Raw genomic sequence first — 56,328 nt, 5'->3', positions numbered from 1 at the left:
GGCGAGTTCCCGCGCGAGCAGGTGCCCGCGATGGGGTTCGAGACGACGCGGTCGCCGGCCACGGAGACGAGCGTCTCCGGACTCGCGCCGACGATGCTCAGGTCGTCGTAGCCGAGCAGGTACATGTACGGCGAGGGATTGACCTCGCGGAGCGCCTCGTAGAGACCCAGCGGGTCGACCTCGCCGTACAGTTCGCGGGTCCGGGAGACGACGCCCTGATAGATGTCCCCCGAGAGGACGTACTCTTTCGCGCGCTCGACGGCGTCCTCGTACTCGTCCTGCGGACCGGCCACCTCGGCCTCGCGGGTGAACCCGCCGGTCGAGAGGTCGTCGGCCCCGGTGAGTGCGGCTTCGATGCGTTCGGCCTCGGCGACGAGTTCGTCGTAGCGCGCGCCAGCGTCCTCGCCCACGCGGACGACGGGGGTAAAGACGAGTTCGACGCTCTCCTCGACGTGGTCGAACCGGAGCGTCGCCGTCGTCAGGACGAACTGGGCGTCCGGGAACCGGGAGTCCGGCCGGTCGAGTCCGACCTCGTCCAGCCAGAGGTCGTAGACGGCGTCGTACGAGAGGAAGCCGACGAGGCCGCCCTCGAGGTGCTGGCGGTCCATCTCGGGGAACCCGCGCAGTTCCACGTCCGGCATCGCCGCCCGCAGGTCGTCGACCACGTCGCCGCCGTCGGTCGTCACGAGGTCGGCGTAGCGGTCGTCGAACACCTCGACGTCGCTCTCCTCGCCGGTCACCGTCACGACCGCTCGCGGGTCGTAGCCGACGAACGAGAAGCGGGCGTGCCGGTCGTCGGTCTCCGGGGCGAACGCGCCGTCGGGGTCGCTGGAGGCGACCTTCTCGGCGCTCTCTAGGAGGAAGGTGTAGTCGTTCGACTCGACGTCGCTGGTGCGACCCGACAGGGCCGCGTACGCCGCCAGCGGTTCGATGTCGACGTCGAGTTCGGCCGCGGCCCGCACGACGACCGGCCGGTCGGCCTCGGCGTGTTCGAGGAACGTCTCGCGGGAGACGTCGAGGGTCACGCCGACACCTCCGCGTCGGCGGCCGCGACGGCCGCGACGAACCGCTCGACGGCGTCGTGGTCTTTGACCCCGCCGCTGGACTCGACTCCACTGGCAGTGTCGACGGCGAACGGCTGTACTGTCTCGACGGCCTCGGCGACGTTCGCTGGCGTGAGACCGCCCGCGAGAATCACGGGCACGTCGACAGTCTCGACGAGTTCGCGGGTCCGCTCCCAGTCGTGTGTCTCGCCGGTGCCGCCCGCACCCTCGTCGTCGACCGAGTCCACGAGGAGGGCGTCGGCGTGGGCGGCGTAGTCGGCGAGGTCGTCGGCCTCGGCGTCGACGACCGCGATAATCTGCTGTGTGACCCGCCGGGAGAGCGCGCCCAGTTCCGGCGGCGTGAGGCCGTCGTGGACCTGCACGGCGTCGGGGTCGACCGCGTCGACGCGGACGACGGCCTCCTGGACCGTCCTCGGCATCGTCACGAGGACGCTGGTCACCAGCGGCGGGACCCCTTCGACGAGGTCGGCGGCGGTGTCCTCGTCGACTTCACGCGGGGTGTCGACGGGGACGCCGTGGATGACGCCGACGGCGTCGGCCCCCGCCGCCACGACGGCGTCGCGGTCCTCGGGGGTGGTTACGCCACAGATCTTCACTCGCGTCATGCGCCGACGAGGTCCTCTAGCTTCTCGGCGGCCGCGCCCGAGTCGATGGCCTCTCGGGCGAGTTCGACGCCCTCCGTGTGCGTCTCGGCGACGCCGGCGACGTAGATGGCGGCACCGGCGTTCGCGAGGATGATGTCGCGTTTCGCGCCGGTGACCTCGCCGGAGACGATGCCGCGCAGGTCCTCGGCGTTCTCCTCGGGAGACCCGCCGGCGACGGCCTCGATGTCGTGGGTCTCCAGTCCGATGTCCTCGGGCGTGATGCTGTACTCCGAGATGGAGTCGCCGGTCACCTCGGCGACGGTGGTCTCGCCGTGGATGCCTATCTCGTCGAGGCCGCTCCCGTGGACGACGAGTGCCCGTTCGACGTCCAGACGGGCCAGCGCTTCGGCCATGATCGGGACGAGGTCCGGGTCGTAGACGCCCAGCACCTGCGCGTCGGCGTCGGCGGGGTTCGTCAGCGGGCCGAGGATGTTGAAGACGGTCCGCATCCCGAGTTCCTTTCGCGGGCCGATGACGGCCTTCATCGCCGGGTGGAAGACGGGTGCGAGCATGAAGCCGATGCCGTCGCGCTCGATTCGGTCCTTGACGGCCGGCGGTTCCGCGTCCACGTCGACGCCGGCCACTTCCAGCACGTCGGCGCTGCCCGAGGACGAGGACACGGAGTAGTTCCCGTGCTTCGCGATCGGGACGCCCGCACCCGCCGCGACGATAGCACTCGTCGTCGAGACGTTGATCGTGTCGTAGTCGTCCCCACCGGTCCCGCAGGTGTCGACGAGGCCCGCACGGTCCGGTTCGATGGTCCGGGCGGCGTCGCGCATCCCCTGTGCGAACCCGGCTATCTCGCCCTCCGTCTCTCCTTTCGCCCGGAGCGCGGTCAACAGGGCGCCGATTTGGGCCTCTGTCGCTTCTTCGAAGACGAGCGTCGCGACGTCCCGTGCCTCGTCCTGTGTCAAGTCCTCACCGTCTGTGACGCGTTCGATGTACTCCTGCATGACATTCACCAATGAGCTATTTCGTGTTGTGATGTACAAATCCGTACACTGACTTAAGGCTATCGGGGAACCACCAGACGGGCGCATGCGGACAATCAACAGACGACGTGCGGGTCCGGAATTCGAAACCTTCAATTATACCCCCCGGCAACAAAGAGATGCACGAGGCAGCGAGGGTTCGTGGTCTAGGTCGGTTATGACACCTCCTTGACATGGAGGAGGCCGGCGGTTCAAATCCGCCCGAACCCATTACTTCTGTTCCGAACGTCGCTCTGAGCGACCGTCTCGTTCGTGGAGAGCGAGCCACACAGTACGTCCTGTCGGTCGGGCCAGTCGACCGGCGGTGTCTCCACACGAGTAGAAACGTTCCAGTAGTTTCTTAGACGAGCCAACGTAGCGACACGTATGGAGGAGACACTCCGTTCTGCGCGGTCGTTCGAACAGTTCGTGCTGTTGTCGGTCGTGGAACTGTCGGTAGCGGACGAGACGCCGGCCCATTCCTACGACGTGACGCAGGCGGCGAAGGCCCATCTCGACGACCTGAGTCGGGACACCTTCGGCGGCGTCGAGCGACAGGAAGTCATCTCGGCGTTGCGGTCGCTGGCCGACGACGAGCTACTGGCCAAAGACCAGACTACGTCGGCCACCGGGAAGGGGCGTCCCGCCTACGGACTGGCGGTCGACGCCGACGCGGTACTGGACGAACTGGCCGACGCCGAGACCGTCAGCCCGTACGTCGAGACGCTCAGAACGGAGGCGTAATCTCAGACGAGACTCACGTCGGCGGCACTCTGTTCGAGCGCCGGCGGTTCACCGTTTTCGAGGCGTTCCAGCCGGTCGATGATCGTGTGGACGACGTCGCCGTCCGTGCAGGGTGCAACGTGTGCGAGTTCGCCGTCGTGGTACTCGGCCAGTCCCATGATCGGGAGGACCATCGCCTCGTATGCCTCGCCGGTGACCTCCGATTCGATCTCGCTGGTCTGATAGAACGACTCCAGCGAGACGTTGTTCGCGAGCGCCCACTGTCGGAACTCGGCGACGCGGTTGAGGATGTACCGCCCCTCTTCGGTGTTGGCAGCCGCCGACTCGGGTGCGACCTGCTTGCCCCAGACGACGACGTTGTAGCCAGCGATTTCGTCGTCTCGGTCGAGTCGTTCGAGGTGGTCGATGACGGCGTCCTGTCGCTCGTGGGCCCCGTCCGGGAGAAGCGACCGGACGTACAGTTCGATTTGGGGTGCCGGCGTGTCTCGACTCATGTCTGAGTAAAATCATGAAGACGAAGGTACATATACGTTCCGTGGGGAGTATATGCACATCTCGGGACAATATATATTCCTACGTATCGCTAGACGGCGACCGGTTCGAGCGTCTCCGGTTACCATCGTTGTCGCAGATCTCGGACGCGGTTAACAGTCGATGACGAAATATTTGTATTATGATACGTTGTCACGACGCGTCGCGGCGACGGAGCGTCTCGTGGATGCCCAACACGAGTGCGGGAACCACGACGATGAAGACGTGTTCCTCGATGGGGATGCCCAGCAGATCGACGCCGGTTCGCAGACGGATAGCGAACACGCCCACTTCGAGCGTATACCAGTCCCAGACGTACGCAACTGGGTAGAGAACGACGATCGTCCGGCCGGCGAGACGGAGTGCGTCGGCCCGCCACAGAAGCACCAGTGCGACGGTTCCCCAGACCACCTCTGTCACCAGATACGTGTAGGGGCCAAACACACCGATGTCGGGAAGCATATGTGACGGACGGCCCGGGGTTCCTAAAGTTTGGCCCACCTCTCGTAGTACGGGAACTAAACCAACCTTGATAACCCTTCACGTAGAACCTGCGAACGTGAAGCACGATGGACATTGCTGACATCGCCACCAGAGAGTTTGTCGAGGTCGACGCCAACAAGCGCCTCGGGAAGGTCCGTTCTATCTTCGAACGGGAGAACCCGAAGGGCATCATCGTCACCGAGGACGGTGCGTACGCGGGCGTCATCACGCAGAAGCAGTTGGTTCAGTCCCACGTCGAGGACGACGCGAAGGCGGGGGCGATGACTCGCTCGGCGCCGAAAGTCGGGCGAACCGACGACGTCCGAGAGGTCGCGCGCGTCCTGGTCGAGGGCGGGACCAAGATTGCCCCGGTGTTCCAGGGCGAGGACCTCTGGGGCATCGTCACCGAGGACGACATCCTCGCGGCGGTCCTCGAAAATCTGGACGCCCTCACTATCGACCAGATATACACCGAGGACGTCATCACCATTCGAGAGGACACCAACGTCGGGCAGGTCGTCAATCTCCTGCGAAAACACGGGATCTCCCGGCTTCCCGTCCTCGACGACGCCGAGTCGCTCACGGGGATGGTCACCCGACACGACATCGTCGACGTCGTCGTCCGGGACATGAACAAAGCCACTCGGGGCGACCGCGCGGGCGAGATCGAGCGAGTCCTCGACCTGCCGGTCTACGACGTGATGAACAGCCCCGTCGAGACGGCGAACCTCGACGACTCCGTCCGTGACGCTGTCGAGCGGATGCTGGAGAACGACTTCGCCGGGTTGGCGGTGACGGCGGACGACGACGACAGCCACGTCGTCGGCATCGTCACGAAGACGGACGTGCTCCGAGCGCTGACCTACACGGAGGAAGACCACATGGACGTCCAGATCACCAACATCTCCCTGCTGGATACCATCAGCCGCGAGGACATCCGCGCCGACATCAGCGACGTCGCGGACAAGTACCAGGCGATGCAGGTCCAACACGCCCACGTCCGCTTCCACGAACACAAGGAGAAACTCCGCGGCACGCCGCTCATCCAGTGTCAGATTCGCCTGCGGACCAACAAGGGGCAGGCCGCCGGCTCCGGTGAGGGCTACGGCGCAGCGACGGCGTTCAACGTCGCACTCGACAAACTCGAACGGAACGTCCTCGAACTGAAAGGCGTGCAGGCCGACGAGGAGTACCGCGGCCAGCTCCTCCGGAAACTCGGCGAACTGTAGCGGCCCTCGCCAGTCCGCCTTTTTCGTAGCCGACGGCTCGATAGCGACTGCTCCCGCGACCCCCCGCCGTGTCACTCACGGCTGAAGCCGTCGCTGGCATCTCTCTGCTGTACCGACGACCGACACGGTTGGGCGACCGCGCGTCCCTGTCGCTGTCAGCGCGTCCCGCTGGTGAGCGAGTGCTGTTGCTCGTGAATGTTAGAGAGACGGGTTAGGACAGACAGCGGTAACCGCACGTGGAATCCACGCGGGTTGAAAGGTAGCCGTCCGACCGTGCCGTCTACTCCTACCTCTCTCGGTACCGCGTAAAACCCCTCCGGTACGCCGGTCGACTGGTACTCGTCCGGAACTAAAACCGAGGTCGCTACTGGAAGCCGATGCGGCCGCCGCTGCCGGCCTGTCGCTGCGGGCTGGACCCGCCTTTGAATTCCTCTTGCATCTGCTCGTAGTACTCGCGGATGTCGTCGGTAATCGTCGGGCGGACGCTGTCCATTGCCTGCCGGAAGTGGCGCATCTCCACCTCGTCGGCGTCGTCGGCCTCGCGCAGGGCCTCGATGGCGGCCTCGCGGGCGATGGACTCGAGGTCCGAGCCGACGAACCCGTCGGAGCGTTCGGCGAGTTCACGCAGGCTGACGTCGGGGGCCAGCGGCGTGTCGTCGGTGTGAATCTTCAGTATCTGCTCGCGGCCCTCGACGTCGGGTTCGCCGATCATGACGAGGCGGTCGAAGCGACCCGAGCGGATGAGCGCCGGGTCGATCATGTCCGGGCGATTGGTCGCGCCGATGACCATCACGTCCTCCATCTCTTCGAGGCCGTCGAGTTCGGTCAGCAGCTGGTTGACGACGCGCTCTGAGACGTTCGAGCCCATGTCGCCGCCCCGCCCCGGCGCGAGCGAGTCGAGTTCGTCGAAGAAGATGACCGTCGGGGCCACCTGTCGGGCCTTCCGGAACGTCTGGCGGATGGCCTTCTCCGATTCACCGACCCACTTACTGAGCAGTTGCGGACCGCGGACGCTGATGAAGTTCGCGTCGGTCTCGTTGGCGACGGCCTTCGCCATCAGCGTCTTCCCGGTGCCGGGTGGGCCGTACAGCAACACGCCCGAGGGCGGGGTGACGCCCATGCGCTCGAACTTCTCGGGGGAGTTCATCGGCCACTCGACGGCCTCCTGTACCTGCTCTTTGGCGGATTCGAGGCCGCCGACGCTGTCCCAGGAGACCTTGGGCAATTCGACGAGGACCTCCCGCATCGCGCTGGGACTGACCTCGTTGAGCGCCCCTTTGAAGTCCTCGCGCTTGATTATCATCCGGTCGATGAGGCTCGGCGGGATGTCCTCCTCGTCTAAGTCGATCTCGGGGAGGTACCGGCGCAGGGCCTTCATCGCGGCCTCTTTCGTGAGGCTCTCGATGTCGGCGCCGACGAAGCCGTGGGTGTCGGTCGCCATCTTCGCGAGGTTGACGTCGTCAGAGAGGGGCATCCCGCGGGTGTGAATCTGGAGAATCTCCTCGCGGCCCACCTCGTCGGGGACGCCGATTTCGATTTCGCGGTCGAAGCGGCCCGGGCGGCGGAGCGCCGGGTCGACCGAGTCGACGCGGTTGGTCGCGGCGATGACGATGACCTGGCCCCGGGATTCGAGGCCGTCCATCATCGTCAGCAGCTGGGCGACGACCCGGCGCTCGACCTCGCCGGTGACGTCCTCGCGCTTGGGCGCGATAGAGTCCAGTTCGTCGATAAAGATGATAGCGGGCGACTCTTCGCTGGCGTCCTCGAATATCTCCCTGAGTTGCTGTTCGGACTCGCCGTAGTACTTCGAGATGATCTCCGGCCCGGCGATAGAGAAGAAACTGGCAGAGGTCTCGTTGGCGACGGCTTTCGCGAGCAGGGTCTTCCCCGTGCCCGGCGGGCCGTGGAGCAGGACCCCCTGCGGTGGCTCGATGCCCAGTTTCTTGAATATCTGGGGGTGTTTCATCGGCAGCTCGACCATCTCGCGGACCCGCTGAATCTCGTTCTGGAGGCCGCCGATGTCCTCGTAGGTGATGCCGCCACCGGTCTTCTCGAAGCCCGAGATGGGCTCCTCGCGGAGTTCGACCTCGGTGTCCTCGGTGATGAGACAGACGCCTTCGGGTTCCGTCTCGACGGCGATGAGCGGGATGGCCTGCCCCGGCGAGCGCATGAACGGGTGGTTCGTCGAGGACATCACGGGGACGATGTCGCGCTCGACGACCGGGCGCTTCAGAATCTGGCGCTTGACCATGCCGGCGGCGTCGGACCCGAACTGCACGGACGCCTCCTCCGGCGGCGCGAGTACCAGTTTGTCGGCCTTCTCGGCCTCGGCCTTGCGGATGGTCACGCGCTCGCCGATGCCCACGTCAGCGTTCTGCCGCGTGAACCCGTCGATGCGCACCGTGTCGGTGTTCCAGTCCTGCCGGTCGGCACGCCACACCTTCGCGGCCGTCGTGTCGCTACCCTCGATTTCGATGATGTCTCCGGGCGAGAGTTTGAGATGCAGCAACGTGTCGGGGTCGAGGCGGGCGATACCGCGTCCCGAGTCGTTCGGGTACGCCTTCGCCACTTCCAGTTGCACTTCGTTCATAGTAGAGTCGAGCTACAGAGAACTCGGGTAGCACGAGAGATATGCTTTATGCTACCGGCGGGCAGGACGCGGCAGCGACGGGTTTATATGTGAACTGCTACCACACGTCAGTCGACGCGCAACGGCGCGGCGTTCTCGACGCGTTCGACCGTCACGTCGCCCTGCCGGAGAACCGTCGCTTCGGCGGCGTCCCCGGCCGCGAGCGAGAGGATGGTCGACGCTCGCGTGGTGCCGTCCGGTTCGCCGCCGAGGACGTAGTCCGCCCCGTCACCGACGTGGGCGACGGCCGTCTCGACGTCGACCAGCTCGTCGTCCGGAACGGTCCCGGACCGGTTGGCCGAGGTCATCGCGACGGGACCGCCCACTGCGTCGGCGAACGACCGCCACACCGGGTTCGACAGGCAGCCGACACTGACGGTGCCGTTCATCCGGAGGCGCTCGTGGAGCGAATCGTCGGCTACCTCGAGGACGAGGTTCAGCGGTCCCGGCCAGAACGCGTCGACGAGTGCGTCGACGACGGCGGGGTCGTCGTGGCGGCCGAACCGCCGCCAGTCGCCGGGGTCACGGACGAACAGCGTCAGCGGCTTGTGAGCCGGCCGGTCTTTGAGTTCGTAGACGCGCTCGATAGCGGCGTCGTGGTCCGGCGCGACGGTCAGCGCCATGTTCGTATCGCTCGGCGCGACGACGACGCCGCCGTTGCGGACACAGTCGGCCGCCGTCGCGACGTTCTCTGCGGACGGTTCGAGGACCGACACAGTCATAGCTTCCGTTGCTTTCGGTGTGGAAAAAGCGCTGCGGTCGCGCGACCGACGTCGAGATTCCCGCAGTCGGCAGAGACGCCGCACCGACTGCCGCCACCGCCGCGTTTGATAAGGCTGGGCGCGATAGCGCCGGTATGGTATTTCTCGTTCCCTTCGACGGATCGTCGCTCGCCGAGGCCGCACTCGACCGTGCGGTCACGTACGCCGCCGCGATGGACGTCGACGTCGTCGCCGTCAGTCTCGTCCCGACCGGGTCGGACTACGCCCAGCGCCGTCGCCGCGTCGACCCACACGAGGACTTCGCCGCCGAGACGGCCGCCGCCGACCTCCGACGGAAGATAGAGGAAGCGACCGACGACGCCGAACTCAACTACGAGGACGTCAGCGCGTACTCGGCGAACAGCCTCTCGGAGACGGTCCGGCAGGTGGCCCGAGACGTCGACGCGACGGTCGTCTTCCTCGGGAGCGCCGACACTGAGGACGTCGTCGTTCCCATCGCGGAACTGAACGAGGAGGACGCCTACGACGTACACATCGTCCGGCGCTCGTGAGACCGTTGTAGTAGGCTTTTATTCGACGGGTACGAGGGTCCGACCATGCGAACACTCGCCTTCGACGGTCGGATGGGCGCCGCCGGCGACATGGTGCTCGGTGCGTTGATCGCCGCTGGTGCCGACCGGTCCGTCCTACACCCCGTCGAAGACGCGCTCGCCGTCGACTACGCCGTCTCGACGGTCGACCGCAACGGCATCAGTGCCACGCGCGTCGAGGTACTGCTGGCCGGGGCGGACGACGACGGACACTCCGACGGTCACGACGCACACCACAGCGATGACGACGCACACGACAGTTCTGACGAACATAGCCACGACCACGGCCACACGCACGACCACGACGGCCACACGCACGACCACGACGGCCACACGCACGCCGAAGGCCACGGCCCCACCCGAAGCTACGCCCAAGTCGTCGACGTCGTCGAGGCGATGGACCTCCCGGCGGCCGTCGAGACGGACGCGCTCGCCATCGTCGAGATTCTCGGCGCGGCCGAGGCGTCGGTCCACGGCACCGACATCGACGACACGCACTTCCACGAGGTCGGGGCCGACGACGCCATCGCGGACGTCGTCGGCGCGGCGCTGCTGCTGGACGACCTCGACGTCGACCGCGTGGTGACGACGCCGCTGGCGACCGGTGGCGGGACCGTCGAGATGAGCCACGGGACCTACCCGGTTCCGACGCCGGCCGTCGTCGAAATCGCCGAACGGGCCGACTGGTCGCTGCAGGGCGGCCCGGTCGACGCCGAACTCCTCACCCCGACCGGCGCGGCCATCCTCGCCCACGTCGCCGAGGGCGTGGACCGACTGCCGACGCTGACCGTCGACAGTGCGGGATACGGTGCGGGTGGCTGGGCGTTCGAGGACCGACCGAACGTCCTCCGGGCGATGGTCGGGCAAAGCGAAGGCCCGCTCCGTCGGGACGACATCACCGTGCTGGAGACGAACCTCGACGACGCGCCGCCCGAACTCCTCGGCGACCTCCAGCGCTCGCTCGCGGCCGTGGGCGCACGCGACGTCTCTGTGCTACCGGCGACGATGAAGAAGTCCCGACCGGGCCACCTCGTGAAGGTCGTCTGCAAGCCGGAAGACGCCGACCGTGTCGCCCGCCGACTCGCCGAGGAGACCGGGACACTCGGGGTGCGCGAACACGGCGCGGGCCACCGCTGGGTCGCAGACCGGACCTTCGAGACGGCCACGCTGACCGTCGACGGCGAGGCGTACGAGGTGACGGTGAAAGTCGCGAGCGACAGCGACGGCGAGGTGTACGACGTGAGTGCGGAGTTCGACGACGCGGCGGCCGTCGCCGACGCCACGGACCGGCCGGTCCGCGAGATACTCCGGCGGGCAGAACAGCGGGTCCAGCAGGCCGAAGACTAGCGCTCTGTCGGGTCCGGTCCGTCGCGGTCGGTGTCCTCGCCCCGGTGTTCGGCCAGCGCGTCCTCGATAGTGAGGTCGCCGTCCGCGACCCGGCGGGCGAGTTCGGCGTCGATCGCGCGGTTGGTGTCGCTCGCCTCGCGCGAGCGGTCCTTGATGCGCTGGAGTTCCCCGGGCGTCGGTTCGACGTCGCGACTGACGATTTCTTCACCCTCCAGCCGAGCGATGTTGACCGCCGCGAGGACGTCGCCCATCCCGCGGACGCCGCTACCCAGATACGGCGTCGTCCCCGTCTCGTCGACCAGTTCGACGGTCACGTCCTCGATGTCGTCGATGACGCGCGACCCGACCAACCGCGCGCCGTCGCCGATGCGGACGAGGGGATTCACGGCGTCCTCGACCTCTCGGCGGACCACCTCGGCGGCGTCCGCGGCCGGCACCTGAAAGGCGGCGACGACCATCTCGCCGTGCAACACCGCGATGCCGGGCCTCTCGCCGGGGTCGATGCCCACGACGGTCCGTCCCGTCTCGCCGCGGAGCGTCGCGATAGCGGCCTCGACGGCCCGTCTCGGTCGGTCGGGGTCGGCCTGCACCACGTCCACGTCCTCCGGGACGTCGATGGCTTCGCCGGCGGCGACGATGGCGAGGGTCGTGTCTTCGGGCCAGTCGTCGCCGGGTTCGATGGTGGTGAACGTCACGCCGCGGTCCCGTAGCTCCGTGACCACGCCGTGGTACACCTCGAAGTCACCCGTCGCGACGACTATCACGCACCGGACTTGGGTGGGTATCCACTTACGATTGCTGGGTCGTCGTCTCGCCGGGGCCGGTGGTGTCCGGTCGTGCTTCGAGGGCCACCTTTCGGAGAATCGCCACGACGCCGACGAGGTCCGCGATCGTGCACACCGCGTTCAGTACGCCTGCCAGCACCCGCGGGCCGAGGCCGTAGACCAGAGGGCGTATCGGTCCCGGCCCGACGTCCGCGCCGAGGAGGACGGCCCCGAGGAGGACGACGCCGTACAGTCGGAGAAACGTCGACCCCGTCGCGTACGATAGCAGGCTTCGCAGTTCGCTGGAGCACAGATCTGCCGGCTTCGATCAGTACTCGAAAAACATGTCTGCCGGCAACTACGGTCGTCGAGTGTCAATCGTTTTCAGTCCCCTCTGTGAAGCGCCAGCGATGTCACCCTCCACAGACAGCGACGCACCTCGGCGAGACGCCGACCCGCTGTTCGGCGTGGTTTCCGGGGCGTACCTCGCGCTCCTCTGCGTCCCGCCCGTCGTTCTCGTGGTCTCCCGTCTGGTCACCGGGTCGCCCGCCGCGCTGTACGGGACGGCCCTCGTCACGTTCGCCGCGGTGACCGGTGCGGGATGGTTGGGTATCGCCCGCTGGGACGGCCTCGCCGTCCGACTCGGCCGGACCGCCGTCCGATGGCTCCCGGCGGTGGTTCCCGTCGGCTACGCGCTCGGCGGGTTCGCCTCGCTCGGACAGACCGGCGTCGTCGGCGTCCTCGCCTTCTTCTTCGGCCTAGTGGCGATGCTGTTCGGCTTCGCGCTGGGCGTGATGGCTCGGACGCGGTACGCCGACGCAGTCACGGCCGACGCGACGACGGACTGTGAGTTCACCGCTGGATGGCCCGAACGGGCACGCCGGCGACTGCTCGTGGTCGCCGGGTCGCTGGTCACCGTCACCGCCGTCGGCTTCGTCGCCGGTCTACTCACGGACCGCTTCTGGCTCCAACTCGCCTCGCAGGTGCTGTTCCCGGTCGGTCTCGTCCTCGTCACCGGCAGTGAAGAGCGAACGTACACCGTCTCCGAGGCCGGCCTCGAACACCGCCTTCCCGTGGCGCGCCGCCTGTTCCCGTGGTCGGCTTTCGACGGCTACACCAGAACCGATGACGCGCTCGTCCTCCACCGTTCGTGGCGCGTCGACACCAGAATCGCACTCGCGGACCTGTCGGACCCGGACGCCGTCGACGCCGCGTTCGCTCGTTATCTCGGCTGAACCGCAGGTGCGAGCGTTTTTATCCGGACACGTCTAACCCGTTGCCGTGAGCGACCACGTCTCGACCGGCTGTGACCCGCTGGACGAGTTGTTGGGAGGGGGACTGGAGCGCGGGGCCGTCACGCAGGTCTACGGGCCGCCGGCGGCCGGCAAGACGAACCTCGCCCTCTCGGCGGCGCTCGACGTCGCCGCGGGTGGCGACGCCGCCCTCTACATCGATACCGAGGGCCTCTCGCCCGACCGGATGGAGCAGATAGCCCGCGGCCGCGCCGGGCCGAACCAGACGGTCGACGACCTCGCGGGCCGCCTCATCGTCTCGGAGGCGTTCGACTACGACGAGCAGACCGAGGCCGTCCAGGACACTGCGGAGTTCGCGGCCGAAATAGAACTCGTCGTGCTGGACAGCGCGACGGGTTTCTATCGACTCCGACGCGACGACGACGACGGCGGCGAGACGCTTCGCGACGTGGCCCGACAGATCACGCACCTCCTCTCGCTGGCCCGCAAACACGACCTCGCGGTCCTCTTTACGAATCAGGTGTTCACCGACCCGGACAGCGACCGGTCGACGGCGCTGGGCGGCCACACGCTGAACCACTGGTCGGGCGCTATCCTCAGACTCGACCGCTTTCGCGGGGGCAACCGACGGGCGACGCTGGAGAAACACCGCGCGAAGCCCGCCGGCGACACCGTCCAGTTCAGCATCACCGACGACGGACTCGTCGGTGACGACGGGCAGCAACCGCCGCGGCGCGACTGAGTTTCGGTGTGCGGTGGACGCGTCCTCGCGCTGTGAACCGCGAGAGACGAGTAGCACAACGCGAGCAACGCGGTCGGTTGGGGAGTGCTGTCGACCGTTGCTGTGCGGGAGTGCGTACCGCTCGCCGCTGGCGAGCGGTTTCACCGGACGCGCGCCGAAGATACGTCTTCGGCCGTTTCAGCGTGGATTTTTGCACGTAGGGATGCCCGCAGGGTCGGCGGCCCGAGGACACCCCCGCCGCAAAAAGGACTCTCAGTAGATGAGGTCGTCGTCGTTCTCGACCATGTACAGCGTCCGGGCGGCGATGTTGACGGCGTGGTCGCCGACTCGCTCGATGTCCCGAATCGTCAGCAGCAGGCGCGAAACGTCGGCCATCAGTTGCTCTATCTCCGCGTCGCTGGAGTCGGCGTCTATCTCGCGCTCGATGAGGTCACGGACGACCGTCTCGGAGGCCGTCTCACAGCGACTGTCGACCTCGTCGTCGGTCTCGGCGATAGTGTAACAGAGGTCCGGGTCCTCGCGGTCGTAGGCGTCCATCGCGTTCTCGATCATCTCGATGACGACTTCGGCGACGTCCTGAATGTCGACTTCCGGATAGACGTCGCGTTCGGCCTCCAGCGAGTACTCGCCGAGATTGGTCGCGAGGTCACCGATGCGTTCGAGGTCGGTGATGATCTTGAACGACGCGGCGATAAAGCGGAGGTCCGATGCGACGGGTTGTTGGAGCGCCAGCAGGTCGATACAGTCTTGTTCGAGGTCGAGATACAGCTGATTGACCTCGTCGTCGCCGTCGATGACCTGCCAGGCCATCTCTTCGTCTTTCTGTTCGAGGGCGGAAAGCCCCAGTCGCAACCGATCGAGGACGACTTCGGACATATAGAGGACGTCCTCGCGGAGCGATTCGAGAAGCTCCTGATACGATTCGCGTGGCATGGTCGGGACTCCCCCGGCCGGGCGTATCAGCCTTTCCCTTCTCCCAATATACACCGCTCTCGGTCCCTCTCACCGTAGCCGAGAGCGGCGCTCCGCGGTCAGTAGATGAGGTCGTCGCTGCTCTCGACCATGTACAGCGTGCGGGCGGCGACGTTGACGGCGTGGTCGCCCACCCGTTCGAGGTCACGTACCGTCAGGAGATACCGCTTCGTATCGGCCAACAGTGCCTCTGTGTCGTCTTCGGCGGGCGAGTGGTTCACCAGCGTCCGGACCAGGTCGTCGGTGGCGGCGCCACAGCGCTGGTCTACGTCGGTGTCGGCGGCGGCCACCTCGCGACACCGGTCGGCGTCGGCGTCCTCGTAGGCGGCCATCGCGCCGTCGAGTTGAGCCAGCACCATGTCGGCGATATCGGCGATGGGGACGTTCGGGATGGTGTCTGACTCCATCGCGTCGACGTACCCGCCGAGGTTGGCCGCGAGGTCGGCGATGCGTTCGAGGTCCGTGAGTATCTTGAACGAGGCGGCGATGAAACGGAGGTCCGAGGCCACCGGCTGCTGAAGCGCGATGAGGTCGATGCAGTCCTGCTCTAAGTCGAGGTACGACTGGTTTATCTCGTCGTCGGCCTCGGCGACGGCGCGGCCCATCCCCGGGTCGCGCCGCTCGTAGGCGGTGACCGCGCGGTCGAGGCGGTCGGTGACGTCTGCCCCCATCGCGCAGACGTCGGCCCGCAGGGCGTCGAGTTCCGACTCGAAAGTGTCACGCGTCATCCGTTCGAAGTGTGTGTCCGTTGATGTATGAGTGTGGCGGCCGCGTCAGTGGTCGTGCTCGAACGCCCGGTCGGTGGGTGTCTCAGGTATCGCTGGTGAGTCGGCTGTCTATCGGGATCGGTTCCGCACCGACGCACCGGGCGACGTCAGCGACGGATTTCGTCTCGAAGACGAAGTAGTCGGCGGGGACGGCTTCGACGACCGGTTCGTAGTCGGTCAGCGGTTCGTGCAGGTCCGCCGTTCCGTCGTTGTCGTGGAGGTGGCAGACTCGGATGCGGTCGCCGAAGCGTTCGACGAACGCGCCCCAGTCGCAGTCGTTGACCGTCGCGTGGCCGACGTCCAGCGTGACGCCGAAGTACTCCGGGGTCACGTCTACCTCGGCGAGCACCGCTTCGAGGTCGGACGGCGTCGTCGTGTAGCGGCACTCCGACTCGTCTCTCGGCTGGTTCTCCAGGCAGAGCGGGACGCCGACGAGGTGGGCGTACTCGGCGCATTCGGCGAGCGAGTGACGCGCGTTCTCGCGGGCGGTCGAGCGGACCCACTCGGGGTAGCGGCGAGGGACGGATCCGCCGTGGACGACGACGGCCCCGGCCCCGGCGGTAGCGGCGTCGTCGATGGTCCGCTTGACCTGTCGGACCGACGCCCGCCGGGATTCCTCGTTGAAACTGCCGAGGTTCCAGTCGCGGAACGGCGCGTGATAGGTGACCGAGACGCCGTAGCGGTCGGCCAGTTCCCGTACGTCCTCGGGCGTCGGCGCGTCGGGGTGGCCGTGGAGGTACTCCCGCTTGAACTCGACGTGGTCCAATCCGAGGTCCGTGAGGTAGTCGAGGAACGCCTCGGCGGTCGCGCCGAAGCGGACGTCCATCGCCGCGCCCAGACGCGCGTCGGTCGTCGTCGTCATCGTCGCCCCTCCGCGGTCCCGTCGGCGCGATACACCCGTCTGCCGCCGACGAGCGCTCGCGTGACGGTCGGCGTCGGGTCGCGCTCTACGACGACGAGGTCGGCGCGCTTGCCCGCTTCCAGTCGGCCCCGGTCGTCGAAGCCGACGGCCTCGGCCGGGTTCGCGGTGACGCGCCGGACGCGGTCGGGCAGGGGTTCGCCGGTGTCGACGAACGCGCCGGCCAGCAGCGACGGCGGGTGGTAGTCGGCGACCAGCGTATCGACGACGCCGGCCTCGATGGCGTCGGCCGTCGAGAGGTTCCCCCACTGGCTCTCGCCCCGAACGAGGTTCGGCGCGCCCATCGCGGTAGTCATCCCGCGCTCTGTGGCGCGTTCGGCCGTTTCGAGCGTGATGGGGTACTCGGTGATGTCGACCCCGGCCGCGGCGAGGCGGTCGACTTCCGCGGGGTCCTCGTCGTCGTGGGAGGCCGTCGTCGCGCCCACCTCGTGTGCCGCCTCGACGACGCGGCCGACCCGTTCGCGGATAGTCGCCATGGAGACGCCGCTTCGCTGCTCTATCATCGCTTCGGCCTCCTCGACGGAGTGGTTCTCCGACTCCTCGTAGAACTCCAGGAACGCCTCGACGTCCTGGAACTGCCCCTTGCCGGGGACGTGATTCATCACCGAGACGAGGTCGGCGTCGCCGTTCTCGACGACCGTCGAGACGGCATCGACGCAGGCCTCCTGCGTGACCTCACACCGGGCGTGAAGTCGGTGGTCGACGAGCAGTCGGTCGGCGTCGGTGATGGCGTCGGTGAGGTCGGTCGCCAGTTCCGGCGAGCGGTTCGCCGAGCTGTCCCGTTCGAAGGAGACGGCGTGGAACTTCGTCGTGATGCCGGCGGCGACGTTGCTCCGGTCGGCCGAGGACAGCGCCATCGAGATGTCCATCCGCGCGCCCGACCGGGGGAAGAGGTGGCTCTCGATGTCGTCGCCGTGGAGGTCGACGAGGCCCGGCAGGACGTACCGCCCGGCGGCGTCGACCACGCTCTCGGCGGCGTCGGCGTCCACGTCGCCGACGGCGGCGATGCGGTCGCCTTCGACGCGGACGCCACCTTCGATCACCGCCTCGGGCGTGACGACGCGGCCGTTCACGACCGCGACGCTCCCGTTGGCGGCCGTCTCGTCGGGCACTGCGGTCGTCATCCGACCACCTCCCCTTCGAAATCGGCGACCGGGACGACGCGCTGGAGCTTCCCGTCGTCCAGCACCACCACGCGGTCGGCGACGGCTTCGATGACCGCGGTGTTGTGGAAGACGCCGACGACGGTGGTGTCTTCCCCGACGTACTCCCGCAGGAGGTCGATGGCGGCCTGCCGCGTCTCCGGGTCGAGCGCGCTGGTCGGTTCGTCCAGCAGGAGGAGGGCCGGTCTCGGCGAGAGCGCCTGCGCGAGATTGACGCGCTGGCGCTCCCCGCCGGAGAACGTCGCCGGGTACGCCTCCCAGAGTGCTTCGGGAAGGTCGAGTCGGGAGAGCAATTCGCGGGCCTCCCCGCGTGCGTCCTCGGCCGGAACGCCCTGCTCGCGGAGCGGGCGAGCGACCACGTCGACGGCCGGGACGCGCGGAATCTCGTCTAGAAACTGCGACGTGTAGCCGATGGTCGCATCGCGCAGGGCGATGACCTCGCGGTCGTCGCAGGCGGCGAGGTCGATGCCGTCGCCGGCGTCGCCGTCAGCGAGTTCGTCCGCCCCGTGGTAGACGATGCGGCCGCCGGTCGGGTCGTAGGTCCGGTAGAGGCACTTCAACAGCGAGGACTTGCCGCTGCCGGATTCTCCGACGACCGCGAGGAACTCTCCCTCGCGGACGTCGAACGAGACGTCGTCGAGTCCGACGACCTGCGTGTCGCCGAGGACGTGCATGTCGAAGGTCTTCGAGAGCCCTTCGACGGACAGTACTGTCATATTACTGAATTGATGAGGGTCTGCGTGTACTCGTGGTGCGGGTCTTCCATTACGCGGTCGGTGAGGCCCGATTCGACGACGCGGCCGTGACGCATCACCAGCGTCCGGTCGGCGAGCAGCCGGACGACGCCGAGGTCGTGAGAGACGACGACGGCGGCCACGCCCTTCTCTCGCTGGACGCGCCGGAACATGTCGAGGACGCGGGCCTGCACGCTCACGTCGAGCCCAGTCGTCGGTTCGTCCAGCACGACGAGTTCGGGGTCGTTCGCCAGCGCGCGGGCAATCTGGACGCGGCGCTGCATCCCACCGGAGTAGGTGCTGGTCGGATCGTCCATCCGGTCGACCGGAATCTCCGTGGCTTCGAACAGCTCTCGTACGCGAGCGCGAACGTCCTCGAAGGAACGCCACCCGGCCGAGAGCAGTTTCTCGGCGACGTTGCCGCCGCCCGTGAATTCGGGGTTGAGGCCGTCGCGGATGTGCTGGTGGACCAAGGCGATGTCGCCGGTCCGCAGGTCGTGGCGCGTCTCGTAGTCAACGTCCAGTAAGTTCCCCTCGTGGCCGGCGTAGCGGACTACACCGTCCGTCTCCGCGTCGGGGTCGCGCTCTAGAGCCAGTTGCTCGGCGAGGCTGGACTTGCCGGACCCGGACTCGCCGACGATTCCCAGCACCTCGCCCGCCCGCACCGTCAGGTCGGCCTCGGCGCAGGCGACGACGCTCCCGCAGTGGGGACACTGGTTCGTCCCCGCCCGGTCGCCCGTCGCGTCGAGACACCGGTCGCAGCCATCGCCGTAGACGGTCCGGAGGCCCTCGGCGTCGAGCAGCGTCATTCGCCGGCACCCCCCGAACTGGCTTCCTCGTTGTCCGGCGTCCCCGGTCCCCAGTCCACGCCCTCGCGGTCGAGGTGGTGATCTTTCGGGATATCGGAGTCCTCACGGCGCTTCTCACAGAAACTCGAATCGTTACAGGCGTAGCGCGTCTCGAAGGAGCTATCGGCGGCTTCGCCGCCCCCTTCCTCCCGCGTCGTCTGGGGTGACTCGCTCTCCTCCGAGACCTCCACGAGGTAGGTGTCGGTGGACCCGCAGGCGTGGCAGGCCGCGTCGGGAAACCGCTCGACGGTGAACTCGCGGTCCTCGAAGGCCAGCGGTTCGACGTCGGTGTGTGGCGGGACCGCGTAGATGCGGGCCTCGCGACCGGCCGCGAAGACGTACAGATTCTCGGCGTCGTCGAGTTTGGGCACGTCCCAGCGCGGGATTGGCGAGGGGTCCATCAGGTAGCGCTCGGCGACCATCGTCGGGTACCGGGAGGCGATGTTAATCTCGCCCCACTCGACGACGTTCTCGTAGAGGTGGACCCACATCTTCCCGTAGTTCTTGTGGGCGTGGCGGCGGCGGTTAGCGGCGTCCGAGGAATCGACCTTCCGAAGCGGGTCCGTGATGGGCACCTGCAACACCAGAATCTGCTCGTCGGTCAGCACCTCCTCTGGAATGCGGTGGCGAGTCTGGACGACGCCGGCCTCGGTGGTGTCCGTCGTCGTCTCGACGTCGGCGGTGTTCTCGGCCAGTCGGCGGATGTTGGCCGCGTTGACGCTCTCGTCGGCCCCCTGGTCGACGACCTTGAACGTCTCGTCGGGGCCGAGTAAGGACAGTGAAGCCTGTATCCCACCGGTCCCCCACCCGCGGGCCAGCGGCATCGGCCGGGAGGCGTAGGGCACCTGATGGCCCGGGACGGCGACGGCTTTCAGCGTCGCCCGGCGCACCTCGCGCTTGGTGTGTTCGTCGAGGTACGCGTAGTTGTACCCCGACAGCCCGTCGCCGTCCAAGGAATCGAGGACGGCGTCGACGGAGTCGGTCGGGACGGTGGTACCGCCGTCGGTCGATGCAACCGGGTCGTCGGCTGTGCGTTCGTCAGTCATCGTCGCTCACCTCCGCGACCGGCGGCTCAGCCGCCGGGGTCCGGTCGTCGCTATCGCCTTCGCTGTCCTCGTCGTCGGCCTCCGTGGACACGCGCCCGTCCTCGTTCAGCCCCTTCCGCTCGCGGATGGCGCGGATGCGGTCGAGGATGGACTGGAAGGTGACGTAGTGGGGCAGTTTGAGGTGTTCGATGAAGCCGAAGGAGTCCATCCCGTCGACGGTGTCCAGCACGAACTCGGGGTTCTCGGCGGGTTCGTCCTCGCCGTCGAGTTGGATGGATGCGTCCAAGATGGTCATCCCGATGGCCTTGCGCTCGTTGCGCCCGAAGGTCAGGCCGTAGCCGAAGGCGAACTGCGGGTCCTCGCGCTTGGCGTAGACGGGGACGACGGCCTCGGACTCGCTGACTTCCGCGTGAGCGACCGTCACCTCGTCGCCGGTGTAGGGATGCTCGATTCGCACGGGGAGTTCGCCGATGCGGACCTCCGCCAGCGTCGGGTGGACCTGTCCGTAGCCCCGGAGCGCGGAGTAAGCGAGCGCCGTGACCGCGCCCGTCTCGCCGCGGGCGAGTTCCTGCAGGACCGCGTCACGCTCCGGCGGATGCGTCACCGGCTCTCGCGTGGTGTCGGTCGGCTCCTCGACGCCGGCCTCGTCGGGTTCGGCGACCAGTCCCTCCTCGCGGAGGAGTTCCATCACGTTGGTCAGGTCCTCGGGGTCGCCCGCGTCCTCGATGTCCCACTCCTCGGTGGGGTCCTCGGCGTCGCCCTCCAGGAGGTCGAAGTCGAGCAGTCGCTGGGTGTAGTCCTTCGTCGGCCCGAGAATCTGCCCGCCGGGGACGTCCTTGAACGCCGGGGAGACGCGCCGACTGGCGACCATCTCGCTGGGCGCTATCGGCTCGGTCTCGTCGTACCGCTCCAGCGTCGAGCGGTAGGCCCGAAGCAGGAACGCCGCCTCGACGGTGTCGCCCTGCGCCTGCTTGACCGCGAGCGCCGCGAGTCGGGGGGCGTACAATCCCGCCTCGCTCATCGCCTGCGAGGTGAGTCGGCCCAACTGCTCGTCTATCTGTTCGACGGCGACGTCCTCGCCATCGCCCGCCGTTCGCTGTTTCTCGAACAGTTCTTCGGCGCGCTCGATTAGCTCCTCGCCCGCGGTGACGGCGACGTACCCCATCAGGCCACCTCCTCGGCGGCCGTCTCGTCGGCAGTCGTCTCGTCGCTCACGGTCAGCGTCACCGAGCGGGGAATCGCCGCGACGCGGTCGCCCGCCGCGAAGACGGCGTCGACGCCGCGCGGATACTCGGATTGGGCGGTTGCGAGGGCGTCGAGTTCGCTCGGCGGCACTCCGACGGAGAGCGTCGCCGTCCCGTCTACGCCCGGGCCGAAGAGCGTCACCGGTGTCAGGTCCTCGCTCCGACCGCTCGCACACTCGGCCTCGTACACGACGGTCGCGCCGCCGCTGGGTTCGACGAGCGTGCCGCGTGTACACTCTCTGACGTCGAACGCGTGGGACTCGCGTGCGTGGACGACGTCCGCCTCCTCGGGCGGGGCCGCGTCGAGGCGGCCCTGACTCGACAGCGCCTCGCGTAGCGTCTCGTCGTCGGTGGCGACGGTCACCTCGTGGTCTACGAGCGTCGCCACGACGGCGTAGTCGGCCGGTTCGGGGACCGACTCGACCGTTCCCGGACGACTCATCGCGTCCAGCAGCGCCCGGAACGTCTCGCGCGTCTCGTGGACCGGGTCGATGCCGAGCGCCCTCATTCCTCGTCCTCCATCGTCTCGAAGTCGACGGTCGTGTGCTTGCTCTCGGCCCACGCCCGTGCGCGCTCTCGCTCGTGCCGGTCGGCGACGCGGCGGAGTTCCGCGACGATGTCCTCGGTCAGCGGGTGGCCCCCGGCGACGGCGGCGTCTACGATGGCCCCCGAGAGCGCGGCGCGTTCGGCTTTCCCGGGAACCATCGCAAAGCCGCGGTGGCCGTCGAGCGTCACTTCCGCCGGCGTGACGACGACTTCGCCGAGGTTGAACGGGCGGCGCTCGACCGGTTCGACCACCCGTTGCATCAGCAGTTGCGGCTTCGGGTCCTGTCGCACCGACAGCGGCGGGTCGTCTTCCAGAACGTCGTCGGCGAACCGGGCGAGCGTCGCGCCCTCGCAGGCGGCTACCAACTCGAATCGGTCCGAACGGTCGTGTGGGTCAACCATGCACTCGGTCGAAAGCAAGCGACAACCGCCGCATAAGGGTTCGCTGGGTACTCTCTATCGTTCGTGTTCTCCCCGTGCTCGAACCCGCCCTCGTCGTTTTCGGTACGGACTAGTCTGTACTCGGTAGCGTCTGCTGCCTCTCAGTGCGTGGTCCAGACGCGAAATACGGACCGCCCGGACTCTACGCAGGCAACTGTTATTCGACCCCTTTGCTACGCACCGAGTGATGACAGACAGCGTGTCAGCGACGGGCGGTACGGGGTCGAAAACGAGCCGACGCGGGTTCCTCGTGAAATCCGGGGTCGCCGCTGGGGCCCTGACCGGCCTCGCCGGGTGTTCGAGCGTGATGGGGTCCTCCGACGGAGCCGAGACGGTGACGATGCTCCTCACGCCGGACAACCCGTCCGACGTCCGTCGGCGTTACGAGCCGATGCACAACCTCATCGAGGGCGAGGTGGACGGCGTCGAAGTCGAGACGCAGGTCCCGCAGGACTACTCCGCGATTCGCCCGGCGCTGAAGAGCGAGCAGGCCGAAATCGGGATGGACGACATCACGCTCATCTCGAACCCGGACCTCATGGACGTCTACGGCACGGCCGTCACGGGCGGGTCCGCGTTCTACTTCTCGGTGATGCTGACCAACCCCGACTCGAACATCCAGCAGCGAACCGACGTCGAGGGCGAGACGATGGCCTTCGCCGACCGCCTCTCGACGAGCGGGTCCATCTTCGCCGTCTACGCGCTCAAGCAGGCCGGACTGGACGTCGGCGAGGCCCCCGACGGCGACCCGGTCGACTTCGAGGGTAGCTGGTCGAACCACGAGGTCGCGCTGGAGAAACTCGGCAACGGCGAGGCCGACGCCGCGACCACTTGGGGCGGCAACGGCATCGCGCACATCCCGAGCGGAACGGAAGTTCCCGACCGCGTCGACCAGAAGAGCTCGTTCCTCGACACCATGGGCTCCGAGTCGCCGAAGTTCCGCCCCTTCTGGTGGTCCTTCCCCATCCCGAAACAGCCGGTCTACGCCCGGAAAACGTGGAAATCCGACAAGAAAGACGAGATCGGGACCGTGCTGCGCAACTCCGATAAGGGACTCATCCAGCAGTACTACCCCGAGGACTACGACGAGGAGGAACTGCCCTTCACGACGCTGGCTCAGACCTCGATGAAGGAGTACCAACCCGTCATCAAGCGCCTCGATGCCCTCGGCATCGAACTGGGCGAGTAACCACGCGAAGATTTCAGTCCCATGAGCACACTCACAGTCGAGAACCTCACCAAGGAGTACGGCGACGTGACCGCCGTCGAGGACGTCTCCTTCGAGATAGAGGACGAGTTCGTCGTCCTACTGGGCGAGTCCGGGGCCGGGAAGTCGACGATGCTTCGCTGCATCAACGGCCTGACCGAACCGACCAGCGGCGGCGTCTACCTCGACGGGGACCCCCTCGTCGGATCACAGCCCGAAGTGGGAATGATATTCCAGCAGCACAACCTCGTCGAGGGCGTCTCGGCGTACCTGAACGCGCTCAACGGCTCGCTGGAGCGGACCGGACTACTGGAGAGCCTCTTCCAGTGGCAACACCGCGAGGACAAGGAACGGGCGCTCGACGCCCTCCAGACGGTCGGGCTACTGGACGAGGCCCACCAGCGCGTCTCCCAGATGAGCGGGGGGCAGCAACAGCGCGTCGGCATCGCCCGCGCGCTCGTTCAGGACCCCTCGCTCCTGCTGGCCGACGAACCAGTCGCCAGCCTCGACCCGGCTAGCGCCGAGACGGTGATGGGCTACTTGAAGAAAGCCGCCGGCGTCCACGAGGTGACGGCGCTGGTGAGCCTCCACCAAGTCAACATCGCGGCCCACTTCGGCGAGCGGTTCATTGGCCTGCGGGACGGCCACCTCCTGTTCGACGTCGAACCGGACGAGTTGACCCCGGCGCTCATCGACGACCTCTACGGCAGCGTCGAGACGGTCGGCCTGGCCGAACAGCGCGACGGCGCGGAGAAGAGCGACGAGAACGATACCCCCGGTCAGAGGGTCGAAGCGTGAGTTCGAAGTCCGCTGACGGCGGCGGCCTCAGGGAGTATCTGGGTTTCGCCTCGCTGGGCGAGTCCCCGACGGAGCAGAAGCTCCGGGACATGAAACGCCGGACGACGCTCCGGCGACTCTACACGCTCGTCGGCCTCGTCTTCGGCGTGCTGTTCTTCTTCCTCAGCCTCTACATGGTCGGCTTCTCGATAGTCGAACTGGTCACGCAGATTCCCCAGTTCCTCGAAGCCCTGACCGAGTACTTCCCGCCGACCACGTACTACGGGATTCCGTTCGTCGACGTCGGGCAGTACTGGCAGTTCATCGTCGCCGAGAACCTCTTTCGGGCCTCGCTCGTCACCGTCTCCATCGCCTTCGCCGGGTCCGTCCTCGGGTTGCCGGGCGCGCTCTTCTTCGGCGTGATGGCGAGCGAGCGGGTCGTTCCCTACCCCTTCAACTTCCTCTTTCGCGCGACGATGAGCTTCATCCGCGCCATCCCGGCGCTGGTGTGGGTACTCATCCTCATCCCGCTGGGCGGCGTCAGTCCGTTCACGGCGACGCTGGCCATTATGATAGACACCACCGGCTACCTCGGTCGCCTGTTCACCGACGAACTCGAAGAGATAGCCGACGGCCCCATCGAGGGTATCCGCTCGACCGGCGCGAACAAACCGCAGGTCATCTCCTTCGGAATGCTGAGTCAGGTGTTCCGCCAGTTCATCGCGTGGATAGCGTTCGACTTAGAACACAACGTCCGGGTCGCCATCAGCCTCGGCCTCATCGGGGCTGGCGGCCTCGGTCTGGAACTGGACATCCAGCGCAAGACGTTCAACTACACGGAGATGATGGCCTGCATCATCCTCATCCTCCTGCTCGCCGGGTCCGTCGAACTGCTGAGCCAGCGGATTCGGTCGTACCTCCGCGACGACGAGGCAGTCGAACAGAGCGGCGTGCTGGAGGCGTTCCTGAACGCGCCGAAGAAGATACTCGAATCCACCGCGGGGCGGCGGTAGGATGGTCTACGTCGAAGACCACGGTCCCGACCGCATCCGCGAGTTGGGCCCCGAACCCACGCTGCACGACCCCGTCACCATCTCCGAGAGCGAACTCGGCGAGTGGACCGAAGTGAGGCGGGGCACGCGCATGCACGCCTCGGCCATCGGCGACTACACCTACTTGATGGAGCGGGTGCAACTGGACTACGCGACGGTCGGGAAGTTCGGCAACGTCGCCGCCAGCGCCCGTCTCGGCCCGACCAACCACCCCATCGACCGCCCGACGGCCCATCACTTCACCTACCGCGCCGGGATGTACGACATGGGCGAGGACGACGACTCTATCTTCGAGTGGCGGGCCGGCCAAGAAGTGGCGGTCGGTCACGACGTGTGGATAGGCCACGGCGCTATCGTCCTGCCCGGCGTCACCGTCGGCAACGGGGCCGTCGTCGCTGCCGGCGCGGTCGTCGCTCACGACGTGCCCGCCTACACCGTCGTCGCGGGCGTGCCAGCCGAACCCATCCGCAGGCGGTTCCCCGAGGACGTGGCTCGGCGCGTCGAGGCGACAGAGTGGTGGGAGTGGGACCACGAGACGCTCGCCGACCGACTGCCAGCGTTCCGTGACCTCGACCGGTTTCTCGACACCTACGCGCCCGAGTCAGTCGAAGCGGCGGACTGACGGCGCGGCCTTTCACCACGTCCGCGAGAACGCCGAACAGTCACTCCTCGTTCAGCGTGAGCGTGTGCTCTCTGACGGCACCGCACGACGGGCACTCGTGTTCGTAGTGAATCTCGTGGCCGTCCGTCTCGCTGGACCACCTCCCGCTCTCGCTCCGGTGTTCTCGCCGGATACGTTCCCCGAGCAGTTGGTCGAAGCGTTCGAACACGGCGAGATAGAGCCCTGAGGCCGCGGCGCTATATCATTACGTGGTCGGGCTCGACGCCGGAGTGGAGCGTCACCGCCAGTTCGGCGGCGTCCACCCAGTAGTAGATGGCCCGCTCCAGCGCTCGGGTCACCGTCACGAGGTAGCCGTACAGTTCCATGTCGTAGGCCGTGACGAGTTCGAACAGTTCGTCTAAGTCCCGGTGGACCGCCTCCTCGGCCACTCGCAGGTCCTCGTGGGCCGTGAGGTCACAGTCGAAGAGGATGGCCGAGAGGTGGTCGTTGATTCGGTCCCCCGCCTCGAAGATGTCCGCGAGTCGCTCCCCGACGACGCCCGTCGCGGGCGGCGACCGGTCGCCCACCACGTCGGCGACGAAGCAGGCGCGGTCCCCGACGATCTCGAGGTTGGTGGCGATGGTTGCGAGGTCCGCAGCCACTCGGTTTCCCGGCCAGTCCGTCGTCAGGGTGTACGACTTCAGTTCCGCGATGACGGCGAAGTACCGCTCGTTGGTCAGCGATTCCAGGGTGTCGGCCGAGCGCTCCGGCTCCTCGCCTTCGAAGGCCGCGCGGGCGGCTTCGTACTGCGTGGTCGTGACGTCTTCGAGGCGTTCGAGTAGGTCGAGGACCGCCGGCCCGCGGTCGTTGGGCGGCGTCTCACCGTTCTCTCGCTCGGCGTCGGTGTCGCCGTGGAGACGGGAGATGCCCGTCGCGTCGGCGTACACCGCGGCGTCGTCGACGACGTACCCCTTCTGGACGACGCCTTCGCTCTTCAGTTCCTGTAGAATCTCGGAGAGATACTGTTCGGAGATTCCCACCGTCGCCGCGAGATCGGCCTTCGTCTCCGGCGCGGTTCGGTCTATCGCTTCGACGACTTGCACGCGCGTCGCGTCGCGTCCTTGCTGGGTCGCGGCCAGCGGTCGCTGCCACGGTTGGCGGGACATACTCGGCGATTCGAGAGGCGGCCAATAGGGGTATCCCACAGACTGTCTGGACGGCTATATAGCAGTCCGGCTTCCCGGACGAGAGTTTACCCGAACCCGTCACTGTTCGGGGCCGTACCGATATATGCCGATCAACACCGGAACGTACCACTCATATAAAACCTAACACGGGATGTGTGGAGAGTGACTCCCATGGAGACGCGAAAGGTCCAGCTCTCGGGGGGGACGACCTACACCGTTTCGCTGCCGAAGACGTGGGCGAACGAACACGGGATAGAGTCCGGGTCGGTACTCACGCTACATCCGAACGGCGACGGCTCGCTGCTGGTCGAGGCGAGCAGGGACCGCTCGGCCACGGAGCGTTCGACCACTGTCGACGTGGCGACCGACTCGGAGAACGCCCTCCGGCAGCGCATCCGCGCACTGCACGCCGTCGGCTTCGATTCGGTGACGCTGCTGGACACCTCCGGTCACGGGAAAGCCCGGCGCGCCCTCGTCGAAGAGACCGTCGCGGAACTGTCCGGCTTCGAACTGCTGGAGGCCGGCGACACCCGCATCCGCCTGACGAACCTCATCGACGCCCAGAACGTCGACGTCCGGAAGTCGGCCCTGCGTCTCCGATTGGTGATGCTCTCGATGCACCGGGACGCCGTCGACTCCGTTATCGACGCCGACGAGAGCCTCGCTCGGCGCGTCGTCGACCGGGACGGCGAGGCGGACAAACTGTTCGCCATGGTGACCCGGCACTTCCGCCGGGCGCTGACCGACCTCCACGAAGTGGAGAAACTCGACCACGGCCGGGACGAACTGTTCGAGTACTACTACGCCAGTCGGCAGTTCGAACGCGTCGCCGACCACGCGGTGAAGATGGCGAAGTTCGTCATCGACCCCGAGGCCGCCGTCCCCGCGGCGTTCGCCGACCGCCTCTCGACGCTCGCGGCCAGTTCCCGGCAGGTGGTGGACGACGCCGCCGACGTCATCCTCGCCGACGCCGGTATCGACGCCGCCCACTCGGCCCTCGCCGAGCGGGACCGACTGGCCGACGGCCTCACGGAACTGGACCGCGAGTTGTACAGCCACGACGACCCGGCCGAAGCGTACGTCGTCGGCCTCCTGCTGGACAGCATCCGACGAACAGCCGAGTACGGGATGAACATCGCCGGGGTCGCCATCCAGCAGACGGTTCGTGAGGGGATGGACGACTGATACGGACTGCTGTAGCTATCTTCCAAGTCGACCGCACGGCGCGTGCGCTCGGTCCGGTAACGAACTAGGTGCCCGTATGACCGGTTCCGACGACGACACACCGGGAGTCGAGACACCGATCCCATCGGGCACTCGAGTCTGACGGTTTTAATACCGTCGCCCCGCCAGCCAACGGTAGCAAGGATGCCCGGACACCGCTACGCCGACGTCCTCGCGGGCTACCCGGTGGAATCGGCGGCCCCGAGTGACGCGGTGAGAAGACGTATCGCTGCCCGAAAGACGACAGCATGAACACCGTCGTCGACTGGCGCAAGAGCGTCGCGCTCACCGGGACTGTCGTGAAGTTCCTCTCGGTGGCGATGCTCGTTCCCCTCGTCGTCGCGCTGGTCTACGGCGAGGACGTCGGCGTCTTCGGCGTCTCCATCGTCGGCACCGTCCTCCTCGGACTGGCCGTCGAGCAACTGGACCCCGGAACGGAACTCCGCGAGCGCGAAGCCCTCCTCTTCGTCGCACTCACGTGGTTCGTCGTCGCCGTCGTCGGGGCGGTGCCGTACGTGCTGGCCGGGTGGGGAACCGCTTCGACGCTCGCCGACCCCGTCAACGCCCTGTTCGAGTCCATGTCCGGCTTCTCGACGACGGGGGCGACCGTGATGGGCGAGATAGGGACCGACCGGCACTCACACGCCATCATGATGTGGCGGCAGGTGACCCAGTGGCTGGGCGGGATGGGTATCATCGTCCTGATGGTCGCCATCCTTCCCGAACTGGCGGTCAACGGCGCCCAACTCATCAGCGAGGAGGCACCCGGGCCGACGCTGGAGAAACTCACGCCACGCATCAGCGAAACGGCCCGAATCCTCTGGCAGGCGTACTTCGCGTTCACCGTCCTGCTGGCAGTCCTCCTCTACGGCCTCCATCTGGCCGGCTACGCGCCGAACATGGACCTGTACAACTCGGTCGCGCACGCGTTCTCGACGCTCCCCACCGGTGGCTTCTCGACGAAGCCGGCGAGCATCGCCGCGTTCTCGGCGGCGGTGCAGTGGGTCATCATCCCGTTCATGGTCGTCGCCGGCACCAACTTCGCGCTGTTCTGGTACCTGTTCGACGGCGAGGTACGCACCGTCTTCGAGGACACCGAGTTCCGCGCGTACGCCGGTGCGACGGCCGTCTTCACCGCCGTCCTGTTCGGCCTCCTGTTCTCGGGCGCGGCCCCGGCGCTCGCAAACGGTGGCACCACGGAGGGCGCGTTCGCCAACGCCCTGCGGCAGGCGGCGTTTCAGGTCGGGTCGCTGATGAACTCGACCGGGTACGCTACCAGCGACTTCGCTCAGTGGGAAGTCCACAGCCAACTCGTCCTGCTACTCGTGATGTTCGTGGGTGGCTCTGCGGGGTCCACGGGCGGGGGCATCAAGGTGGTCCGTTGGCTCATCGTCCTGAAGACGCTCCGTCGGGAACTGTTCCACGCGAGCCACCCCGACGCGGTCCGGCCGGTCAGACTCGGCGACGTCGTCGTCGACGAGGAGGCGATTCGGGGCGTCGTCGGGTTCACGCTCCTCTATCTGCTGGTGTTCGGCTTTGCGGCGGTGTTCATCGCGCTGGACGCCACTCGCGTCGGCATCCCGCTCACGCCGATGGAGGCAGTCGGTGCGAGTCTGGCTGCCATCGGCAACATCGGACCGGCCTTCGGCCGACTGGGGCCGTTCGGGTCGTACCTGATGTTGCCCGATACGACGAAAGTAGTGATGATTCTCCTGATGTGGGCCGGGCGACTCGAAATCATCACGGTACTGGTCGTGTTCACGCGGTCGTTCTGGCAGCGCTGATCCGCTCAGACCAGGTCGCCGGGGACGCACTCTTCGTTCTCGGCGAGGAGGCAGATCATGGGTCGTATCTGTTCGAACTCCGGCCCTCGCGAGACGACGCCGGCGTCACGGTCCCACTCTATGAGTCCTGCTTGTGCCAGTTTCGGGAGGTGGGTGTGATACAGTTCGATGGTCACTGTCGAGTCCGCCGTCGTTCCACTGGTGGCCATCGCGGGTGATTGGCCGTGACGGGCTCCCCGCATCAATATCGCATCAGGGACCTCGATGTGCTCCGAATCACAGAGGGTGACGAGTATCTGTCGCCGGTAATCCGCGGCTAACAGTTCGAAGACCGACGATGCCCCGAGCACAACGTCATGATTAAACTACATTCCTAATAAGTATTGTCTAGGAATCAGGAACGCCAGTAGGCCCGAGTCAGGAGGACGAACACGGGGAGAATCTCCAGGCGACCGGCCCACATCAGGAATATCATGTACGCCTTACTGGTCCACGCGAAGTCCGTGTACCCGTTCATCGGGCCGACGGCACCGAACCCGGGACCGACGTTGCCGAGCGTCGCGGCGACGGCGGACATCACTTCGAGGACGGACAGCGAGTAGCCGACCCGGGCGCAGTCGAAGAAGACGACTGCGACGCTGACGAAGAAGAGGACCAGATACAGCAGCGTGAAGGCGTAGATGCCACGGACCGCGCGCTCGTCGATTACGCGACCGCCCAACCGGACCGGCGAGACGGCCTCGGGGTGAATCGTCGTGAATAGCTCCCGACGGAGCGACTTCAGGATGACGAGCCAGCGGATCATCTTGACCGCCCCGCCCGTCGACCCGGCGGACCCGCCGACGAACATCCCGAACAGGAGGAGGTACTTGGTGGCGTCACTCCACGTGTTGAAGTCCATCGAGGCGTACCCCGTCGTCGTGACGATGGAGGTGACCTGAAACGTCGCGTGCCGGAGCGAGCGCTCAGCACTCCCGTCGATGGGGAGGACCTGCTCCGGAATCGATGCGAGGCCCGGACCGAGACCAGCGAACAGCAGGCCCGCGATGACGGCCGATAGCGTGGCCATCACGCCCGCGTAGAACCTGAACTCGCTGTCCTCGTGGAACACGTCGAGGTTCCCCTGCGTGGCCCGCCAGATGAGCGCGAAGTTGGTACCGGCGACGACCATGAACGGGATGACGACCCACTGCACCGCCGCAGAGAACGCCTCGATGGACCGGGCGGCCGGCGAGAACCCGCCGGTCGGCATCGTCGTCAGCGGGTGGGCGACGGCGTTGTACAGCCCCATGTTCGGGGCGAACCCGGCCAGATGGAGGCCGTAGAGGAGCACGAACTCGAGGACGGTGAACCCGAGGTACGCCAGCCACAGCGCTCGCGCCGTCTCGGCGATACGGGGCGTGAGCTTTTCGATGCCGGGACCGGGCGCCTCGGCGTCCATCAACTGCGCGCCCCCGACGGAGAGTTCCGGGAGGATGGCGACAGCGAGGACGACGATACCCATGCCGCCCAGCCACTGGGTCAACTGCCGCCAGAGCAACAGCGCGTGCGAGTGCCGTTCGAACCCGATACTGCCCATGACCGTCGCTCCCGTCGTCGTGAAGCCAGACATGGACTCGAACAGGGCGTTGACGGGGTTCGCGAGCGTCGACTCGGTGCCCATCCCCGCCAGCACGTACGGCACCGCCCCGACGACGGTCACGGCGAGCCACGTCAGCGACACCATCAGGAACGCCTCGCGAGCCCCGAGGTCGGGGTCGGTATCGAGACGTTCGAGAGCGATGCCCGCGAAAACCGTCAGCACGATAGTGATGCCGAAGACCCCGACGTCCTCGCCGTAGTACAGCGCCAGCAGCATCGGTGCGAGCATCGCCACCGAGAGGTACTTCACGACGCTCCCGACCAGCGAGACCGCCGCTCGCCAGTCGACGCGGAGGGAGCGGGACTGCGCCGTCGCCCCGAGCATGGTCAGAGGACGGTGCTGGCGGCGTCGAGTGACTCGGCGTCGACGAACAGGACGACGTGGTCGCCCTGCTGGATGACAGTGTCACCGCGCGGGATGACGAGTTCGCCGTCTCTGGTGATGGCGCCGATGACGACGCCCTCGGGGAGGTCGTCGACGGACTCTCGGATGGGGCGGTCCGCGAGGACGCTCTCTGGTCCTACTTCTATCTCCAGTACTTCGGCGCGGTCGGACTCGATGATGGCGACGTTCTCGGCCTGATGCTCGCGGGTGAACCGCGTTATCTCCTCTGCGGTCGCCTCGCGCGGGTTGACCGCTACGTCGACGCCGACCGCCTCGAACAGCGGGACGTACGCCCCGGAGTCGACGACGGCGACGGCACGGTTCGCTCCGAGGCGCTTCGCCAGCAAACTCGCGAGCAGGTTCTTCTCGTCGTTGTCCAGCGCTGCGACGACGATGTCTACGTCCGCGACGTGTTCGCGCTCGAGGAACTCCCGGTCGGTCGCGTCGCTCTCTAAGACCGTGGTCCCCTCCAGTTCCTCCGCGAGTTCGCGGGCGCGCTCGTGGTTCTGTTCGACGAGTCGGGGTTTCAGGCCGCGGTCCTGTAGTAGTCGGGCGGTGTGGTATCCGACGTCGCTCCCGCCGACGACGAGGACGTTCCGGGCGCCGTCGACGTCGGGGGCTATCTCGTGGGCGAAGGTGTGGACGCTCTCCTGACTGCCGATGACGATGACGTCGTCGCCGGGTTCGAGTACGGTCTCTCCTCGCGGGATGACGACGTCGTCGTCGCGCAGAATCGCCGCGAACGTCAGCGACTCGTAGCGGTCGGCCTCCTCTACGGTCTGGTCGGCGACGGGGCTCGTCTCGGCTATCTCGAACTCGGCCATCTGGACGAGGCCGTCGGCGAACGTCTCCACGTCCTGTGCGGCAGGCAGTCCGACGACTCGCGTAATCGCCTCTGCGGTCAGCAGGTTCGTCGCGACCATGTGGTCGACGCCGAAGGCGCGCTCCGATTGCTCCCACGTCCGGAGGAACTTCGCGCTCTTGACCCGGGAGATGGTGAACGTGTCCGTCACCGTCATGGCGGTGCCACAGGTGACGATGTTCGTCTCGTCGTCGTCCGTGCTGGCGATGAGGATGTCGGCCCGTTCGATGTTCGCGTCCGCCAGCGTCTCGAGGTCTGCGCCGTCCCCCTCGACGCCCAGTACGTCGACGTCGTAGACGAGTTCCTCGACCCGGTCGCCGTCGATGTCGACGACTGCGACGTCGTGCGTGTCGGCCAGACTCCCGGCGATGGCGGACCCGACCTCACCGGCGCCGACGATTACGACGTACATCTGCGACCCTCCGCGTCGTGCATACCCGACCCGTTCAGCCGGCCGCGTGAAGTGTATTTCTATCTCTCGAACTGCCGGCAGACGTGAGGGTTAAGGGTTGTGCGCGACTGTAACCGGATATGTATTGGCCAGCCACGGTTACGTCGTCAGACCGCCGACAGCACGGGGGAGCCACGGGGGGACGGTGCCATGGCTGACCTGCTCGAACGGGTCGTCGTCCCCGTCGCGAGCGAGGACGACGCCGAGACGTCCGCTCGCGCGCTCGCCCGACAGTCCTACGGCGAGGCCGTCTTCGTCCACGTCGTCGAGAAGGCCGGCGGCGCGCCGGACAAGGCAGGGGTCGAACAGCGAGAGCTAGAGGCCGAGGAGATGTTCGAGGCGGCACGGGCTGTCCTCGGCGACGTCGAGACGGACATCTACTACGGCACCGACGTCGTCGAGACGATATTCGACGCCGCCGAGGACGTCGACGCCTCCGCCGTCGTCGTCGTCCCGCGCGGTGGGAACCGACTCGTCCAGATGGTGACGGGCGACGTCGCACTGCGGCTGGTGACGAGGAACGACCGACCGGTCGTCGTCCTCCCGGCCGACGAAGACGGCGAGGACAGCGAGGACGTGACATGAGCGACGAGGAACTCGCGAAGGACCTCGGACCACTGGCCGCGCTGACCATCGGCGTGGGGACGATGATCGGAGCGGGCATCTTCGTCCTCCCCGGCGACGCCATCATCAAGGCCGGGTCGATGGCCTCCGTCGCGTTCGTGCTGGGTGGCGTCATCGCGATGTTTACGGCGTTGTCGGCCAGCGAACTCGGAACTGCGATGCCGAAGTCGGGCGGGGCGTACTACTACGTCAACCACGCGCTCGGGCCGCTCTTTGGCTCGGTCGCCGGGTGGGCCAACTGGCTGGGACTGGCCTTCGCGAGCGCGTTCTACATGGTCGGGTTCGGCCGCTACATCGCCCGTATCTTCGGCCTCTCCGGGACCGTCGGCGTCGGTCCGGTGTCCATGTCCGCCGTCAAACTCGTAGCGCTGGCCGGCGCGGCGCTGTTCGTCTTCATCAACTACGTCGGCGCCAAGGAGACGGGGCGCCTGCAGAACGCCATCGTCGTCCTGCTGGTGGCCATCCTCGCCGTGTTCACGTTGCTCGGCACGCTTCGGGCCGCCCCCGAGAACCTCCCGGAGGCTCGGAGCGTCGTGACGACGCTGGAGACGACGGGACTCATCTTCGTCTCCTATCTGGGCTTCGTCCAGATCACGAGCGTCGCCGAGGAGATACAGGACCCCGGAAAGAACCTCCCGCGGGCCGTCATCGGGAGCGTCGTCCTCGTGACGGTCATCTACGCGCTGGTGCTTGTCATCATGAGCGCCGCCGTCCCGCAGGGGTTCATCGCGGGGCTCTACGAGAACCTCGCACCCGGCGAGACGGCCCCCATCGCCGTCGTCGAGGTGGGTCAGTACCTACAGGGGGCCGCCATGGGCGGCGCGCTCCTGTTCGGCGGTCTCCTCGCCACGGCCTCCTCGGCGAACGCCTCCATCCTCGCGTCCTCGCGCATCAACTTCGCGATGGGCCGTGACCGCATCGTCACGCCGGCACTCAACGAGATTCATCCCCGGTTCGGCACACCTTACCGGGCTATCGGCATCACGGGCGGCCTCATCCTGCTGTTCATCGTCGTCGGCGACATCACGTTGCTCTCCGGGGCTGCCTCGGGCCTCCACCTCATCATCTACGGCCTGCTCAACGGGGCGCTCCTCGTGATGCGCTACGTCAACCCAAAGGAGTACGCCCCCGACTTCACCGTCCCGCTGTTCCCGCTGCTCCCGATTCTCGGCGGCCTGCTCTCGTTCGCCCTGCTGGCGTTCGTCGCCACGGACGCGCTGTTGCTCTCGTTCGGTATCGCTGGCGCGGCGATACTGTGGTACGTCCTGTACGCCCGCACCCGCACCGAGAAACAGGGCATCCTCTCGGAACACGTCCTCTCGCGCTCGGAGGAACTGCCCGACGCGGCCGTCAGCGCCGCCGCCGGCGTCCAACCGGACGGCGGGCAGTACCGCGTGATGGTGCCGCTGGCCAACCCCGAACACGAGAAGGACCTCATCACGCTGGCCAGCGCGCTGGCCAAACAGCGCGGCGGCACCGTCGTTGCCACGCACATCGTCACCGTGCCCGACCAGACGGCGCTGGCCGGCGCCGCCGAACGGGCCGACGAGATAGACGAGACCTCCGAGCAGCTCTTAGACCGCGCCCGCGAGGACGCGGAGACGTTCGGCGTCGACGTCGAGACGCACACCATCATCTCGCACAAGTCCTTCGAGGCCATCTTCGACGCGGCCCGGACCCACACGGCAAACCTCGTCGTGATGGGGTGGGGGCCCGACGCGCACGGGTCGCCCGGCCGCGCCGAGTCCGCGATGGACGAACTCACCGAGGCGGTCCCCTGTGACTTCCTCGTCCTGCGTGACCGCGGGTTCGACCCCTCGCGCATCCTCCTCCCGACCGCCGGGGGCCCGGACTCGGACCTCTCGGCGTCGGTGGCACAGATGCTCCAAGCCGAGTACGACTCCGAGGTGACCGTGCTCAACGTCACCGACGACGGCCGCGAGGAGGCCGAGGCGTTCCTCGAAGAGTGGACGGCGGACCACGGCCTCGCCGACGCCGAGATACGCGTAGAGGAGGGCGACGTCGAGTCGGCTATCGCGGCGGCCGCCGAGGACGCCACGCTGTTGCTCGTCGGGGCGACCGAGGAAGGCCTGTTACGCCGCCTCGTCTCCGGGTCGGTGGTCATGGACCTCGTCGACGACGTGGACTGTTCCGTGTTGATGGCGGAGAAACACCGCAAACGTGGCCTGCTGGAACGGCTGTTCTAACGACCGTTCTCCCACATCTCGAGTATCTCTGCCAGCGTCTCGTCGTCCATCTTCTCCCCGTTCGTCCGGGGGACGTAGGCGTCCTGCTCGTTCCAGTGGACGGCCCGCTGGACGTCGGCGAGTTCGATGTCGCCGTCGCGGGCGACGACCCGGGGGACCGATAGCGGTTCGATTTCGGTCACCGGCGGGTCGAGCAACTCCGTCAGCAGCGTCGACGGTTTGATGACGTCGAGCCCTCGTTCGGCGATGCCGTTCATCGTCTCCCGGAAGGCCGACTCCGATATCCAGCCGCCCGCCCCGACCTGATGGTAGGCCAGTACGACCGTCTGCCCGTACTTCTCGGCGAGGTCCAACGTCGTCTCGACCCGGTCGCGGTTCTCGCCGAACACGCGACCCACGGTGAGCGGCCCGGTCAACCGGGCGCCGTGTGGCATACTGCCGTCGGTGAACGCCAGATAGTGGTGGTCGCTGACGATGCTACGGATTCGCGGCGAGGTGCCGCTCCACGGGTACGTGAATATCGCCGACCCGACCTCGAATCCGCGGTCGAGGAGCCACTGCTTGGCGTCGGCGACCTGTCGCCTCGCTTCGTCGTTCGAGAGTTCCGGGAGGTCTCGGTGGTCGACGGTGTGGCTCCCGATTTCCCAGCCAGCGGCCCGCATCTCGCGCATCTCGGACTCGCCGAGGTAGTCGTCTCTGTCGACTCGCCCCGTGTTGACACACGTGACTGCGGGGAACCCGAACGACTCCAGAACCGGGAGCGCACGCGTATACTGTGTGATGCCACCGTCGTCGAACGTGAGGACGACACGGCCGCCGTCGACCCGCGGCGTCGTCCCGAGGTCGTCCAGCCAGACGAGCATCGGGTCGTCGGAGTCCCGGTTGAAGCGAATCCGTATCTCCTCGACCGAGGAGAGGTCCGGGTCGCCGGTCTCGTCGGTGACGCCGAGGTCGATGCGGAACCAGCCGTACGTCGGTGAGATGGTCCGGCGGTTCATCTCGACGTAGTCGCCCTCGTCGTCTTCCACCTCGACGACGAGTTGCTCGGTGTCCGGGTCCCCGAGACGGAGCGCGAGAGAGAGGTCGCGGTCCGAGAGGTCCAACTCGTCGAACTCTCTGCTGATGGCGAGCGCGTCCGCGTCGCTGTTCGCGGGCGTCGAGAGCCTCGCGGACTGTGACCCGCGGTACACTTCGTTCGTGTCCGCGCTCAGCGACCCCTCGTCCTCGCTCCACGCGTCTACGTCCTCGAAGTCGTCGAGGCGTTCGTCGGGGTCGGCATAGCGGCTCGGACTCTCGAAGTCGGTCGTGAGCAACGGGTGGCGCTGCTGGGCGCGTGCCCGCCCGAGGGCGCGACCACCGGTCGCGAGCGCGAGGGCCACGGCCCCGTGTTTTAGTACTGCTCGGCGAGAAACCGGCGGGATGTCGGTCATTCGCATCCGACTAGTGGCGAGTCAGCTATTGTTATAGCGAGCTTTGTCGGCCGCCCGATAATACAAGGTGTATACAACGGAAACGGGAAAGCGGGCCTTACCGACACAACGCGGCCATAACAAACCACTGGGGGGCCCCGACTACGGACATCGATGGTTCCGTCCCGCCTTGCAGCCGTTTTCACCGTGTCGACGCGCTACCGCTCCGTGAGCTTTGACAGGGAGGTGTGACGTAGATGTCACGACGACACGTCGTCGCGGCCTGTCTCGCGCTCCTCGCCGTCGTCGCCGTTCCAACGGCGGTCGCTGCACCCGACGGCACCGTCGTCGTGGCGCAGTCACTCGACACCGACAGCGTCGCACCGGGTGGGTCGGTGGACGTCACTGTGACCGTCGAGGTAACGGACGCCGACGCGCCCGGAATCGACGTCTCGGTGCCGGCGAACTGGACTGTCACGGTCGAGGACGACGGCGATAGTGCCGCGAGTTACGACGACCGGGCGTGGGTCTGGCGTGGCGGAGACGAACACACCGTCGTGTTGACGCTCGGGGCCCCAGAGACTGCCGAGCGGGGCGCATACGACCTCGTCGCGACCGGGTCGGCCATCTATCGGGACACCGGCGAACGTGTCACCGACCGAACGGTCGACGAGGTCGACGTGAGCGGGGAGTTGCCGCTGACGGCCGACGCGGGCGAGAACCGGACGGTCACGCCAGGGGCCAGCGTCGAACTCGACGGCAGCGAGTCCGCCGACCCCGTCGGTGACGGACTTACGTACCGCTGGACGCAAGTGAGTGGGCCGACCGCCACGCTGGCAGCCAACGAGACGGCGACGCCGACGTTCGAGGCACCCGACGTGACCGACGCGGCGACGCTCGCCTTCGAGTTGACCGTCACCGACGCGAACGGGACCACGGACACCGACAGCGTCGCCGTGACCGTCGAGCGACCGAACCGACCGCCGACTGCGAGGGCCGGTGGGGACCGCTCAGTCACGCCGGAGACGACCGTCGAACTCGACGCGACCGGATCCTCTGACCCCGACGGCGACGACCTCGGGTACGCGTGGACGCAGGTCGAGGGCCCATCCGTCGACCTCGACGACGACGAGACGGCGACGCCCGAGTTCGAATCGCCCGACGTGAACGAGCCACAGCGACTGGTCTTCGAGGTCGCCGTCACGGACGGCGAGCGAACGAGTACAGATACGGTCGTCGTCACCGCGGCCGAGACCCCGCCTCCCGTCGCTACTGTCGGCGAGAACCAGTCGGTGACCGAAGGTGACACCGTGACCCTCGACGGCCGGGCCTCGGAGGCCGCCGGAAACGCGTCGTACGCGTGGACGCAGGTCGAGGGGCCATCCGTCGACCTCGACGACGCGTCCGGTCCCGCTCCCTCGTTCGACGTCCCGTCGATGAACGGCCAGACGACGATGGTGTTCCGACTCACCGTCACCGATCGGTTGGGACGAGAAGCCACGGACGCCACGACGGTGATGGTCCGACCCCGGTCCGGCGGCGGTGATTCGGGCGGTGGCGGCGGTGGTGGCGGTGGTGGCGGTGGCGGCGGCGGTCCGGTCGCGTCCGAACCGAGCGGACCGATCATCGCAATCGACCGGCCGGACGGTCGGAGCGCCATCGTCAACGTCGCCGCACCGTCTGCCGACGGCCCCGTCGGCGTTACGCCCGACGTCGCCGACGGCGTGCTGACCTACGACCGACTCAGCCTCTCTCCGAGTGCGACGCCCGCTATCCTCCGCGTAGCCGGGCCGACCAATACGACGCGGGACGTCACTGGGGTCAGGTCGGTCGGCACGCTGGCGACCGATACGGCCGCGAACGCCACGGTGACGACGACGTTCAGCGTCGCCGGAGCCCACCTCGCGGGCGTCGACCCCGACGCAGTGACGGCCTACCGCGTCGATGACGGGTCGGTGACCGCGCTGAACACGACGTTCGTCGACACCGCTGGCGGGCGGCACGTCTACAACGTCACGACCGCGGCACCGCTCGAACTCACGGTCGGCGTGCCGGTCCCCGCGCTCTCGGTGACGGACGTACGCTCCAACGTCTCCGAGACGACGGTCGGTGACCCGGTCGAAGTCACAGTCACCGTGACTAACGAGGGCCGACGGGCGGGCACCGAGACGATCAGTCTCGCCGGGGCCGGCACCCCGACGAACCGGACTGTCTCGGTGCCGGCCGGCGACACCGCGACGACGACGTTCGTCCGCCGCTTCGACTCGGCCGGTGCCCACATGGTCCGCGTCGGTGAGGCGAACACCACGGTCAGCGCCGTCGCGGCATCGACGCCGTCGGACGGCGGGTCCGGCGCGCCGTCGTCGGGCACCGAGACGGACGCCGTGAGTGGCACGACCGAACGGACGACCGGGCTGGCGGGGCCCGGATTCGGCGTCGCGATCACGCTCGTGGCCGTCCTCGTCGCCGCCCTGCTGGCCCGTCGCCGCTGACTCCCCAAAGCTATTCGTCCGGTGGCACCTACCGCAGATAGTGTCAATGTAAATGAAATTGTCACCAACTACCACGGCCACGTACGTAGTCGTCGTCACCGCCGCCGTCGTGACGGCGGTCGTTCTGGGGCCGGTCGTCTGGGACGTGACCGCCAGCGCGGGCGGCGACCGCCAGAGCGTCGCCGTCGTCACGCTTCGCGGCGGCACCACCGACGCCAACGTGGCCGCCGTCACGCAGCGACTCAGACAGATACGGGACAACGACTCCATTGGTGCGGTCGTCCTCCGCGTCGACAGTCCCGGTGGTCCCGTCGACGCGAGCGAGGAGTTGTATCTGGCGGTCAACCGGACCGCAAGCGAGATGCCGGTGGTCGCCTACGTCGAGGGGACCGCCGCGTCCGGCGGGTACTTCGGTATCTCGCCGGCCGACGAGATCGTCGTCAAGCCGAGTTCGAACGTCGGCAGCATCGGCGTCATCGTGCAGGTACCCCGAAGCGTCATCGAGGACACCGCACGACAGCAAGAGCAGTTCGTCCGCTCGGGCCCCGACAAGGCCCAGATAAGCCTCGACAGTCTCCGGCGGGACATCGAGACGCTCCAACGAGCGTTCGTCGGCACGGTGATGCGCCACCGCGGCGACGAACTCACGCTGGGCCGGGACGACGTCGCCAACGGCCGAACCTATCTCGGTACCCGCGCGGTCCAGAACGGCTTTGCCGACCGCATCGGTGACATCGGGGTGGCCATCGAACGGGCCGCCGCGCTCTCCCCGGACATCGAAGACGACCAGTACGACGTGGTCTACGCAGATACCCAGCGCCCCGTGCAGGTCCTCGTTCTAGACGGGACCGTCGAACGGGTCGAGGGCGACGTCGTCTACGTCGACCGGCCCGAGGACACGCCGGAGCAGGCGTTCCAGCAGCCAGTCGAGTACTACGCCGTCTGGGGCGTCCCGGCGGGGAACGCCACCGACAGAGAGGTGTACGTCTATGACTGAGGGGCGCGTCGTCACGCTGGTCGCGACGTACATCGTGGTCGCCGTCCTGCTCGTCGGCGGGACCGCGCTACTGGGTCTCGTCGTCGGCGGGACGGTCGGGACGCCGGACGGCGTCGGCATCGAGGGGCAGTCCCCGGCGCAGTTCCAACCTGACCGGGTCAACCCCGAGGTCGACCCCGAGACGGGGCGGATAGCCGTCGAGCGCGGGGACGCTCGCATCCTCGTCGACGCCGACCACAGCAACCAGTTTGAGGAGTCGGACCTCGAACCGGCCGTCGAAGCCGCGTTCCGGGCCGGCCACACGGTGACGTTCTCCGACGCCGTCGACAGCGACCAGCCGTACAACCGGACGCTCGCGGGCCGGTCGGGCCTGCTGGTCGTCCAACCGACGGAGGGATTCTCCGCCGGCGAACGGGCGGTAATCCGCAACTTCACGGCCGCGGGCGGTCACGTGGTCGTCCTCGCCGAACCGACCCAGTCGCGCGTCTCGACGGGCCTGTTCGGCGGGGGAGCCACCACCGTCTCCTTCGGTGCGAACAACTTGACCGAGTCCTACGGCGTCCGCATCGGCGCCGAACCGCTGTTCAACGTCGACGATACGGCCACCGACAACAATTTCAAGAGCATCTACAGTTCGCCGCGGGGCGACGACCCGCTGACCGACGGCGCCGAGACGGTCACGTTCGACGCCGGCGGCTACGTCGCCGTCCGCCGAACCAGCGACGCCGAGGTGGTGTACCAGTCCGTCCCGGGGACGCGGACGCTCGACTCCCGTCGGGCCGGCCAGTACCCCACCGTCGCCCGCACGGAGAACCTCGTGTTCGTCGCCGACACGACCCTGCTCGAACGGTCGGAGGTGTACGACGCCGACAACGAGGCGTTCGTCGGCAACCTCCTCTCGTTTCTCGCGGCGGGAGACGCGCCCGAACACCTCCCCGGGCCACCCGTGACTGACGGCGAGTCTGACGAGGACGACGAACCGACTAACGAGACGGCCACGCCCACCAACGAGACGCCGACGCCGTCGACCTGAGCGGGCCGGGTCGAGAGCGGCCCCCGCGCCCGTCCCGTGGAACCCCGTCACTCCAGCAGCGACTGCACTCGTCGTTCGACGACCTCCGGCGGCCACGACGGTGTGACCGTCTCGCGTGTGACACCGAACGTTTCGATGGTCGGCCGGACAGCGCCACTCGACCCGTTTTCCCGTTCGAAGAGGTACGCGTACGCCGACACCTGCAGGTCGTATCGCCGTCGCGTCTCCGCTGTCGGCTCCGCGAGCGCGATCTTCACGTCGGTCACGTACCGCTCGCCCGAGGGCAGGTCGACCACGAAGTCCGGTTTGCCGTGGACCTCGACCTCGACGTCGGCGACGCTAACGAGCCCGTCGACGGGGTGCTCTACGCGAACGCTCTCGGCACGCTGGAGTCTCTCCCAGAGGCTCGACGCGAGGAGGTCCTCGACCACGTCGCCGAAGAACGTCCACAGTGCGGCCAGTTCGTCCTCGCCGATTCCCGACGCGGTGTCGTGAACGACCTCGTCGAACACTCGACGGACGCCGGCGTCCATCGCCCGGAGGTCGGCTTCCGGAACACCGCGGGTGACGAGCCGCGTCACGACTTCGTGTAGGCACGTCCCGACCGACTCTGGCCCCAGTGCGTCGAAGTGAAGGGGTAGGTCGTCGGGTACCTCGTTCGCCGCGGTGTGGAGCGGGTCCCCGAGTAGGTGGGCGAGGACGTGCGCGTCGGGGTCCGCCGTGAGCGGGTACATCGTGCTGGGGTTGCAGAACCGTGGGACCCACGGGTCGAGGCACGAACGGCGGGGCGGCGTCACGGCGACGTCTGGATCCGGCGGCGACCCCGAGTCACGCTCCCGGGTCGCGAGCGCGTCCACGTCGTTGACGCCGACTGCCACCTCCCCACTCGGCGTCGAGAGCGTGTACGAGTCGATGCCACCGTCGAAGCCGAGTCCGTCCCGGAGCGTCTCTATCCACCGGTCGCGAGGGCAATCGCCGGGCAGCGACCGCGGGAGCGGGACGACGAGGTGGTCCCGTGGCCGAGTCAGCGCGACGTACAGCAGGCGCCACGCCTCGGCCAGTTCGTTCTCGACCACTCGCTGCAACCGGTCGGGGCCGACGAGTCCGCCGCTGTCTGCCGCCCCCGTCACCGTATTGCGCCACCGGGCCGTCGCCCACCGGAGCCCGACGTCCCGCGTCCGGCCGCTGTCGGGTGTGTACAGGCCGCCGACGAACGGCGGAACGTCGATATCGGTCGGCACCTCGGTGTTCGTCGGGGGCGCGAGTCCAGCGACCGGTCCCTGTGTGACGAACCGCCGATGAACCGGCCCCTGCGACCAGATGTCGAACCCGGGGTCGGCGACGGCGACGACGTCGGCTTCGTCGCCCTTCGCCCGGTGTATCGTTCGAAACGCCACGTCGTACGTCGACCCGGACACGCTCGGCTGTGCGGGCCCGTCGCTCGGCGTCTCTCGGAACGGCGCCACGAGGTCGGTGAGTTCCTGCGGGCCGTAGTACTCGTCTGTCTCCCACTCCGCGACCGTCTCGACGAGCGCGTCGAGAGCCGCGATACGCTGCCGCGTGTCGGTGTCGGGGAGACACTCGTTCGAATCGGAGCGGAGCGCGAGCCGTTCGGCGACGTCTTCGAGGTAGGCCGACGCCGGCCGCATCTCGGCGGCGTCACGACGGTCACGGAGTTGCTGCAACCCGGTGAGCGTCCGCTCCTGTGACGCTTCGAGTTCATCGGCGGCGTCGAGCACCGCATCGACGTCCCAGCCGTGCGTCTCGAAGACGTCGGCGAGCGAGGCCAGTCCGAGGCCGGAACCGGTCACGAGTTCTCGGGTCCGCTCCGGTGATCCGGGCCCTGCGAGCCAGTCGCACACGTCGAGGACGGCCTCGACCGCGGGATGGTCGAACAGGGGCTCGCTGGCGTTGCGGACCCGCAGTCCGGCCGCCTCGAACGCGGCCTCGTAGTCGCCCATCCGCGTCCCCCGGCGAAACAGGACGGTGATGTCCAGCGGGTCGCCGCCGTCGTCGGTGAACGTGCCGTCGGCGAGCCCCTTCGCGAGGTGGGTCGCCAGCACGTCCGCCTCGCCACCCCCGTCCTCGGGGTGGACCCACTCGGCGGAGCCCGGACGGTGGTTGCTCGAGAACGATGCGACGTGGACCGCTGTCTCGTCCGTCCCGTCCCGCGCCGGGTCGAGCGACGGGAACGCCGTTTCGAGGTCGCCGACGTCGCCGCGTGACTCGTCACCGAACATCGGGGCCGCGACGGCGTCGACGGCGGCGGCGACGTCCGGGACACACCGGTACGTCGTCGTCGCGGTCTCGTTGCGATGGGTGGACCAGTCGACGCCGAGGTACTCGCCGTCTCTCGCCGCCGACTGGAACAGCGTCGGGTCGGCGTGTCGCCACCGGTAGATAGACTGGCGCACGTCGCCACAGGCGAAGACGCGCATCTCCGGGCCGACGAGATGTGACAGTGCCGCGTGCTGAATCGCCGAGACGTCCTGTGCCTCGTCGATGATCACGCTCCGCAACCGACCGCGATAGCGCTTGCGCACGCGCTGTCTGTGGGCGTCGTCGACGCGACCCACGCAATCGGCGTCGGCGATGGTCTCGTCGAAGTACGACGCGACGAGATAGGCCACGTCCGTGTGCGACACCACGCCGTACTCGCGGGTCAGTTCTCGATACGCCGCCCGGTAGGCCGAGAAGAGCGCGGTGAAGTCCTCGATACGCACACCCCACTCGTCGTAGAGGTGCTGGTCAGCGGCGACGAGTCTGTCCCGGTCCGTCCCGTCGACGGCCGCTCTCACGCTTTCGCCGACGTCGCCCGCTCCGACGACCCGCTCTACGGCCGCGACGATGTCCTCGAAGGACTCGGGTCGACCGTCGTAGACGGACGCCCGGGTCCGTTCGAGTTCCCGCTCGAACGCCGCCGTCGAGAGCCGGCGGTCGCGGCAGTACGTCACGGCGCGTTCCAGCATATCCGCGATACCGTCTACGTATTCACCCGACTCGTAGGCCGCATCGAGCGCTTCGAGGCGGGCCGCGTGTGACGGGTCGGTCGCGAGGCGCTCGTAGCAGTCCGCGTGCACCCGCTTCAGCAGTGCCTCGTTGCCCACGGACGGCATCCCATCGAAGCCGACGGCGTAGACGAACTCCTGTAGCACTCCCCGGAGGAGACTGTCGATAGTCCCGACGAACGGGGCGCGCTGGACGCGCTGGACCAGCGACTCCACCTCGGCCCCAGACACCTCGGACGCGACCGGCGTGAGGTCGTGTTCGACGATGGTTCGAAGCTGTTTACAGACCTCCGGGACGATGTCTGCCGCCTCGTCGCGGTTGAACGAGACGACGGCGATGTGCTGTTCGGGCGTGGGGTCGCCAGCGACGTATCGCCGGAGGATGTCGTCCGGCGCGATGCGATACGCGACCGTCGACTTGCCGGCCCCGGGCACGCAGGAGAGCGTGAAGAGCCCGCTCTCGTGGTCGAAGTATGCGTCCCGGATATCCGCCTGTGCGTTCTGCAGGCGGATCGGGCTGTCCGTCTCGCCCGTTCGCTTCTCAGTCATCCGTCTCGCCCCCCGCCTCGGACAGCATCGCCCGAATCGGCGCCGGGAGCGCTCGGTCGGCGCTCCGCAGCCGCTCCATCTCGCCAGCCGAAACGGAGTCCGTATCGAGGGCCGTCAGGAACGGTGATGGGTGGACGGTGTCACCGCCGCCGGTCTCGGTGTGTCGTGTCAGGACCACGCCGCTCGCTGCCGCACAGAGCGTGTCCGCGAAGTGATCTCTGTCTCGCCCGTCGGTCCACGCGGGACTCGGCGCGAGCGTCGATGCCGACCCGGCGCCTCGTAGCACTGCCTCCTGAAACTCCGGCGGTAGCGTCGACTCGGTCTCCTGTGGCCACTCGGTGGCCGTCAGGCCGACGGCGACGACGTAGGGGACGTCGAGTGCCCACACGTCGTTCGCCTCCAGAACGTCCACGGCACGGGCGTTCGAGTGTTCGCGGCGCCCCGGTCGCTGTGTCGCGATGACGGACGACAGTTCGGCGACGTCGGCCCACGACCGCTCGAGGCTCCCGTCGTCTACCCTCTCCGCGAACTTGTGCCGGAGTTGCTGGACGAGGGTCCGGACGCGAACGACTGCCCGAGCGTCCGTTTCGGTCGCCAGCAGTGCCGGTGCGTCGGCGGCTTTGGTCTCCGGGAGCCCGTAGTCGGCGTACGCCTCTACGACCGCCCCGAGGACGGAGGCGACAGTCTCCGGGCGCGGTTCCGGTACGTCGCTGAGCCACTGGACGAACGCCCCGATCCGAGCGTCGACGTCGTCGGTCGTCGCCACTACCTCGACCCACTCCTCGACTGGCCGAGCGCCGTCGGGCAGACCGGCTATCGCTCGCTGAACGACCCCCGGTTCCACGGGCCACGAGTGACCTGCCGCCGAAGCCGGTGCCCAGCGGTGTTCCAGCGGTCGGAGCAGCGTCCGTGTGTCGACCCGCTCGCCAGCGAGCGCATCGCAAACCGACTCGACGAGTGCGTACGGACGCGTTCGCGTCACTCGGAGCTGTGTCCAGAACACGGGCGTGACGCCGTACTGCATCGCCGCTCTGAACAGCGGTTCCTCGTACGCGTCTAGGTCGCGGACGACGAGAGCGATATCACGGACCGGGACGCCCCCCGATCTGAGCGCGGCGACCAGTGCCATCACACTCCGCGCTTCCGCACGCCGCGTCGTCGACACCATCTCCACGGCTGGGACGTCGGGTGGCTCAAGCGGACGCGCGAGCGCGAGTCGGTTCGGCGGCGTCACCCGAACACCTCCACACCGGGCTCTGCGATGTCGAACAGCGACGGGAACCGCTGTTCGAGATATTCGCCCGTGACTTCTCGGAAGTAGACGTGTACGTCCAGCGTCGTCGCCGCGACCAGCGCGTGGAGGAAGTCGGCGACGGTCGCGGAGATACTGCTCAGCCCCATCAGCGAGAGTCGTTCCGTCTCGGGGTAGGCGCCCGTCCACGCGGTCCCGTCTGTTGCCGTAAGCTCCCGCGTCGCCCGGCGCACGAGTTCGGTCTCGGAGACGGCCTTCGCCGTCTGCGCTCTGAGGGCGCGTTCGACGTCGAGCGCCGTATCGAGCAGTGCCGCTGTGTCGGCGTCGATCGGCGCGTACAGGTCCCCGGCCGCGTCCTCCCACGCAGCGATGCGCTCGGGGTGGTAGTTGGTTATCGTCTCTACCTCCGTCCGAATCTGCTCTACGTGCTGTGGGTCGTGCGCCCCCGTCCCCACGGGCAGCGAGACGGACGGCGCGGACGCCGACTCGCCGAGTATCTCCCGAACGAGCGTGAGTCGGTCGATACGGTCGATAGCCGTCGTCGACGCGTCGCTCGCACGGAGAACGCTGCGGCTCACCCCGACGACGTCGTCGAACTCGAACGCGTCTTTCGGCTCCCTCGCCTCGCGGAGCCGTCGCTGTACGTTTCGCTGGTGCAGTTCGACCGGTGCGACGACGAGTTCGGTCGGCCGTGGTGTGTGACGGGCTCGGTCTAGCAGCTCCAGTTCCGCTCCGACGTGGAGCGTCACCTGCGCTGGGAGCGTGTCCGCACGTGTGTGTTCGCGTTGCATTGTCCCGTCCCCGAAAATCCGGCTCTCTCGGTTTCAGTTCGTACACGCCTCGCCGTTGAAGAACTGTCGGTCACTGTCGCACGCTGTCCGCTGTCATCTCGACGTGTCACCGACGCTGGTGACTGGCTGTCGTCGCTGTTAGCGAACCGTGACAGTAGCGACGCCTCTCACCGAGTACTGCCGTGACAGCATGCGAGTAGAGAATCGGGCCGGGCGACGCCCGGCCGCCGTTCGTTCGACGTCAGCCGAACATCTGGCGCATCATACGTTAAGTAGCAACAATTTCACAACAATACGGAAATAATTACCGGCTATTTCTAATAAAGTTGAATCAAAATACGGGGATTCATGTTAGGAACTTCGTTATATTTGTATGGAGTTTGAAACCCCCCCGACCGTACTGGACGTATTCTGTGGAGCAGGCGGCTTCTCCACAGGCTTTGAACAGGCTGGTTTTGATGTCCTCGCTGGCATCGACGCCGACAACGACGCGCTGGCGACGTTTTACGCCAATCACGACTCGGATGCGTACAATCTGAACGTGGGCGAGTTGTCCCCGGCAGAGGTTTGCGACGCAGTGGGTATCTCCCCGGGCGACGTTGATGCGGTCATCGGCGGCCCGCCGTGTCAGGGCCACAGTGGATTGGGCGAGTCGGACCCCGACGACCCGCGTAACACGCTGATGTGGGATTATCTGGACTTAGTTGATTACCTCAACCCGCGAGCGGTCATCATCGAAAACGTCCCCGACATCAAAGCCACTGCTGACGGCGCGTTTCTTACCAACGTGTTGGAGCGGGTGGATAACATCGGATACGACATCGCCTACAACGTGCTGACTGCAAGCGACTTTGAGGTTCCGCAGATGCGGTCTCGTCTCTTCGTCGTCGGACTCCGCGATGGGGTGCCGCGCCTGCCTGACCTGCCCCCTCTCTCCCCGCCGCCTGTCTACGAGGTCCTGAACCGTGTCCAGCTTCGCGACGAATTGCCGAACAACGACTGGCGGGCGCAGTTGGGGCGTCACGGGGACGGATTGCCTGACGACTTCTATCCGACTCCTCTGGGGAAAGACCCTTACGCTAACTCAGACCATCAGGTGCGCGCACCGCTCCGTGGCCCGATACGAACCATCATCGCTGAAAACCTCCACTTCCACACGCATCAGCCTCGTTATCTGACGGTGAGAGAGGCGGCGGCTCTCCAGTCATTCCCTGACGATTATCGCTTCTTCGGCGGTGTCGGGGCTCAGCGCGAGCAGGTTGGCAACGCTGTCCCGCCGTTGCTGGCTCAGCACATCGCCCGGACGGTCCGCGAATCCCTCGAACTGGCCACCCTGCGCGGGCAGACGACCCTCTCCGACCACGGGGTCTCTCCGGCGGACGACTGACCGCGCATATCGGGCACTGGTGTGACCGTCGAAGAGGTGTACGCCGCGTACCCCGGGGGGGGGGACACCTCATTCAGAGCGCCCGGAGCGGTTGACGCGAGAGAAAACATATGCGCACTCGTTTTGGTATCTCAGTCAGACCACGTTGGTCAGTCGCCTTCGAAGTCGAACCCATAGGCCGCAAGCATCCCCATCACCTCGTTGGGATGGGCGGCGGCGACCCGGACGATGGCGTCGCGGACGTATGATTTGTTGATACTTTCCTCGAATTCGTCTTGAGCCATTCGCTCCAACTCGACGACTGCCCTAGCGCACTCTGGGGCCAACCGGAAGTTAATCTGGTCTGTGCCATCGAGAACATTCGGTCGGCTAATCAATAGGCGACGCACTGGAGGACTTACATCAAGGCCGGGAGCATCTACTCCTGTCGCAACCGCCTCTGTGTGTTCCGCGAGGTCATCAGAGCCGAGAAAATCAGCCCAATCAATCCCCATCAAACTGTTTTGTCTTTCAGGCATCGTTAGCGCATATACAATAAAGAACAATAAGCAATATGTCGTATAATCCCACTAAACGACAATATAGTAGGATTTATGCCGTAGAAATGTACGCTGGCAAGTACGGACATTCCCGTACAGACAGGTAGTCTATAACGCGGATGAGTTCCCGGGGCCCTGACGTGGAACAAGTGTGATGTCAAGATGACCGTCAACGCGGAGTCCGTCTGGATGGAATGCGACTGCGGCCACGCGTGGCATGTTATTTGTACACCCGCCAAATGATTGACGAGCTTCAAAAAGGTCGCTGAGGGCTACTGCAACGTCTACCGCTGGTCGAGGAGGATTTTGTTCCCGTCGTCATCCTCGACCTGCTCCAGTTCGTCCATGTGCTTGTTGACGGTCTGGTACGCTTCCTCAATCCCGTATCGCTCCTCCATTATCTCCTGCACAGCCTGACGGTCTGCACCGTCACCATCATCGAGTTCTTCCATAGCTCGCCAGAGTGAGTTAATCTCACTTCGTTCTTCGACCTCCTCGTGGAACGCATCAACGCTGAACGACCCTGTATTGTCGGTCATAAGCATCGACATCCACGTATCCATGATGTCCGTCGCACGTTTTGCATCCTCCAGTTCTGCATCCTCGGACAGCCGCACCCGGGCAGATGCCTCCGCAATCCGAACCATCCCCTCGAATTGACGAGTTCCAACTGCAACACGGTCTCCAACCGAGTTATCTCGCATCTCGTGGTACGTCTCTTTCAGATGTTCCCGGGCTTCATCTGTCACCATCGGGTCAATCCGACGAGCGTATGAGACGTATTTAGTGATGAAATCCTCATCAAGGGAGTCCGCTTCGTCTTCTTGTGCGCGGTTAAGGATGCCTTCAACAATTGCTTCATCCTTCTCCCGGTCAACTTGGTCAACGAACGGGACGATGATGTCTAGGCGACTCCAGATTGCAGGTTTGATGTCAATCTGTTTGTCGAGCGGACGAGAAATGTCGAAACGTCCATTATTCGGATTAGCAACTAACATCACACTACACCTCGCCGGGAGCGTAGCGTCGATGCTGGCCTTCGACACCGAAACCTGCTGTTCAGACATCGTTTCTTGCAACGAGTCTTGCACCTCGTCGCCAGCCTTGTCCAATTCGTCGATGACCGCGTGACCACCATCTGCCCTGACAAGTGCGCCCCCAGTCAAGGTCCATTTCGACGTATCGAATCTGTCCTCGTGAGTAGCCGCCGCCGTAAGGCCTGCCACCGTACAGTTGTCTGCACTCTTGTACTGACTCGTGGGGGTCACGTCAACAGTCCCACGGGCGAGTTTCGTCTTACCCGTCCCGCTGTCACCGACAAACGCCACGTGGATGTCTCCCCGGTCTCACTACGCGGTACTCCACCGAACATCTGATACAGGAGCGCACGACGAGCAAGCCCGTAATCACCCTTAATTTGGTCTGCTACGCTCTCGGAGATGATGTCATAGACCTCCGGGTCTTCGGCCAGTTGCTCAAACTCTTCAATTTCGTCATCCGATACAACAACTTCAGCGTACTCTCGGTCGGTATGCTCGACACCCACAACCTGCAGGTACATGTCGGTCTGCTTTTGCTCCGTTTCTTCAACGCGCACTAAACAGTTCACCGAAAGCGTGTCCCCAGATTCTACCTCACCGACAAAGTGTTCGTGGCAGTCGGCCTTGATGTCGTGCGGACTCGCCGTCTTAGCGAGGGAGTGCATGTCCTGCAAGATGACCTGCTGGGAGTCAAGAAACCAATCGTGAGAGAGGTTCTGCTTGAATTCCTGCGAACGGATGCCACTGTCACACGCAGGACACTTCGTCTTGTCTACCTTCTGGTCCTGACCGCTTGACCGGGACTGGTCGCGGACGTACATTTTCCCACACTGGCGGCACTGGAACTTCGCACGCCGCACGACCTCGAACACCTCGGTACGGTCATTACACCGAACTTCGAGGGACACAATCGACCCGATGTCGTCAGAACGGAGGTCCTCCACGCGCTTGGAGTTGAGGATGTCTCCCTCCAAGGTGACGTTCTCGTAGCCGTTTGCACGTGCCCACTCCGTCAGGTAGTGGAGGAGTTCGCCACCTCCACCGCCACTAATCAGGTCCTCTGCAACGTCGTCTCCGATGTCTTGCCAATCTTCGAGACTTGTCACGAGTATGTCATCGCCATCAGACGACTCAAAATGCTCGTCGAGGACACTCATCGTTGCCGGGTCCACTCCATATGGCCCGTCGAACAACAGACACTCGTTGAATTCGTCTTCTTGTTCGTCACTCTGTACCGCTTCTCCGGTCTCGTCGGACTGTGGCTGGGATGCCATATCATTCTATTGTTACTACCATATTATTAATTAATCGGGAAATTGACATTAAGTGTATATAAAACTTTCAATAGAGGGCGGGTGGGGGGTACCCCCCCTGACCCCCCTCCAAAACAGAAGGAATCCTCAGATACAGCCTTAGGGATTGGCCGCAACAGCGTTTTAGCATTATCACGGGAGGGGGGGAGGGGTCGAAACGGTGTTTATTCGTATAAATAGATTTGTTACTTGTTAACAAGATTCATGAAGAAAAATCGTCCAGAAATAGTACAAAGACACTCTCAATTTACCCCTCCCCCCCCCCTCTGCAAGTCCCAATCATCGTCGTAGCTATGCTGAAACTGTTGACAACATCGTTTTAGAGGGGGTCTTGGAGGGGGGTCGGAGGGGTATCATTCTGGCCGTCGTCATATCAGTTGCGCAAAAGTATAAGACCCTAGAAATGTCATATATATCTGTCCAACGTGGGTCGTTTACGACCCCTTGGCATCGGTTCCACGCGAGGGCTGTGGCTGGGAACTCATCCCTCGTCTTTTCAATTATCTTTGAGATATATCTGTATTCACAGTTGGCCAAGCACTCAGAAAATTGAGACCGCTTGCTCAGTCAGCAGATTCAACGAGGTAATCGCTGAGCTCGATGCCTTGGTCGTTTAGAGCTCGTCGAATTGCTCGAAGGTACGTCTCCGCCGACTCGTGCCACTCGTAGATGTATTCCTCAAGTTCAGCGAGGTCCTCTTGTACATCATCAACGTTCTCGGCCTCATCCAAACGCTCCCGGAACTCATCAAACCGCTGGGAGACATCGCTATGTTCCGCCGTGTTGACTTTCCCCTCTACGCGGGCGACCCATTCCTTCAGTTCGTCAATCTCCTGCTCGGCGAGCTTTGCGTCGGTCTGGTTGAGTTGAATGACTTTACCGGGTACGCCGCGCTCAACCACGCGGCGACCGTCTCCCGTCAACTCGAACAATTTGGGGTCACTTCCCGGGCCGCGCGATGCGGCGTCGTACTCGCCGTACCATTCGACCAACCCCATATCCTCGGTTTGATTGTATGCTTCGTTTACTTGCCAAGTCTCCAGCCCAGAGCGTTTTGCGATGTCTCGGGTATTCGCTCTCCCGCCTAATTCGTGGAGGCTCTGGAGGAAGATGGCGGTTGGGTGCTTGATGTCTACTCGGGTGCCGCTCACATCGACTATCATATCTATATCTACGATGCCGAATCCTATTGGTGTTAGTTAGAAATAGTTAAGAATAAGTTAGTATGACCTGTGCTTCTACTCCACTTTTTCTAACTTATTCTAGCACTCCCGACCTCTTGGAAGAGGCCATACCCTCGAATGAATACGTGGTAACGATTTCTGCGGGCCAATTGGTGAGCAAGTGTCCCACGAGGGGACGCGACCCGTCCGAAGTATATCTTGGATTGGGTTTCTCGAACTCATTACAGCCCACGCGATGGCTAGTCCCATGAGGGGGACACACCTCATTCAGACCGCCCCGGGGACACACCTCATTCAGACCGCCCCGGGAACACACCTCATTCAGACCGCCCCGGGAACACTACCTATCATCCCCGGGCTATCGCGGCGGAAAGCTCGTCGTATTTATTTCTCCCCACACAGATACAACGAAGGTCGAGTGCAAAGGTGTCGGCCCGTTTCGGGCGTCTCGGGAGAATTATATCCTCCCGGAGAAATGTTTGGCGGAAGGACACGTATGGAGCAGGAACATCTCGTCAGCGAGGACTTTAGCCCTGTTTACTTCTACCACCGCGAGATTCAGGGCTCGAAACTTGACAAATGGACACTGCGAGGCGAGAGCGAGGTACGGAACGTGCTGGAGGTCATCGATGGTCTCGACCGACAGGCAGGAACGATGTCCATCGATGACCTTGACCTCAACGCAAATCCCGAGATGTTCGTTGAAGCCCTTCTTGACGGGTACCCTGACCACCGGGAGGAGTTCTGCTCGTCGCTCTTGAACGACTTCAGCGACAGTATGCACACTCGTGCCCGCGAGGAAGGAAAGTACGCGATTCTTATCCTGACGGAAGGCTCCGTACTTATTTGCCACACCGACTCGGAGGAGTTGACCATCACTAAGGACGCCGACGTTATTGAGCGCCTGCTGGACGCGGACAACGTGGACAAGTACGCACGATTCCGCCGAGCCGATGGTGGTATCGAGGTTCTCAACTTCGAGCGGAATCGTCGTTCAAAGTCCTTTTCGGACTGGCTCGGGCTCCAACCAGAGGAAGTTGTCTATGAGGACGCGGGCGACATCAAGGTATTCACCGAAGTGGATGGTTCGACCTGTGTATTCGAGTTCGAACGCGAGGAATTCGCGAAGAAGTTCCTCATCGACGGGACGTGCGAACTCCTGCCCGGCACCCTCCGCATGCCGGGGGAACGCTATCCCGTTCATCATATCAAGATTGGCCGCCGCAAATTCGATACTGTGGACGAGTTTCTACAGGAGTTTTTCAGCCTCTACTACGACCTCAAGCACTATGACGCGGAGTACGCGACGCTGGTGAACTCGATGGAGCCCTACACAACGACCATCGTGGACCACAACGACAAGGTGACCATCGGCGGCCCACGTGGGGAGACCCGGTTAGTCAAGCGGAACGGTGAGTTCAACATTCTCTTCGCGGACCGCGATATTGACCTCTCTGCGAAGTGGCGGCTCAAGCTGAGCAAGCGGTTCAGTAACGGGACGCAGACGCGCATCTACCATCCCGGCTTGGACTTCTCGGAGGAGCCAGTTCGAATCGGGCCGTTCGAGATTCACAATCGTCTCGACGTGGATGCCGAGCGACTCCACCAGTTACACGGGGTCACGCAGAAGGCCGAAACCGGGGAGTACTTCTCCAACGTCCTCCACTGCGTGACGTTCGACCTGCTGTCAAACCAGTGCTCCGACTCCCTACAGGGCTTTTTCAAGCAGATGCGGGATACATACCAAGACAACCTCCACGCCGACGGCCTCGTGCTTCGCGACGAGGACAACGTACTAGAGTACAAGTCTCGTGACTGGGTGGTCGGGAAGGACGAGGACGAGACGGCGGAGGCCATCACCCGGGAGATTCAAGCCGAGACTCGGCTATTGTTCATCGGAATCGAAGAAGAGGAGCAACGCATCCGACCACTCAGCCGGAACAAGTTCCACTCCGACCGCAACCAGCGGGTGCTGAAGAAGATACGCCAGCAGAACGGCCACCACAAATCGGTCGAGATGTCGTCGCTTCAGCTTGGAAACGGAGACATCCTCCTCTACGTGTACGCCGCTCGTGAAGACGACGATGTTGAGTTCGTCCTCCCGTAGAGCGGTCTATTCTCTTTGAGTTTTCTGGGCATACTGGTACGCTTACCCACTACGCGGCTGGGTATTGTCGATGTGGATGTCCTCCACCTGCCTTATCTTCCCGATGACGTGAGAATAAACGCAAGGTCACGGTGGGGCCGAATCACGACTTTGCGCCCGCTTCCACCTCGGGCAGGTCGTAGCCGTGTTCATCGGCCATGTCGAGGTAGTAGTCAAGACGGTTCTTGATTCCCGTAATCGAGCCCTTGCCGACCCCAGTCTCATCCACGATGGTCGAGTACGGCACCTCGGCTTGGAGGCGGGCGACGACTTCGAGGACTCCGGGGAACGTCTCCTTGTCGGGGACGTGCGCCGTGGCGTCGTCGTTGTACCGCATACCGCGCGGCGGGCGACCGTCGGGGAGACCTTCCTCCTCACGACGTGCTTTCGCCTTCGCGGACTGGGTGAACTCTCGCCGCTTGACACCCGCCTCAACTACTTGAGTGACCGTGAACGAGTAGTCGTCCACGTCGTCGGGGATTTTCTCGTCGAGGAATACGAACTCGGCATCCCCGAGGATGGCCGCACGCCGCACCTCGAACCAGTACTCGTCCCGGGCGATGCGCGACGGATTGTATGCGACCACGTAGTCGTACTCACCCGCGTGCAAGTCCTCAACGAACTGGAGGTGTTCCTCGTGGTTGTCGATGCGTGACTCGGAGTTGGGCTTTACGAGGGACGAGAAGCCGGTCGTGATTCCCAAGTCGAGTGCGGCCACGTCGTCCGCGAGTCTCTCGGCCTGCTCCTTGCACTCCTCCCTCTGCATCGTCAGGCTTAGCTTGTCGGCGGAGCC

At 65.8% G+C, this 56,328-nt stretch carries 51 protein-coding genes and 1 tRNA gene (2 of these 52 running past the window's edge); 20 read left to right on the top strand and 32 right to left on the bottom strand.

Annotated elements, in window-relative coordinates:
• The 3 genes in view from trpE to trpD are tightly spaced (each overlapping or abutting the next) and all read right to left on the bottom strand, a layout consistent with a single transcriptional unit that may run on beyond the window.
• On the bottom strand, positions 1-1,025 hold the 5' portion of the coding sequence (gene trpE / locus NDI85_RS09800; protein ID WP_310915648.1) for an anthranilate synthase component I. The gene continues 604 nt to the left of window position 1, outside the view; the window shows 1,025 of its 1,629 coding nt (coding positions 1-1,025); its start codon is at positions 1,023-1,025; its stop codon lies beyond the left edge, outside the window.
• Positions 1,022-1,669, bottom strand: a complete 648-nt coding sequence (locus NDI85_RS09795; protein ID WP_310915647.1) for a phosphoribosylanthranilate isomerase — start codon at positions 1,667-1,669, stop codon at positions 1,022-1,024. The genes trpE and NDI85_RS09795 overlap by 4 nt, the downstream gene beginning before the upstream one ends.
• Positions 1,666-2,661 carry an anthranilate phosphoribosyltransferase gene (trpD, locus tag NDI85_RS09790; RefSeq protein WP_310915646.1) on the bottom strand — a complete coding sequence of 332 codons (996 nt, stop codon included), beginning with the start codon at positions 2,659-2,661 and terminating at the stop codon, positions 1,666-1,668. The genes NDI85_RS09795 and trpD overlap by 4 nt, the downstream gene beginning before the upstream one ends.
• A 174-nt stretch (positions 2,662-2,835) precedes the next feature.
• Here trpD and NDI85_RS09785 point away from each other — a divergent pair.
• Together NDI85_RS09785 and NDI85_RS09780 are read left to right on the top strand one after the other, a co-directional pair.
• Positions 2,836-2,910: transfer RNA gene (locus NDI85_RS09785), tRNA-Val, on the top strand.
• Between the two features lie 156 nt (positions 2,911-3,066).
• On the top strand, positions 3,067-3,423 hold the full coding sequence (locus NDI85_RS09780; protein WP_188998734.1) for a hypothetical protein: 357 nt from the start codon (positions 3,067-3,069) through the stop codon (positions 3,421-3,423).
• A gap of 2 nt (positions 3,424-3,425) precedes the next feature.
• Here NDI85_RS09780 and NDI85_RS09775 read toward each other — a convergent pair whose 3' ends face one another.
• Together NDI85_RS09775 and NDI85_RS09770 are read right to left on the bottom strand one after the other, a co-directional pair.
• Positions 3,426-3,917: an HTH domain-containing protein gene (locus NDI85_RS09775; protein WP_188998732.1), complete on the bottom strand. Its 492-nt coding sequence runs from the start codon at positions 3,915-3,917 to the stop codon at positions 3,426-3,428.
• Between the two features lie 190 nt (positions 3,918-4,107).
• Positions 4,108-4,416: a lycopene cyclase domain-containing protein gene (locus NDI85_RS09770; RefSeq protein ID WP_188998730.1), complete on the bottom strand. Its 309-nt coding sequence runs from the start codon at positions 4,414-4,416 to the stop codon at positions 4,108-4,110.
• A gap of 107 nt (positions 4,417-4,523) precedes the next feature.
• Here NDI85_RS09770 and NDI85_RS09765 point away from each other — a divergent pair, with 107 nt between their 5' ends.
• Complete coding sequence (locus tag NDI85_RS09765) at positions 4,524-5,666, top strand: CBS domain-containing protein (RefSeq protein WP_166971620.1); 1,143 nt, start codon at positions 4,524-4,526, stop codon at positions 5,664-5,666.
• A gap of 364 nt (positions 5,667-6,030) precedes the next feature.
• Here the strand turns inward: NDI85_RS09765 and NDI85_RS09760 are convergent, their stop codons facing one another.
• Together NDI85_RS09760 and NDI85_RS09755 are read right to left on the bottom strand one after the other, a co-directional pair.
• Positions 6,031-8,256, bottom strand: a complete 2,226-nt coding sequence (locus NDI85_RS09760) for a CDC48 family AAA ATPase (RefSeq protein WP_166971618.1) — start codon at positions 8,254-8,256, stop codon at positions 6,031-6,033.
• Positions 8,257-8,363: 107 nt separating this feature from the next.
• Entirely contained in the window at positions 8,364-9,017 is a 654-nt protein-coding gene (locus NDI85_RS09755; protein ID WP_188998728.1) for an L-threonylcarbamoyladenylate synthase, read from the bottom strand.
• Between the two features lie 134 nt (positions 9,018-9,151).
• Here NDI85_RS09755 and NDI85_RS09750 point away from each other — a divergent pair, with 134 nt between their 5' ends.
• Together NDI85_RS09750 and larC are read left to right on the top strand one after the other, a co-directional pair.
• Positions 9,152-9,568, top strand: coding sequence for a universal stress protein (locus NDI85_RS09750; RefSeq protein WP_188998726.1), 417 nt, complete (start codon positions 9,152-9,154; stop codon positions 9,566-9,568).
• 45 nt (positions 9,569-9,613) lie between these two features.
• Entirely contained in the window at positions 9,614-10,954 is a 1,341-nt protein-coding gene (gene larC, locus NDI85_RS09745; protein ID WP_310915645.1) for a nickel pincer cofactor biosynthesis protein LarC, read from the top strand.
• On the opposite strand, the gene NDI85_RS09740 is transcribed toward larC, so the two are convergent.
• Entirely contained in the window at positions 10,951-11,718 is a 768-nt protein-coding gene (locus NDI85_RS09740; RefSeq protein WP_310915644.1) for a hypothetical protein, read from the bottom strand. The two genes, larC and NDI85_RS09740, sit on opposite strands and share 4 nt — an antisense overlap.
• Positions 11,719-12,128: 410 nt before the next feature.
• On the opposite strand from NDI85_RS09740, the gene NDI85_RS09735 reads away from it, so the two are divergent.
• Complete coding sequence (locus NDI85_RS09735; RefSeq protein WP_188998718.1) at positions 12,129-12,953, top strand: hypothetical protein; 825 nt, start codon at positions 12,129-12,131, stop codon at positions 12,951-12,953.
• 46 nt (positions 12,954-12,999) lie between these two features.
• Positions 13,000-13,713: a DNA repair and recombination protein RadB gene (gene radB, locus NDI85_RS09730; RefSeq protein ID WP_310915643.1), complete on the top strand. Its 714-nt coding sequence runs from the start codon at positions 13,000-13,002 to the stop codon at positions 13,711-13,713.
• 252 nt (positions 13,714-13,965) lie between these two features.
• Here the strand turns inward: radB and phoU (NDI85_RS09725) are convergent, their stop codons facing one another.
• From phoU (NDI85_RS09725) to phnG, 10 genes are all read right to left on the bottom strand, one after another.
• Positions 13,966-14,646 (bottom strand): phosphate signaling complex protein PhoU, encoded by a 681-nt coding sequence (phoU, locus tag NDI85_RS09725; protein WP_188998712.1) that lies wholly within the window; start codon positions 14,644-14,646, stop codon positions 13,966-13,968.
• 98 nt (positions 14,647-14,744) lie between these two features.
• Positions 14,745-15,413 carry a phosphate signaling complex protein PhoU gene (gene phoU, locus NDI85_RS09720; RefSeq protein WP_188998709.1) on the bottom strand — a complete coding sequence of 223 codons (669 nt, stop codon included), beginning with the start codon at positions 15,411-15,413 and terminating at the stop codon, positions 14,745-14,747.
• A gap of 82 nt (positions 15,414-15,495) precedes the next feature.
• Positions 15,496-16,314, bottom strand: coding sequence for a sugar phosphate isomerase/epimerase family protein (locus tag NDI85_RS09715; protein ID WP_310915642.1), 819 nt, complete (start codon positions 16,312-16,314; stop codon positions 15,496-15,498).
• Positions 16,311-17,495: an alpha-D-ribose 1-methylphosphonate 5-triphosphate diphosphatase gene (locus tag NDI85_RS09710; RefSeq protein ID WP_188998706.1), complete on the bottom strand. Its 1,185-nt coding sequence runs from the start codon at positions 17,493-17,495 to the stop codon at positions 16,311-16,313. The genes NDI85_RS09715 and NDI85_RS09710 overlap by 4 nt, the downstream gene beginning before the upstream one ends.
• Complete coding sequence (locus NDI85_RS09705; RefSeq protein ID WP_310915641.1) at positions 17,492-18,250, bottom strand: ATP-binding cassette domain-containing protein; 759 nt, start codon at positions 18,248-18,250, stop codon at positions 17,492-17,494. Before NDI85_RS09705 ends, NDI85_RS09710 begins: the two co-directional genes overlap by 4 nt.
• Positions 18,247-19,077 carry an ATP-binding cassette domain-containing protein gene (locus NDI85_RS09700; protein ID WP_188998700.1) on the bottom strand — a complete coding sequence of 277 codons (831 nt, stop codon included), beginning with the start codon at positions 19,075-19,077 and terminating at the stop codon, positions 18,247-18,249. Before NDI85_RS09700 ends, NDI85_RS09705 begins: the two co-directional genes overlap by 4 nt.
• Positions 19,074-20,162, bottom strand: a complete 1,089-nt coding sequence (locus tag NDI85_RS09695; RefSeq protein WP_188998697.1) for an alpha-D-ribose 1-methylphosphonate 5-phosphate C-P-lyase PhnJ — start codon at positions 20,160-20,162, stop codon at positions 19,074-19,076. Before NDI85_RS09695 ends, NDI85_RS09700 begins: the two co-directional genes overlap by 4 nt.
• Positions 20,155-21,327, bottom strand: a complete 1,173-nt coding sequence (locus tag NDI85_RS09690; protein WP_310915639.1) for a carbon-phosphorus lyase complex subunit PhnI — start codon at positions 21,325-21,327, stop codon at positions 20,155-20,157. The genes NDI85_RS09695 and NDI85_RS09690 overlap by 8 nt, the downstream gene beginning before the upstream one ends.
• Entirely contained in the window at positions 21,327-21,914 is a 588-nt protein-coding gene (phnH, locus tag NDI85_RS09685; RefSeq protein ID WP_310915638.1) for a phosphonate C-P lyase system protein PhnH, read from the bottom strand. Before phnH ends, NDI85_RS09690 begins: the two co-directional genes overlap by 1 nt.
• Positions 21,911-22,354 (bottom strand): phosphonate C-P lyase system protein PhnG, encoded by a 444-nt coding sequence (phnG, locus tag NDI85_RS09680; protein ID WP_188998688.1) that lies wholly within the window; start codon positions 22,352-22,354, stop codon positions 21,911-21,913. The genes phnH and phnG overlap by 4 nt, the downstream gene beginning before the upstream one ends.
• A gap of 226 nt (positions 22,355-22,580) precedes the next feature.
• Here phnG and NDI85_RS09675 point away from each other — a divergent pair, with 226 nt between their 5' ends.
• From NDI85_RS09675 to NDI85_RS09660, 4 genes are read left to right on the top strand one after another with little or no spacing between them, the layout of a single operon-like run.
• The gene (locus tag NDI85_RS09675) at positions 22,581-23,582 is read left to right on the top strand and encodes a substrate-binding domain-containing protein (protein WP_310915637.1); all 1,002 of its coding nucleotides are present in this window, start codon (positions 22,581-22,583) and stop codon (positions 23,580-23,582) included.
• 21 nt (positions 23,583-23,603) lie between these two features.
• Positions 23,604-24,398 (top strand): phosphonate ABC transporter ATP-binding protein, encoded by a 795-nt coding sequence (locus tag NDI85_RS09670; protein ID WP_188998682.1) that lies wholly within the window; start codon positions 23,604-23,606, stop codon positions 24,396-24,398.
• A complete protein-coding gene (gene phnE, locus NDI85_RS09665) occupies positions 24,395-25,390 on the top strand; it encodes a phosphonate ABC transporter, permease protein PhnE (protein WP_310915636.1) in 996 nt (331 codons plus the stop codon). The genes NDI85_RS09670 and phnE overlap by 4 nt, the downstream gene beginning before the upstream one ends.
• Position 25,391: 1 nt before the next feature.
• Positions 25,392-26,051 carry an acetyltransferase gene (locus NDI85_RS09660; RefSeq protein WP_188998679.1) on the top strand — a complete coding sequence of 220 codons (660 nt, stop codon included), beginning with the start codon at positions 25,392-25,394 and terminating at the stop codon, positions 26,049-26,051.
• A 40-nt stretch (positions 26,052-26,091) separates the two neighbouring features.
• On the opposite strand, the gene NDI85_RS09655 is transcribed toward NDI85_RS09660, so the two are convergent.
• Positions 26,092-26,259 (bottom strand): hypothetical protein, encoded by a 168-nt coding sequence (locus NDI85_RS09655; RefSeq protein WP_310915635.1) that lies wholly within the window; start codon positions 26,257-26,259, stop codon positions 26,092-26,094.
• Between the two features lie 28 nt (positions 26,260-26,287).
• On the bottom strand, positions 26,288-27,196 hold the full coding sequence (locus NDI85_RS09650) for a helix-turn-helix domain-containing protein (RefSeq protein ID WP_310915634.1): 909 nt from the start codon (positions 27,194-27,196) through the stop codon (positions 26,288-26,290).
• Positions 27,197-27,388: 192 nt separating this feature from the next.
• Here NDI85_RS09650 and NDI85_RS09645 point away from each other — a divergent pair, with 192 nt between their 5' ends.
• On the top strand, positions 27,389-28,402 hold the full coding sequence (locus tag NDI85_RS09645) for a phosphate uptake regulator PhoU (protein ID WP_188998669.1): 1,014 nt from the start codon (positions 27,389-27,391) through the stop codon (positions 28,400-28,402).
• A gap of 287 nt (positions 28,403-28,689) precedes the next feature.
• Positions 28,690-30,225, top strand: a complete 1,536-nt coding sequence (locus tag NDI85_RS09640) for a TrkH family potassium uptake protein (RefSeq protein WP_310915633.1) — start codon at positions 28,690-28,692, stop codon at positions 30,223-30,225.
• A gap of 5 nt (positions 30,226-30,230) precedes the next feature.
• Here the strand turns inward: NDI85_RS09640 and NDI85_RS09635 are convergent, their stop codons facing one another.
• The 3 genes from NDI85_RS09635 to trkA are packed head-to-tail and all read right to left on the bottom strand — an operon-like array spanning position 30,231 to position 33,525.
• On the bottom strand, positions 30,231-30,575 hold the full coding sequence (locus NDI85_RS09635) for a hypothetical protein (RefSeq protein WP_310915632.1): 345 nt from the start codon (positions 30,573-30,575) through the stop codon (positions 30,231-30,233).
• 44 nt (positions 30,576-30,619) lie between these two features.
• Positions 30,620-32,191 carry a TrkH family potassium uptake protein gene (locus NDI85_RS09630; protein ID WP_188998660.1) on the bottom strand — a complete coding sequence of 524 codons (1,572 nt, stop codon included), beginning with the start codon at positions 32,189-32,191 and terminating at the stop codon, positions 30,620-30,622.
• A gap of 2 nt (positions 32,192-32,193) precedes the next feature.
• Positions 32,194-33,525, bottom strand: coding sequence for a Trk system potassium transporter TrkA (gene trkA, locus NDI85_RS09625; RefSeq protein ID WP_188998658.1), 1,332 nt, complete (start codon positions 33,523-33,525; stop codon positions 32,194-32,196).
• Positions 33,526-33,714: 189 nt separating this feature from the next.
• On the opposite strand from trkA, the gene NDI85_RS09620 reads away from it, so the two are divergent.
• Positions 33,715-34,149 (top strand): universal stress protein, encoded by a 435-nt coding sequence (locus tag NDI85_RS09620; protein WP_188998656.1) that lies wholly within the window; start codon positions 33,715-33,717, stop codon positions 34,147-34,149.
• Complete coding sequence (locus tag NDI85_RS09615) at positions 34,146-36,395, top strand: amino acid permease (RefSeq protein ID WP_310915631.1); 2,250 nt, start codon at positions 34,146-34,148, stop codon at positions 36,393-36,395. Before NDI85_RS09620 ends, NDI85_RS09615 begins: the two co-directional genes overlap by 4 nt.
• Here the strand turns inward: NDI85_RS09615 and NDI85_RS09610 are convergent.
• Complete coding sequence (locus NDI85_RS09610) at positions 36,392-37,831, bottom strand: polysaccharide deacetylase family protein (RefSeq protein ID WP_310915630.1); 1,440 nt, start codon at positions 37,829-37,831, stop codon at positions 36,392-36,394. The genes NDI85_RS09615 and NDI85_RS09610 overlap by 4 nt on opposite strands.
• Positions 37,832-38,061: 230 nt before the next feature.
• Between NDI85_RS09610 and NDI85_RS09605 the strand changes: the two genes are divergently transcribed.
• From NDI85_RS09605 to NDI85_RS09595, 3 genes are read left to right on the top strand one after another with little or no spacing between them, the layout of a single operon-like run.
• On the top strand, positions 38,062-40,296 hold the full coding sequence (locus NDI85_RS09605; protein ID WP_310915629.1) for a PKD domain-containing protein: 2,235 nt from the start codon (positions 38,062-38,064) through the stop codon (positions 40,294-40,296).
• Between the two features lie 52 nt (positions 40,297-40,348).
• Complete coding sequence (locus tag NDI85_RS09600) at positions 40,349-41,293, top strand: S49 family peptidase (protein ID WP_310915628.1); 945 nt, start codon at positions 40,349-40,351, stop codon at positions 41,291-41,293.
• Entirely contained in the window at positions 41,286-42,326 is a 1,041-nt protein-coding gene (locus NDI85_RS09595; protein WP_310915627.1) for a DUF4350 domain-containing protein, read from the top strand. The genes NDI85_RS09600 and NDI85_RS09595 overlap by 8 nt, the downstream gene beginning before the upstream one ends.
• Positions 42,327-42,373: 47 nt before the next feature.
• On the opposite strand, the gene NDI85_RS09590 is transcribed toward NDI85_RS09595, so the two are convergent.
• Genes NDI85_RS09590 through NDI85_RS09580 form a run of 3 tightly spaced genes read right to left on the bottom strand, consistent with a single transcriptional unit; the run spans position 42,374 to position 47,926 of the window.
• Positions 42,374-45,883, bottom strand: coding sequence for a UvrD-helicase domain-containing protein (locus tag NDI85_RS09590; RefSeq protein ID WP_310915626.1), 3,510 nt, complete (start codon positions 45,881-45,883; stop codon positions 42,374-42,376).
• A complete protein-coding gene (locus tag NDI85_RS09585) occupies positions 45,876-47,117 on the bottom strand; it encodes a hypothetical protein (RefSeq protein ID WP_310915625.1) in 1,242 nt (413 codons plus the stop codon). The genes NDI85_RS09590 and NDI85_RS09585 overlap by 8 nt, the downstream gene beginning before the upstream one ends.
• Complete coding sequence (locus tag NDI85_RS09580) at positions 47,114-47,926, bottom strand: hypothetical protein (protein ID WP_310915624.1); 813 nt, start codon at positions 47,924-47,926, stop codon at positions 47,114-47,116. Before NDI85_RS09580 ends, NDI85_RS09585 begins: the two co-directional genes overlap by 4 nt.
• 373 nt (positions 47,927-48,299) lie before the next feature.
• Here NDI85_RS09580 and NDI85_RS09575 point away from each other — a divergent pair, with 373 nt between their 5' ends.
• Entirely contained in the window at positions 48,300-49,313 is a 1,014-nt protein-coding gene (locus NDI85_RS09575) for a DNA cytosine methyltransferase (RefSeq protein WP_310915623.1), read from the top strand.
• A gap of 149 nt (positions 49,314-49,462) precedes the next feature.
• Here the strand turns inward: NDI85_RS09575 and NDI85_RS09570 are convergent, their stop codons facing one another.
• From NDI85_RS09570 to NDI85_RS09555, 4 genes are all read right to left on the bottom strand, one after another.
• On the bottom strand, positions 49,463-49,597 hold the full coding sequence (locus tag NDI85_RS09570) for a hypothetical protein (RefSeq protein WP_310915622.1): 135 nt from the start codon (positions 49,595-49,597) through the stop codon (positions 49,463-49,465).
• Positions 49,598-50,136: 539 nt separating this feature from the next.
• Positions 50,137-51,180: an ATP-binding protein gene (locus NDI85_RS09565; protein ID WP_310915621.1), complete on the bottom strand. Its 1,044-nt coding sequence runs from the start codon at positions 51,178-51,180 to the stop codon at positions 50,137-50,139.
• A complete protein-coding gene (locus NDI85_RS09560) occupies positions 51,117-52,166 on the bottom strand; it encodes a hypothetical protein (RefSeq protein ID WP_310915620.1) in 1,050 nt (349 codons plus the stop codon). The genes NDI85_RS09565 and NDI85_RS09560 overlap by 64 nt, the downstream gene beginning before the upstream one ends.
• Positions 52,167-52,768: 602 nt before the next feature.
• Positions 52,769-53,368 carry a hypothetical protein gene (locus tag NDI85_RS09555; RefSeq protein ID WP_310915619.1) on the bottom strand — a complete coding sequence of 200 codons (600 nt, stop codon included), beginning with the start codon at positions 53,366-53,368 and terminating at the stop codon, positions 52,769-52,771.
• 517 nt (positions 53,369-53,885) lie between these two features.
• Here NDI85_RS09555 and NDI85_RS09550 point away from each other — a divergent pair.
• Positions 53,886-55,496, top strand: coding sequence for a hypothetical protein (locus NDI85_RS09550; RefSeq protein WP_310915618.1), 1,611 nt, complete (start codon positions 53,886-53,888; stop codon positions 55,494-55,496).
• A 142-nt stretch (positions 55,497-55,638) separates the two neighbouring features.
• Here NDI85_RS09550 and NDI85_RS09545 read toward each other — a convergent pair whose 3' ends face one another.
• Positions 55,639-56,328, bottom strand: partial view of a hypothetical protein gene (locus tag NDI85_RS09545; RefSeq protein ID WP_310915617.1) — the 3' portion only. 36 nt of this gene lie beyond the right edge of the window; 690 of the gene's 726 nt are visible here — the last part of the coding sequence; its start codon lies beyond the right edge, outside the window; the stop codon is at positions 55,639-55,641.

The sequence above is a fragment of the Haloarcula sp. S1AR25-4 genome, from assembly GCF_031624555.1.
In the GTDB taxonomy this organism is placed as follows: Archaea; Halobacteriota; Halobacteria; order Halobacteriales; family Haloarculaceae; genus Haloarcula; species Haloarcula pellucida.
This window is presented reverse-complemented; position numbering and strand designations above follow the sequence as displayed.

What these genes read in the sequence shown, in the direction of transcription:
- NDI85_RS09690 (WP_310915639.1), bottom strand. Translation starts at nt 21,327, where the DNA reads ATGGGGTACGTCGCCGTCACCGCGGGCGAGGAGCTAATCGAGCGCGCC.
- NDI85_RS09580 (WP_310915624.1), bottom strand. Translation starts at nt 47,926, where the DNA reads ATGCAACGCGAACACACACGTGCGGACACGCTCCCAGCGCAGGTGACG.
- NDI85_RS09715 (WP_310915642.1), bottom strand. Translation starts at nt 16,314, where the DNA reads ATGACGACGACGACCGACGCGCGTCTGGGCGCGGCGATGGACGTCCGC.
- NDI85_RS09620 (WP_188998656.1), top strand. Translation starts at nt 33,715, where the DNA reads ATGGCTGACCTGCTCGAACGGGTCGTCGTCCCCGTCGCGAGCGAGGAC.
- NDI85_RS09755 (WP_188998728.1), bottom strand. Translation starts at nt 9,017, where the DNA reads ATGACTGTGTCGGTCCTCGAACCGTCCGCAGAGAACGTCGCGACGGCG.
- NDI85_RS09575 (WP_310915623.1), top strand. Translation starts at nt 48,300, where the DNA reads ATGGAGTTTGAAACCCCCCCGACCGTACTGGACGTATTCTGTGGAGCA.
- NDI85_RS09750 (WP_188998726.1), top strand. Translation starts at nt 9,152, where the DNA reads ATGGTATTTCTCGTTCCCTTCGACGGATCGTCGCTCGCCGAGGCCGCA.
- NDI85_RS09795 (WP_310915647.1), bottom strand. Translation starts at nt 1,669, where the DNA reads ATGACGCGAGTGAAGATCTGTGGCGTAACCACCCCCGAGGACCGCGAC.
- NDI85_RS09645 (WP_188998669.1), top strand. Translation starts at nt 27,389, where the DNA reads ATGGAGACGCGAAAGGTCCAGCTCTCGGGGGGGACGACCTACACCGTT.
- trpD (WP_310915646.1), bottom strand. Translation starts at nt 2,661, where the DNA reads ATGCAGGAGTACATCGAACGCGTCACAGACGGTGAGGACTTGACACAG.
- NDI85_RS09760 (WP_166971618.1), bottom strand. Translation starts at nt 8,256, where the DNA reads ATGAACGAAGTGCAACTGGAAGTGGCGAAGGCGTACCCGAACGACTCG.
- NDI85_RS09765 (WP_166971620.1), top strand. Translation starts at nt 4,524, where the DNA reads ATGGACATTGCTGACATCGCCACCAGAGAGTTTGTCGAGGTCGACGCC.
- NDI85_RS09675 (WP_310915637.1), top strand. Translation starts at nt 22,581, where the DNA reads ATGACAGACAGCGTGTCAGCGACGGGCGGTACGGGGTCGAAAACGAGC.
- NDI85_RS09560 (WP_310915620.1), bottom strand. Translation starts at nt 52,166, where the DNA reads ATGGCATCCCAGCCACAGTCCGACGAGACCGGAGAAGCGGTACAGAGT.
- larC (WP_310915645.1), top strand. Translation starts at nt 9,614, where the DNA reads ATGCGAACACTCGCCTTCGACGGTCGGATGGGCGCCGCCGGCGACATG.
- NDI85_RS09650 (WP_310915634.1), bottom strand. Translation starts at nt 27,196, where the DNA reads ATGTCCCGCCAACCGTGGCAGCGACCGCTGGCCGCGACCCAGCAAGGA.
- NDI85_RS09670 (WP_188998682.1), top strand. Translation starts at nt 23,604, where the DNA reads ATGAGCACACTCACAGTCGAGAACCTCACCAAGGAGTACGGCGACGTG.
- NDI85_RS09660 (WP_188998679.1), top strand. Translation starts at nt 25,392, where the DNA reads ATGGTCTACGTCGAAGACCACGGTCCCGACCGCATCCGCGAGTTGGGC.
- phoU (WP_188998712.1), bottom strand. Translation starts at nt 14,646, where the DNA reads ATGCCACGCGAATCGTATCAGGAGCTTCTCGAATCGCTCCGCGAGGAC.
- NDI85_RS09770 (WP_188998730.1), bottom strand. Translation starts at nt 4,416, where the DNA reads ATGCTTCCCGACATCGGTGTGTTTGGCCCCTACACGTATCTGGTGACA.
- NDI85_RS09605 (WP_310915629.1), top strand. Translation starts at nt 38,062, where the DNA reads ATGTCACGACGACACGTCGTCGCGGCCTGTCTCGCGCTCCTCGCCGTC.
- NDI85_RS09600 (WP_310915628.1), top strand. Translation starts at nt 40,349, where the DNA reads ATGAAATTGTCACCAACTACCACGGCCACGTACGTAGTCGTCGTCACC.
- NDI85_RS09695 (WP_188998697.1), bottom strand. Translation starts at nt 20,162, where the DNA reads ATGACTGACGAACGCACAGCCGACGACCCGGTTGCATCGACCGACGGC.
- phoU (WP_188998709.1), bottom strand. Translation starts at nt 15,413, where the DNA reads ATGACGCGTGACACTTTCGAGTCGGAACTCGACGCCCTGCGGGCCGAC.
- NDI85_RS09550 (WP_310915618.1), top strand. Translation starts at nt 53,886, where the DNA reads ATGGAGCAGGAACATCTCGTCAGCGAGGACTTTAGCCCTGTTTACTTC.
- NDI85_RS09630 (WP_188998660.1), bottom strand. Translation starts at nt 32,191, where the DNA reads ATGCTCGGGGCGACGGCGCAGTCCCGCTCCCTCCGCGTCGACTGGCGA.
- NDI85_RS09705 (WP_310915641.1), bottom strand. Translation starts at nt 18,250, where the DNA reads ATGACAGTACTGTCCGTCGAAGGGCTCTCGAAGACCTTCGACATGCAC.
- phnG (WP_188998688.1), bottom strand. Translation starts at nt 22,354, where the DNA reads ATGGTTGACCCACACGACCGTTCGGACCGATTCGAGTTGGTAGCCGCC.
- NDI85_RS09570 (WP_310915622.1), bottom strand. Translation starts at nt 49,597, where the DNA reads ATGGCTCAAGACGAATTCGAGGAAAGTATCAACAAATCATACGTCCGC.
- NDI85_RS09555 (WP_310915619.1), bottom strand. Translation starts at nt 53,368, where the DNA reads ATGATAGTCGATGTGAGCGGCACCCGAGTAGACATCAAGCACCCAACC.
- NDI85_RS09615 (WP_310915631.1), top strand. Translation starts at nt 34,146, where the DNA reads ATGAGCGACGAGGAACTCGCGAAGGACCTCGGACCACTGGCCGCGCTG.
- NDI85_RS09595 (WP_310915627.1), top strand. Translation starts at nt 41,286, where the DNA reads ATGACTGAGGGGCGCGTCGTCACGCTGGTCGCGACGTACATCGTGGTC.
- NDI85_RS09780 (WP_188998734.1), top strand. Translation starts at nt 3,067, where the DNA reads ATGGAGGAGACACTCCGTTCTGCGCGGTCGTTCGAACAGTTCGTGCTG.
- NDI85_RS09640 (WP_310915633.1), top strand. Translation starts at nt 28,690, where the DNA reads ATGAACACCGTCGTCGACTGGCGCAAGAGCGTCGCGCTCACCGGGACT.
- NDI85_RS09710 (WP_188998706.1), bottom strand. Translation starts at nt 17,495, where the DNA reads ATGACGACCGCAGTGCCCGACGAGACGGCCGCCAACGGGAGCGTCGCG.
- NDI85_RS09735 (WP_188998718.1), top strand. Translation starts at nt 12,129, where the DNA reads ATGTCACCCTCCACAGACAGCGACGCACCTCGGCGAGACGCCGACCCG.
- NDI85_RS09700 (WP_188998700.1), bottom strand. Translation starts at nt 19,077, where the DNA reads ATGACGCTGCTCGACGCCGAGGGCCTCCGGACCGTCTACGGCGATGGC.
- trkA (WP_188998658.1), bottom strand. Translation starts at nt 33,525, where the DNA reads ATGTACGTCGTAATCGTCGGCGCCGGTGAGGTCGGGTCCGCCATCGCC.
- NDI85_RS09610 (WP_310915630.1), bottom strand. Translation starts at nt 37,831, where the DNA reads ATGCGAATGACCGACATCCCGCCGGTTTCTCGCCGAGCAGTACTAAAA.
- NDI85_RS09590 (WP_310915626.1), bottom strand. Translation starts at nt 45,883, where the DNA reads ATGACTGAGAAGCGAACGGGCGAGACGGACAGCCCGATCCGCCTGCAG.
- NDI85_RS09775 (WP_188998732.1), bottom strand. Translation starts at nt 3,917, where the DNA reads ATGAGTCGAGACACGCCGGCACCCCAAATCGAACTGTACGTCCGGTCG.
- phnH (WP_310915638.1), bottom strand. Translation starts at nt 21,914, where the DNA reads ATGAGGGCGCTCGGCATCGACCCGGTCCACGAGACGCGCGAGACGTTC.